Here is a 57,338-nt window from a genome sequence, read left to right on the forward strand (position 1 = left end):
GGGTGGGGGTGGGGTGGGGTGGGGTGGGGGGTTCGTGACGTAGCTCACCCTGGGGGTGGCCGCCTTGGTTTGGGGGGACGAAGCACGCTGACGAATTGGTTTGGGGACGAAGCGGGCGGGCTTTGGCTTGTGGTGGTTTGTCTGCCGGACGCTCACGTGGAGGATGGCTGCGGCGGGTGCTTACAGAACCCTTAACCCGGGCCTGGGACGGTATGCCGGGCAGACCGAACTCGGGGGAGCGGAAATCGTGCGGGTGCTGGTGGCGGACGACGAGCGGTTGTTGGCGGACACCGTGGCCGAAGGGCTGCGCCGCCTGTCGATGGCCGTTGACGTCTGCTACGACGGCGTCGGTGCGCTGGAGCGGGTCGGGGTGAACCGGTACGACGTCGTGGTGTTGGACCGGGACATGCCCGGGCGCACCGGCGACGAGGTGTGCCGCAGCATCGCCGAGTCGCAGGTCGGCACGCGGGTGTTGCTGCTCACCGCAGCGGCTGGCATCCGGGACCGGGTGGAGGGTCTCGGCCTCGGCGCGGACGACTACCTGACCAAGCCGTTCGCCTTCGCCGAGTTGGTGGCGCGGGTGCAGGCTCTCGGTCGACGGTCCACGCCGGCGCTGCCGCCGGTGCTCGCTCAGGATGGCCTGGTGCTGGACGTGGGCCGGCACGTGGTGACCCGGGACGGCCGCCCGCTCGCGTTGAGCCCGAAGGAGTTCGCGGTGCTGCACGTGCTGCTGCGCGCGGACGGTCAGGTGGTCAGTGCCGAGGAGCTGCTGGAGCAGGCCTGGGACGAGTTCGCCGACCCGTTCACCAACGCCGTACGGGTCACCGTGATGACCCTGCGCAAGAAGCTCGGCGATCCCGCGATCATCCACACGGTGCCGAAGGCCGGCTACCGCATCGGCGGTACGACGTGAGCTGGACGCCCCGACGTCGGGTGCTGCTGGTGGGTCTGCTGGCGCTGCTGGCCGGGCCGATGCTGCCGACGCTGGGCAGGTGGCTGGCGGGGATGGCCTGGACCTGGGGGCCGCAGTTCTGCGGTGTGAGCGTTCCCGGCATGCCGAGGCTGTGTGGCAAATACCCTCCGGGGGCATCTCTGCTGCCCCACGCGGCCGTGCTGCTCGTGGTCCTGGCCGCCCTGGTGGGGCTCTGGTTCGGCGCGGTGTGGTGCCTGCGCCCGGTGCGTGACCTGGCCGGGCCGATCGAGCACCTCGGCCCGCAGAACCTCGGTCACCGGATCCGGCCCCGGGGCCGCGACGAGTTGGCCCGGTTGTCCCGGGCGATCGACGAGATGATGGAGCGCGTCTCCGCCGGGTACGAGGGACAGCGGCGGTTCGCCGCGAACGCCTCGCACGAGCTGCGTACGCCCCTGGCCGTGCAGCGGACGCTCATCGAGGTCGGCATGGCGAGGGCGCTCAGCGGCGAGCAGTTGAAGTTGTTGACCAGCCAGTTGCTGGAGACCAACGAGCGTAACGAGCGCCTGATCGAGGGTCTGCTCGCGCTCAGCGAGAGTGACCAGGGCCTACGCTCGCGGATTCCGCAGCGGCTGGACACGATCGTCGAGGCGGTAGTCGGCGGGTACCTGGACCGGGCCCGCGAGGCTGGGGTCACCGTCGAGACCCATCTTGAGCCCCGGGTCGTCGTCGGCGAGCGGGTGCTGCTGGAGCGTCTGGTCACCAATCTGGTGGAGAACGGAATCAAGTACAACCGGCCGGGCGGATCGCTGACCGTAGTGGTCAACCAAGTGCCCGCGCTGTCCGTGGTGAACACCGGCCAGCCCGTGCCGGGCGAGGCGGTGGCCGGTCTGTTCGAGCCGTTCCGGCGGCTCGCCCGGGACCGGACCTCGCAGGGCGGAGGGGCCGGCCTGGGCCTGGCCATCGCCCGCTCGATCACGCAGGCGCACGACGGCATCATCGCGGCCCGACCCGCCGAGTACGGCGGCCTGCGGGTCGACGTCCAACTACCCCACCTGACGTAGCGCTCACACCCATTCCGAGGCCCACGTACCGCTGGGCCTCGCCTGTGGTGTGCTCAAGAAGGAGAGACGATGTCACGCACCGTTGCCCAGGTCCGGGTCGAGGTCGAGGAGGCCGCCCGGTGGCTTGCCGGCCGCGTGGTCCGCACACCCGTGCTGCGGTCCCCGGTAATCGACGAACTCGCCGGGGTGCGGGTCCTGTTCAAGGCGGAGAACCTGCAGAACGGTGGCTCGTACAAGATGCGGGGCGCGTTGCGCGCGGTTGGCCGCCTCGCTGCGGCCGGCCACACCGGGGTGATCGCGCAGAGCACCGGCAACCACGCGGTCGCGGTGGCGTTGGCGGCCCGGCAGCATGGGCTCGCGGCGACCGTGGTGCTGCCGGTCGACGCGGCACCCACGAAGGTCGACCGGGCTCGCGCGGCGGGGGCACGGGTGGTGCTCGCCGGCACCGACGTCGAGGAGCGGGTGGCGGTGGCCAACGGGCTCAGCGACGATAGCGGTCACCCCGTCATCGACGCGTACGACCATCTGGACGTGATCGCCGGTCAGGGCACCGCGAGCCTGGAGCTGATCGAGGAGGCCGAGCGCGCGGGGACGCCGTTGGACGCGCTTGTCGTACCGGTCGGTGGTGGTGGCGGGGTGGCTGGCGCGTGCCTGGCCGCCGCCGGCTCCGGCATCGAGGTGTACGGCGTGGAGCCGGTGGGTTGCGACTCGCTCGCCCGCAGCCTGGCGGCCGGTGTACGCGTGCCGGTCGCGCCTTCGCCCACCATCGCGGATGGGCTGCGGCCGTCCTGCGTGGGGGAGCTGCCGTTCGCCATCGCGCGGCACACGCTGCGCGGGGTGGTCCGGGTCGACGACGACGAGATCGGGGCGGCGTTCCGGCTGATCCTGACGGAGCTCAAGGTGCTCGCCGAGCCGTCCGGGGCGGCTGGCCTGGCCGGCGCCCTTCGGCTCCCGCCGGACGAGGGCCGGCAGCGGACGGTCGGCGTGGTGCTGACCGGCGGAAACGTGGAGGCGGCGCTGGTGGCCCGGTTGATGGCCCCGCGGTCCGTCGAGGTGGCGACCGGGGAAGGGGTGACCCGATGATCCTGCTCTCCGATCCCCGGGTGGCGGCCGTGCCCAGCGCCGACGACGGCGAGGAGTTGCTGGACCTGCGTGAGCTGCCGGAGCTGCGGCTCGACGGCCGCGCGGCGGACCCGGCTGGGGCGTACGCCCGGTTGCGGGCCGGTGTCGTGGACCGTCTGCTGGCCGCGCAGCGTGCCCTGCCCGGCGGGCTGCGCCTGCTGGTCGTCGAGGGTTACCGGCCGTACCGGGCGCAGTTGGCCATCTTCACCGGCTACCGGGACGAGTTGCGCCGACGGCACCCGGACTGGTCGCCGGAGCGGCTGCACCGGGAGACCACGAAGTTCGTCTCACCGGTCGACGTGGCCCCGCACAGCACAGGTGGCGCGGTGGACCTGACGCTGTGCACCGAAGACGGTGTGGAGTTGGATCTGGGCACGGCCATCGACGCCACCCCGGAGGACAGCGCCGACGCCTGCTTCACCGACGCGCCGACGATCGGTGCCACCGCCCGCCGGCACCGGCAGATCATGGTGGACGCGCTCGGCGGCGCGGGGATGGTGAACTACCCGACTGAGTGGTGGCACTGGTCGTACGGCGACCGTTACTGGGCGCTGATGACCGGGGCGGCGCACACCCGGTACGGGCCGGTTGACCTGGCCGCCGCGCGATCGATACCCGTGCCGGCTGAACGGTAGGGCGCTCCGACCCGTACCAGGGGGTGAAGGACACCACCGAGGACGGGAGTGACGGCGATGAGGGTGCAGCGCAGGCACGTGCTGGCGGCGAGCGTGGCGGTCCTCGCCGCGGTGGGCGTGTCGGTGGGGACCAGCTTCGGGTTCGCCGACACGTCCCCGGCGCGGTCGTCGGTCTGCTCCGGCTCGGTCACCTTCTCGGCGGAGGGCGGGGCGCCGGCGGCGACCAGCGACCGGTTCCCGGTGGGTACGCGGTTGCGGGTGACGAACCTGGACAACAACCGGGCGGCCACGGTGACGGTGACCGGCCCGTCGGGCAGTTGTGTGCTGCTCAACGCGGCGGCCATGGAGCTGGTCCGGGAGCCGGGCAAGAACGTGATCCGCCGCAACGTGGTGGAGCGCGTCGACGGTGCGGCACCGCCGGCCGGTGCGCCGGCCCCCGGCACGGTCCGCCCCGGTGCCGCGTCGCCCGGCGCACCCGGGCCGGCGCCGCGCTCGGCGTGCTCGGGAGCGGTCACCTTCTTCGAGGAGGCGGCCGGGCCGGCGGCGACCAGCGGGCAGTTCCCGGTGGGCACCCGGCTGCGGGTGACCAACCTGGACAACAACCGGGTGACCACGGTGACGGTGACCGGCCCGTCCGGCAGTTGCGTGCTGCTCAACTCTGCCGCCATGGAGCAGATCCGCGAGCCGGGCAAGAACCTGGTGCGCCGCAACACGGTCGAGGTGCTGCGCTGACGTCGGGGTAGGGGCCCGCGCCGGGCCCCTACCCGGTTGTGCCGAAGGCGGCGTCGAGCAGGTCCGCGCCTCGGCTGAGCTGCGCGTCGGAGATCACCAGCGGAGGCAGGAAGCGCAGCACGTTGCCGTACGTGCCGCAGGTCAGGGTGAGCAGACCAGCGGCGTGACAGGCCGCCGAGACCGCCGCCGTGGCGACCGGGTCGGGGGTGAGCGTGCCCGGCCGCACCAGCTCCACGGCGAGCATCGCGCCTCGGCCGCGTACCTCGGCGACTCGGGGATCCCGCTCGGCGATGGCCCGCAGCCGGGGGACCAGCACGGATTCGATCCGTCGGGCCGCGGCGGCCAGGTCCAGCTCGTGCATGGTCTCGATGGTGGCCAGCGCGGCGGCGCAGGCGATCGGGTTGCCGCCGTACGTGCCGCCGAGCCCGCCCACGTGCACCGCGTCCATCAGCTCGGCCCGACCGGTCACCGCGGCCAGCGGCAGGCCGCCGGCGATGCCCTTGGCCAGGGCCACCAGGTCGGGTTCGACGCCCTCGTGCTGACAGGCGAACCAGTCACCCGTACGGCAGAAGCCGGTCTGGATCTCGTCGGCGACGAAGACCACCCCGGCCGCCGTCGCCCAGGCCCGCAGCGCGGGCAGGAAACCCGGCGCGGGTACGACGAAGCCGCCCTCACCCTGGATCGGCTCGATGAGCAGCGCGGCGACGTTCTCCGCGCCGACCTGCTTCTCGATCAGCTCGACGGCCCGCGCCGCCGCCTCCGTGCCGGAGAGCCCGCCGTCGCGCAGCGGGTACGACATCGGCACCCGGTAGATCTCCCCGGCGAATGGCCCGAACCGGTGCTTGTACGGCATGTTCTTCGCGGTCAGCGCCATGGTCAGGTTGGTCCGGCCGTGGTACGCGTGGTCGAACACCACGACCGCCGGCCGCCCGGTGGCGTGGCGGGCGACCTTCACGGCGTTCTCCACCGCCTCCGCGCCGGAGTTGAACAGCGCCGAGCGTTTCTCGAACCCGCCGGGCGTCAGCGCGTTGAGCTGCTCACACACCGCCACATACGACTCGTAGGGGGCGACCATGAAGCAGGTGTGGGTGAACCGCTCCACCTGCGCTCGGACCGCCTCCACCACCCTGGGGGCCGAGTTGCCCACGCTTGTCACGGCGATGCCAGCGGCGAAGTCGATCCACTCCCGGCCGTCGACGTCGGTGATCGTCCCGCCGGACGCATGGTCCACGTAGGACGCAATGACGCTGCCGACGCCCCGAGCGACGGCACCGCCGCGTCGCTTGTGCAGCTCGTCGGATGTGGTCATGGGGCTGTGCCTCCTTTCGTTCGCGACTGCGGGGCTCGCAAACCCGGCTCACTCCTCGCGCTTCACTAGCCCTCGATGTTGTGCATGACGTGCTTGATCCGGGTGTAGTCCTCCAGGCTGTAGACCGAGAGGTCCTTGCCGTGCCCGGAGTGCTTGAAGCCGCCGTGCGGCATCTCGGAGACGAACGGGATGTGCGTGTTGACCCAGACGCAGCCGAAGTCCAGTCGACGGGTCATCCGCATGGCCCGGCCGTGGTCCCTCGTCCAGACCGACGCGGACAGGCCGTAGTCGACGCCGTTTGCCCAGCGCACCGCCTCGTCCTCGGCGGAGAAACGTTGCACGGTGATGACCGGCCCGAACACCTCGTCCTGGATGATCTCGTCGGCCTGGCGCAGCCCGGAGACCACGGTCGGCGCGTAGAAGTAGCCGCGCTCGCCCTGCCGGGAGCCGCCGGTCTGGATCGCCGCGTGATCCGGCAGGCGGTCGACGAATCCGCTGACGCGGGCGAGCTGGTTGGCGTTGTTCAGCGGGCCGTAGAGCACGTCCGCGTCGTCCGGGGCGCCGGTCTTCGTGTTGCGGGCCTGCTCGGCGAGCGCCGCCACGAAGTCGTCGTGGATGCCGGGGCCAGCCAACACCCGGGTGGCAGCCGTGCAGTCCTGCCCGGCGTTGAAGTAGCCACCCAGCGCGATGGCCTCGGCCGCCGCCGACACGTCCGCGTCGTCGAAGATCACCACCGGGGCCTTGCCGCCCAACTCCAGGTGGGTTCGCTTCAGGTCGGGGGCCGCCGCCGCGGCGACCTCCATGCCCGCGCGGGTCGAGCCGGTGATCGACACCAGCTGCGGGGTCGGGTGCGACACGAGGGTACGACCGGTGTCCCGGTCGCCGCAGACCACGTTGAACACCCCCGGAGGGAAGAACTCGGCGGCGATCTCGGCGAGCAACAGCGTCGACACCGGCGTGGTGTCCGACGGCTTGAGCACCACCGTGTTGCCTGCGGCGAGCGCGGGAGCGATCTTCCAGACCGCCATCATCAGCGGGTAGTTCCAGGGGGTGACCTGCGCGCAGACGCCGATCGGCTCACGCCGCACGTAGGAGGTGTGCCCGGCCAGGTACTCCCCGGCGGACCGCCCCTCCAACATCCGGGCGGCACCGGCGAAGAACCGGAACTGGTCCACTGCCGGGGGAAGCTCCTCCTCGGCGGTGAGCTGGCGCGGCTTGCCGGTGTTGCGCACCTCGGCGTCGACCAGCTCGGCGGCGCGCGACTCCACGGCGTCGGCGAGCTTGAGCAGCGCTCGCTGCCGTTCGGCCGGGGTGACCTCCCGCCAGCTCTCGAACGCGGTGGCGGCGGCACTCATCGCCGCGTCCACGTCGGCGGGGCCGGAGACCGGGGCCTGGGCGAACACCTCGCCTGTGCAGGGGTCGACCAGGTCGGCGTAGCCGCCATCGGCCGGGTCGACGTAGGAGCCGTTGACGAAGTTGCGCAGCTGCTGCTGATCACTCATGACGGGATCACTCCGAGGGGGCGCGATTCTGCGGCGGTTATCGCAATCTTCCTGCCATCTTCGCTACCGAATTCGCGGCAGACAAGAGTTATCGCGACTGTTTCCGTCGGCTGCCCCCTCGGTCGGCCTCGCGCTCTAGTCGGCTTGCCAGGTGCCGTCGTCGCGGACCCGGGCCGGGGCTCGGCCGAGCAGCAGAGTGGTCAGCGCGGCATCGATGGTGTCGCCGAGGAACCACTCGCCGGCCTGATCGAGCGCGAAGACCCGACCGCGCTCGTCCACCGCCAGGATGCTGTCCTGCTGCTCGGTGCCGATCGGAAAGAGGCGTACGCCGAGCACCGCGCCGAAGTCCGCGAGTGTGTCGGCGGTGTGCGCGATGGCGTGCGGGCGAATGTCGAAACGGGAGATCCACACCTGCTCGCCCCGGCCGCGCCGAGCCCCCACCAGGCTGGGGAACGCGGTCAGCGCCTCCACGGCGGCGGGAAAGACCTCGTGCTGATGGGTCAGCCCCGACACCGACGTGACGTCCCGTACGGCCGCCGCAGCCATGATCTGATCCCCGATGTGTGGTTGCCACCCGGCCGCGACCAGCGCGTTGGCGACCTCCGCGGGGAAACGCCCAGGGTCGGGGTCGGGCACCTCCGGCGCGCGCCAGGTCTCGATGTAGGCGCGAGCAGACTCCGGCAGGACGTTGGCCCGGATCAGGAAGCTGATGCACGAGTCGCAGGGCCGCTCGGCGGGGCCACCGGCGGGATCACCCGGCTCCCGGATCCGGAAGATCTCGAAGCGGGCGTCCTCCAGCAGTGCCGCTGCCTCGGCCCGCCCCATCGGCGCGATGCCCTCGGCGGCGCGGCGGTGATCGTACTCATGCAGGACGTCGGAGACCACGATCAGCTCGGCGTGCGCCTCCCCGCCACGGACCAGTTCACCGGGAGGCAGTTGGTCAAGATAGCCGCGAACGAGCGGGTGATGGTGCAGCGGCACGTCGGCCCTGGTGCCCTGGGCCGTCCAGATCCGCCCGTCGATGGTCAGGTGCGCCTCGGTGTTCGGGGTGGCTCCCCGATGGATCTCCCGGACCAGCAGGCTTGCCGGATCAACAGTGCGGGGAGCAATCGGCCCGGCGGGTTGGCTGCGCCGGTATAGCTCCGCCACCACCGTGCTCGGCACCCGTGGCCAGGTGGTGACCTTGCCGGTCTGCTTGTCGATGACGCTCGTCGGCAGGTCACCCGGCACCGTGCGGACCTCGGTGGGAACGACGGAGGTGATGACGTAACCGAGGTCGAACTCGTCGACCATCGCTGTGCACTCGTGGCCGAGTCGCTGTGAGTCGCGGCGGGCCCAGGTGGCCGCGATCTGCTCGGCCTGTTGACGGTCGATCACGCATTGAAACTACCGGACGACGCGGATCGATGGCGGCCGGTATTGTTTCGCTCTACCGACGGTGACGGGAGGGGCGGCGGTGGACGAACAGGCGGACCGGGGCGTCAATCGCGAGCTACACGCCCGATTCGACGACGTGTATGGGCAATATCAGCAGCTCAGGTCCGGTTTGGACACCCTTCAGACGCGACTCGCCACGCTCCGGGTGACCCGCCGGTCGGCCGATGGGCAGGTCACGGCGACAGTGGGCGCGCAGGGCCAGTTGATCGAGGTTGAGCTGACGTCGGCCGTCTACCGGGACCGCGACGCCGGAGCACTCAGCCGAAAAATCACCGAAACGATCCGGGTCGCCGCGACCGCCGCCGCCGACGCCACCCGCGACCTCGTCGCCGAGAGCATGCCGGCCGGCTCCGGGGCGATGGATTTCCTCCGTACCGGCGACTACTCCGCGCTGCTCGGCCGGGCCGACGCCGCGCTCGGCAAGGGTGAGGGGAAGGCATGACCGACGGGCAGCTCTGGCTCGATCCGTCCCGGGCCCACCGGGGTGGTGCCGACCTGGCACTCGCCGGTGAGGCGATGACGGCCCATCGGGCCGCCGAGGGAGGCGCGATCGAGGCCGCCAGCGGCGCCAGGCCGTGGGGTCGCGACGACATCGGCGCCGCGTTCGAGCGCAACTACCGCGGGTTCGAGCAGACCGTGCTGCGGGCCTGGGCGGGCGTCGGGCACCGTCTCACCGAGCTGGGCGGCGACGTGATCCGGTCGGTCGACGCGAGCGTGCAGACCGACGGGGCCAACGCCACCCGGCTCGGTCGGGCCGCCGACCAGCGCTGACGGCCGGCGATCTGAGATGAGCGTGCTGCCGAGCCCCATCCCCCACCCACTGGACCACGCACCGTGGGACGTGCCCGGCTGGATTTACGAGGCCCTCGACTGGGTGGTCGGCGTGCAGTGGCCGGAGGGCAACGAGCGGGCCGTCTGGGACGTCGCCGACCAGTGGTACGCGGTCGCCTCCGTGCTCGCCGGGCCGCGCAGCGACGCCGCCGCGGCCGCCGCCGAGGTGCACAGCGGGTACGGCGGTGTCGGGGCGGTCGACGCGGCCTTCGAGGCGGCCTGGCGGCGGCTCGCCGAGGACGCCGACGCCCCGCTGCCCGTGCTGCTCGCGGTCACAGCCGACCTGGGCCGACTGGTCGAGGAGTGCGGCTGCGACATCGAGGGCGCCAAGCTGGAAGTCTGGATCGAGCTGGGCATCCTGGTCGTCGAGCTGCTCTCGGTAGCGGTGGCGGCGGTGTTGACCGCCGGTGCCGCAACCCCGGCCGCCGGAGTGGCGATCACCGCGACGCGGCTGCTGGTCCAACAGATCTTCAAGCGGCTGATGGGCCAACTGGCCAGCAAATCCCTCAAACACGGGCTCAAGGAGGCCGGCGAGCGGGCCGCCAAGGAGGCAGCGCGAGGTGGTGTGCGCGGGCTCGCGAAGCGGGCCACCCGGGAAGGACTGGAGGAGGCCACCGAGGAGGCCGGGATCACCCTGGCCACCCAGGCGTACCAGAACTCCACCGGGCGGGCGCACGGCCTGGACCTGACCGATCTCGGTGCCTCGGCGGTCGGCGGGCTCGCCGGCGGGGCGGTGGCTCCGCTGGCCGGTCTGGGTCGGCACGCGACCGGGCGAGCGGCGAAAGTCGGGGAGCACCTGGGTCGGGAGATGACCGGCGAGGTGCTCGCCGAGAGCGCCGCCAGCCTGGCCACCGGTCAGGGCCTGACCTCAATGGAGGACGTGGCCCGTGCCGCCGCGTCCGGAGCCACCGGTTCGGCGACCGGCCAAACCGACCACGCGCTACGCGCCCGGCTCGACGCGCAGGCCAATGCCCTCGCCGGAGCATCGTTCGCGGGCCCGTCCCTTCCGTCCATGCTGCCTGACGCAGCCCCCTCGTCGGCGGTTTCGCCTGTGGTGGCCGCTCATGGCACGGCTTCGGCTGGCCTCGTTACGCCTCCGGTCATTCCCGCGCAGGCGACGGAGGCCGTCACCACGTCGTCGCCGAGCCAGTTGGCGCCGGCTGTCGAGCGGTCGCAGGCGTTCTCCATCGCCTCCGAGGTGAACGGGATGGCACCGGTGCCGGTCGGTGCGTCCGAAATGGACTCTGCGGTACGCCCGTCCGAGGCGATGCCGCCGACCTCCGGGCCGCTCGGGGAGAGGGCGGACGTACCGCTCCCGGTCACTGCCGACCCCACGCTCTCGGCGGTTGGTGTCGGTCCGGCCTCGGCGGTGGTAGGTGTCGGTCCGGCCTCGCCGGTGATGGGTGTCGATCCGGCCTCGGCGGTGGTAGGTGCTGCTCCGGCCTCGCCGGTGGTGGGTGCTGATCCGGCCTCGCCGGTGGTGGGTGCTGATCCGGGTCGATCAGCGGTGGGGGCTGATCCGAGTCTCTCGTCGGTGGTCGCGCCCGTGGTCGGCGGCCTCGAATCGAGCAACGCGCCGGCTGCCACTGGTGTCCCGCCGGGCCAGCCCGGCAACTCGCCGCACGCCAGCACCTCCGCGCCGACCGCCTGGTCTCCGGCGACTGGCCCATCCGCACCGACGTTCGCCCCCGGCCCGTCAGCGCCGGTCACCTTCGGCACCACCACTTACGGTCCGCAGCCGGTCGTACCCACCCCACCGGTGGTGGGTCGGTTCGCCGTGCCGTCGCGGGATGCGGTCGCACCGGTGCGCGTACCGGTCCATCCGGCTCGGGGCAGGGCGTCGATCCCCGTCGACGTGGCCGCGTTCGGTGCCCCGTCGGTGCGCGAGACCGACACCGACGACTGGTACGCGGCGCAGTGGGCCGCCGCCGCGGAAGCCGCCGAGCGGCGGCGCTACCAGGACCACTACGAATCGCAGCGGATCGGGTTCGAGGCCAACCGCCGGCAGAACGAGGCCGCCCGACTGCGCACCCGTGCCGCCGAGCACGATCGTCGAGCCGTCGAGTACGCCACCTACGCCCGACAGTTGCACCAAGCCGGCAACCGGCAATGGGCTGACGGCTGGCAGCGCGCCGCGAACGAAGAGTCTCGCGCGTACTCCGAATGGCGTGACCTGGCAGACGCGGTGCTGGCCGGCACGACCGCGCCTTCCGTCGTGGACCTCAGCCCTGCCACCTTCGAGCACACCAACCGGGACGTGGGCGCGCTCGCGCTCGGCGCGGTGGAGACCGCCGGCCCGTCCAGGCTCACCAGCGACGACGTTCCCCCGCCGATCGACGACTCCCGGCCGTACGGGCAGCCCGGAGGGTTGCGTCCACCCCTCGCCCTGCACCAGGTCGACGTCGAACGCCAGATGCCCCGCGATCCGGACGGCACCGTCACCCGCACCGCCGACCCCCGACAGGGCGGCTGGTTCCGACTCCTGAACGACGGAGGTCCCGCGGCCGACGCCACCCGGGGCATCAACTGCCTGGACTGCACACTGTCGCTGTTCGAGACGTGGGTGCACGGGCGACCCCGAGTGTCTGCCCCGCGCACCTTCGACGGCTACCTCGACGGTGACATCCGGCGCCCCATCCGTGGCGAGGCAGGCGGCCCGGGTCGGGTGGAGGACGTGACCGGCGGACGCTTCCAGCAACTCCTCGCCCCGACGCCCGGCCAACGCCCGAACCCCGAGCAGGCGCGGCAGGCCGCCGACCGGGGCTACCGCAATCTGCACGACCAACTGCTGCTGGGTGGCCACGGCAGCTACGCGTTCCTGGTCACCGAGTGGTCGCACGGTGGTTCACACGCCTGGGTGGCGCTCAACCAAAACGGCACGGTGCTCTACGTCGACCCGCAGAACGGCGTGGTCCGGGACCGGCCGCTATACCCCGACGCGGTCGGCATCGACGCGCTGGTGTTGAGCGGGGACGGCCGACCGATGCCGCTCGGCGGACTACCCCGGGGCCGGTTCAGCGAGCGGCCCGACTTGCCGGATCACCCGCCGACGTACGACAACGGCGGGCACGGCGACCCGTACATCAACCGGATGTACCTACTCCTCGACGGCCCAGGCTCGGCCCCGTGGTCGCCCGACGCTGAGGACGCCGACATTCCAGCAAGAGCTGGTCTGGAACGGCCCACACCGGGTGGCGGTCCTGCCCGCGCCGTTTCGCTGGCCAACAGTGTGGACGAGGTCTTCGCGGCTGGGGTGAGTCCCGTTGAATTCGCGACGGCGGTCGACCCGCCGACCCTTCGCCGGCTGATACCAGATCTGGACGAAGCATCGGCAAGGGACCTTGTGCGACTGTTTGCCGACGGCCGGGTCCGGGACATGCTGGACAGCGCCCGGCGAGAGCCGCCCCCGAACGAGCCGGCCCTGGCCGAGCGCCTCGTTCGACAGCTGGTGCAGCATCCGGACCTGGCGCGCATGGTCCTGTCCACACCTGAACTCGCCAAGTCGCTGACTGCCCGCCCGCTGACCCTTTATCACCTGGCCAGTCATCAACAAGCCATCGACGTCCTCGCCGAGGTGCTCGACGACGTCGCCCATCAGGAGGCAGCGGGGCAAGAAGGGCCCCCTCAGTACGTGCCCAAACCAGAACCGACCCCTCTCACCGCCGAGCAGTTGAGGATCAGCGCCAGCATTCAGGTGCGTCGAGGGCCGGTGGTACAGGCGGGGTTCGATGATGACCGCCGGGCCGACGCTGCCTACCGGAGGCGCTACCTTGACGATCTCTATGCGGCGGCGATAGAGGCGCAGGCAGATTTAAATCAACTGGCAGTGTCGCTAGCCCATATCGATGGGCTTCGCGTCGGAGAGCCCGGCTGGCGTCCTCAACCGAAGGACCGGCGGCGAGCCGAGGACAAGGTGGCCAAACACCAGGGTGATGCGTCCAAGCTGCTCGATCTGGCCGCCGCAAAGGTTGAGTTCCGCAATCTCGACGACCTCTACGCTGCACTTGGACGGGTCAAGGAGCACCCTGGAATCGTCGTTGTGAACTATGAAGACCGATTCGTCTCACCGATGAGTAGCGGCTACCGAGACGTGCAATTCGCACTTCGGATGCGGAACGGTCACCTGGCTGAATTCCGCTTACACTTGGCCGCGCTTGACGCCGTCGCAGTTTGGGAGCATGTGCTTTATGAAGTCCGACGTGACGTTGAGGCCCTTGCCGAGGCAGAGGGCCGCGCCTTGACGCCTCGAGAGCGAGCGATCACGGACGGCATTCGCCTTCGCGAGCAACAACTGTTCTGGGCGGCGTTGCAGTCCACCTTCGAGGAGAAATCTGGATGACCAAGATGCCGGGCCTGGTGCTGCCTTCCTACTACCTCTACTACCAATCGCCGGTGAAGATCGTCGAAACCGCCGACGGCGGTGCCAGGGTCTGGCGGCTGTCCATCGACTCTGGGGGTTGGCACGAAAAGAACGACATATTCGTTGAGATAACGCTAGGCGTCGGAGGTGACATATTTAGTCGTACCGCAGAAGACTTCGTTCAGGAGGTGGAGGCGTTCCGCGCTCATCACCTCAAGGGTGACGGGCCGATCTTCGCGCTTTACGAGACAGTGCGTTCGATTGAGCTTCTCGCCGACGCCGAGGCGCGCTACGAGACGCCACGAGAGCAGGCGATCATTCGCGGGATTCGGCAGCGGACGTTCGTCATGTTCGAGGAGCAGCTCCGCGCGGCCGGTGATCCTGGCGCGGACCCCGATATAGCGAGGTCGGCGTAGCCATGCTTCGCAGATGGACAGACGCAAGGGATGGCCGGTGACGGCCGAAGGGTTGGACGCTCGGTTGGTGCGGGCGCAGGTGCGGTACGAGCAGGCGGTCTTCGGTGGTGACGCGAAGTCGTTGGACGAGGCGGAGCGGGCTCTCACCGCACTGGACGCGGATGTGGCGCTGGCCCGAGGGCGGCTCCTGCACGCCCGCTTCCTCGACACCGGGTTGGAGGATGCTGCGGAGTTGCCGCTCTTCGAGCGGGCGGCCGGGCTTTATCGGGAGTTGGGCGATGCTCGTGGTGAGGGCGAGTCGCTGTTCTGGGTAGGCACGGTCTACCAGGTGATTCGGCAGGATCAGGCGACCGCTGATCCGGCCTTTGCCCGGGCGCGCGAGTTGGCTACCGCAGCGGGGGATGAGCTGACTTTGTCGTACGTGCTGCGGCACCTCTGTTTCGGCGAGCAGGCCGCCGGTCGTGTTGATAGGGCGCGGGAGTTGCTGACGGAGTCGACCCGGTTGCGCCGGAAGTTGTCCTTCACGGCGGGAGTCGCCGCGAATCTGATCGGTCTGGCGGATCTGGCCGCGAGCGACGGTGATCGGGAAGCCGCCCGTGAGTTGCTCGATGAGGCGGCCGGGCTCGCTGCCGACAGCGGCGCGCACGGGTTGGCCGGTGGGTCGAGGAGGCTCGCGACGAGTTGGGGCTTGCCTGAGCGTGGAGGGTGATCGGCGGGAGGTGGGGCACTGGCGACGCCGAATAAGATCGACACATGACGAGATCCGGTACGCAGAGCGCCAGGTCCACTCTCTGGGCCTGGCCGGTGGGCATCCTGATCGGTTTGGCGATCGGCATTCCCGTGTTCGGGGCGAAGGGTGGCGTCGCCTTCGGTGTCGCTTTCAGCATTGCCTTCGCTCTCGGCCTGGGTTTCATCAGGAGCCGGGCCGAAGGAGATCCTGCCCCCGGTGACCCGGACGGCAGGGCCGCCGGGGACGGCGCCGAGGCCTCAGGTCGAGGGTGATCGACTCGGGTTCCTTGAAGTCGGGGTGTCCGGGCGAGGGGGATAGGCCGACTTTCATGAAGCCGAGTGGATCACGGCGAGCCGCAGCCGCAGCCGCAGCCGCGGGCGTGGGCGTGGCGGCGGGGCCGGGCAGTGTTGCCGAGGCGGTGGCCGTACAGGAGAAGTTGCGGCCGCTGGTGGACCTGGTCGGGCCGGGGCCGAGCGCGCCCGCGACGGTGGCCGGCCTGGATGTCGCGTACGCCGAGGGTGGTGGTCTTCTGGCGGCGGCCGTGACGGTCCTGGATGCCCGAACGTTGGCCGTGGTGGACTCCGCGGTCGGTGTGGGGCGGCCGGCGTTCGGCTATGTGCCGGGGTTGTTCGCCTTCCGTGAGTTGCCCGCGTTGCTCGATGCGCTCGACCGCCTGAACACCATCCCGGACCTGCTGGTCTGCGACGGGCACGGGCTGGCCCATCCGCGCCGGTTCGGGCTCGCGTGTCACCTCGGGGTGCTCACCGGGTTGCCCGCGATCGGAGTGGGGAAGACGCCACTGATCGGGACGTGGGATCCGCCGTCCGCCGAGCGGGGTGCCTGGTCGTCGTTGCGCGACGGCGGTGACGTCGTCGGTCGGGTCCTGCGGACCCAGGGTGGGGTGAAGCCGGTCTTCGTGAGCGTCGGCCATCGGATGAGCCTGGAGAACGCGACCGCGCAGGTGCTCGCGTTGACTCCGCGCTACCGCCTGCCGGAGACCACCCGCACCGCCGACCGGCTCTGCCGCGACGCCCTCGCCGACGCGGAACAGGCCGGCTGGCCGGCGGAACAGGCCCGCTGATCGGCTGGTCAGTTCGACCGACCGCAGGTCGGCGGGGTGGGCCCTAAACCGTAACGCCGCACACATGCGGGCCGCTCTATGACAGGTGGGGTAGGTGGGCCGGTAGTAGCCTGACCCGCGGACCCCACCCGGGGAGAACGGCGAGGTGATCATGACAGCGCGTCGACGCGTGGCACGGCTCGTGGCGGTCTGCGGTCTGGCGGGCGGTCTGGTGATGCTCGGTGCGTCGCCGGCGCTGGCCGACGATGACTCGGTCCGGGTGGGTGCGGCCAGCAGCTTCGCCGCCGGCGGCTCCGCCCAGGGGGTCAACGTCGCGGTGCGTAAGCGCTCCGACGGGTGTGTCCTGCTGCGGACCGTGCTGGGCTTCCGCCTGGAGGGTCTCGAACCGGACCAGGTGAAGGTCGAGGTCAACGCTGGCGGGCGCTGGGTCCCGGTCGCCGTCAGTGGTGGTGCCGGCAACGTGGCGACCGCGCAGACGTCGCCCTCGAAGCCGACCCTGTGCAAGGGCAAGGGCATCACGGTGCGCTACCGGGTGGCGTTCGCTGCCGGTGCTCCGGGCGGCCGACTCGCTGTCACGGGCGCGGGTATCAGCGCCGATGGTCAGGTGCTGGGCCAGGCATCCGACGCGGCCCGGGTGACCGGAGGGCGGGTGACTCCATCGCCGACTCCGTCGCGGTCGACGACGCCCACCCCGACCCCGACCCCGACCGAGGTCGCGACCGTCGACGAGGCCGTGAACCCGGCGGCCCCGGGCGGTGTGTCCGGTGCGCCGGCTACCACGGCGGCCGCTGCCGAATCGTCCGGAGGAGGATCGCCGATCATGTTCTTCGGCATTGTGCTGGTGGCGGTCGGACTGCTGCTCATCGTGCTGCTGTTCCGTCGCTCGCGGCAGGACCGGAAGCCGTCCGACGACGAGCCCGGCACCCTGCCGGGCAACCCCGGTGGCACCACCTACCGCGCCGGGGGTGGGTTGCCGGCGGAGCCAGGTCGCCCCGGTCAGGTGTACGGCCAGCAGCCGCCGGCCCCCGCGTGGGGTGCGGTGCCGTCGCCGCGTCCCGCCACTGGCGGGGTCTACGGCGCCCGGCCGGACAACCCCGGTTCGGTGCCGGAGGCGACACAGCCGATGCCGGGTCGGCCGCTGCCCGGTGACCCGCCCGCCGACGGTGGCGGCCACACCGTCTTCATACCCCGGCTCCCTGGCTGAGCGGAGCGCGACCGGGCCCCTCCGTTAGGCTCAGGATCGGTGTCTAACCTGCGGCCAAGGAGTGGAACACGTGTCTGATCTGTCCCAGATTGTGAAGGCGTACGACGTCCGAGGGACGGTGCCGGACCAGTGGGACGAGCGGGCCGCCGAGGCGCTGGGAGCCGCTTTCACCCAGTTGCTGAACTCCACCGACGAGCCAGGCGACGCGGTCGTCGTCGGGTACGACATGCGGGCCACCTCGCCCGGCCTGGCCGCCGCGTTCGCCGCCGGCGTGCGTGCCGAGGGGCGTTCGGTGATCGAGATCGGGCTCGCCTCCACCGACCTGCTCTACTACGCGTCCGGTTCGCTCGACCTGCCCGGCGCGATGTTCACCGCCAGCCACAACCCCGCGCAGTACAACGGCATCAAGATGTGCCGCTCCGGCGCCCGTCCGATCGGGCAGGAGAGCGGTCTGGTCGAGATCCGGGAGCGGGCCCAGGCCCTGCTGGACGCGGGGGAGGCCCGTCCCGCCGGTGCGTCGACCCGGCCGGCCGAGCGGCGCGACCTGCTCCCCGACTACGCCGGCTACCTGCGCAAGCTGGTCGACCTCTCGGGCATCCGGCCGTTGAAGGTGGTCGTCGACGCCGGTAACGGCATGGGTGGCTTCACCGTCCCGACCGTGCTGGGCGATGCGGCCCTGTCGCCGCTGCCGCTGGAGATCGTGCCGCTCTACTTCGAGCTGGACGGCAGCTTCCCCAACCACGAGGCCAACCCATTGGACCCGGCGAACCTGGTCGACCTCCAGCGTGCGGTGGTCGAGCACGGCGCCGACATCGGGTTGGCCTTCGACGGTGACGCCGACCGGTGCTTCGTGGTGGACGAGCGCGGGGAGCCGGTCTCGCCATCGGCGATCACGGCTCTCGTCGCCGCCCGTGAGCTGGCCAAGCACCCGGGCTCGACAGTGATCCACGGCGTGATCACCTCCAGCGCGGTCGCGGAGATCATCCGCGAGCACGGCGGGCAGCCGGTCGTCGCCCGGGTCGGGCACTCCTTCATCAAGGCCGAGATGGCCCGCACCAACGCGGTCTTCGGCGGCGAGCACTCCGCGCACTACTACTTCCGGGACTTCTGGTTCGCCGACACCGGGATGCTCGCGGCGATGCACACCTTGGCCGCGCTGGGCGAGCAGTCGCTGCCGCTGTCCGTGTTGGCCGGTGAGTACGAGCGCTACGTCGCCTCCGGCGAGATCAACTCGACGGTGACCGACCAGGCGGCGGCGGTGGCCGACGTGCGAGCCGCGTACCCCGACGCGGTGGCCGACGAGATGGACGGGCTCACTCTGCGTTTCCCCGATGGCGCCTGGTTCAACCTGCGCGCCTCCAACACGGAGCCGCTGCTGCGGCTCAACGTCGAGGCGCCTACCCGGGATCGGATGGTCTCGCTCCGGGACGACGTGCTCGACCGCGTTCGCCGATAAGATCGCCAGCGCCGGTCGGCACCGCCGTCGGTCAAGCCGCACACGTGGAAGGAGCCATGCCATGGCCCTGGATCCGCAGTTGCTCGAGATCCTCGCCTGTCCGGACACGCACCACGCCCCGCTCACCTACGACGCCGAGGCGCAGACGTTGACCTGCACGGAGTGCGGCCGGATCTTCGAGGTCCGCGACGATGTGCCGGTGCTGCTGCTCGACGAGGCGCGTGGCGGCCCCGGGCAGCCCTCATGATCGACGGTACGGCCGGGGTCAGCGGACGTCGTGACGCCGACGAGGCCCTGCTCGACAACCCGCAGGCGTTGGCCGAGGCCGACCCAGGCGGCATGCTCCGGCACACGGCGTCGGCCGGTGCGCAGGTCCGCGAGAGCGCCGCACTGGCAGCCGAGGCGAATCTGGCGGTGCTCGCCGACGACGGGCGGCCCCGCGCCGTGGTGATCGCCGGCATCGGCACCGCGGGGCGTACCGGGGACGTGCTGGCCACGGTCGCCGGGCCGCGCTGCCCGGTCCCGATCATCGGGCACCGCTCGGCTGGCGTACCCGGTTGGGTTGGCGCGGCCGACGTGGTGATCGCGGTGAGCGCGTCCGGACGTAGCCCGGAGGCGCTCGGTGCCGCCGAGGCGGCGCACCGGCGTGGTGCCCGACTCGTCGCCGTGGGCGCTCCGGACTCGCAGTTGCAGTCGATCGCCGAGCAGGCTCGGGCGCCGTTCATTCCGGTGCCCCGGCGTGCCCCGGCCCGGGCCAGCCTCTGGGCGCTCACCGTGCCGGTCCTGCTCGCCGCCCGTTCCCTCGGGCTGGTGAAGGTCAACGAGGCGGACCTGGCCGAGACCGCGGCCCGGCTCGACGCGGACGCGGACCGCTGCCGGTCCGCCGCCGAGTCCTTCGTCAACCCGGCGAAGTCACTGGCCCTGGGCCTGGCCGGCTCGATCCCGATCGTCTGGGGCTCGTCCCCGCTGGCCACCGTGGCCGCCCGCCGGTTCGGCGACACGCTGTCGGCCAACGCCCGCTACCCGGTGGTCACCGGGGCGCTCGGTGAGGCCGGGCGGGGTCGCGTCGGGCTGCTCGACGGCGTCTTCGGCGGCCTGGCCGAGGGGGAGCGGGACATCTTCGCCGACCCGGCCGAGGACGACGGCGAGGGCACCCGGCTGCGGCTGGTGCTGCTGCGCGACGGCGGGCTCAACGCCGAGGACGACACCGACGAGCCCTTCGCCGTCGAGGAGCGCCGCGCGGACGCGGTGCAGACCCTCGCCGAGCGCAGGGGCGTGCGGTGCGACGTGGTGACCGCCGAGGGCGGCTCTGCCCTGGAGCGGCTGGCCTCGCTGATCGCCGTCCCGGATTTCGCCTCGATCTACCTTGCTCTGGCCCACGGGCTCGACCCGATGGCCGTTCCGGCCATCACCGAGATGAAGGAGCTGTCGAACCAGTGAACGAACGTAGGGGGCGGCGCGCCATGCGTGGACCGGTCGGCTTCGTGCGGCGAAGCGGAGCGGTGGCATGAGTGCCAACGGTGGGACGAAGGCGATTGTCGCCGCCCTGCTGGCCAACATGGGCATCGCCGTCACCAAGTTCATTGCGTTCCTGCTCTCCGGCTCGTCGTCGATGTTGGCCGAGGCGGTCCACTCGGTCGCCGACTCCGGCAACCAGGGCCTCCTGCTGCTCGGCGGCAAGCGGGCGAAGCGCGCGGCCACCCCGGAACACCCGTTCGGGTACGGCCGGGAGCGCTACATCTACGCGTTCATCGTGTCCATCGTGCTGTTCAGCATCGGTGGCCTGTTCGCGCTCTACGAGGCGTACCACAAGTGGGACCACGCGGAGGGCATCAAGTCCTGGCACTGGCTGCCGGTGGTCGTGCTGGTAGCGGCGATCGTCATGGAGTCGTTCTCCTTCCGGACGGCCATCAAGGAGTCCAACCAGATCCGGGGCAACCAGTCCTGGGTGCGCTTCATCCGCCGGGCCAAGGCGCCGGAGCTTCCGGTGGTGCTCCTGGAGGACTTCGGCGCGCTTGTCGGTCTGGTGTTCGCGCTGTTCGGTGTCGGGATGACGCTGATCACCGGCAATGGTCGGTGGGACGCCGCGGGCACCGCGATGATCGGCATCCTGCTGGTCGTCATCGCCGTGGTGCTGGCCATCGAGACGAAGAGCCTGCTGCTCGGTGAGGGCGCTGAGGCGTCCGACCTGGCCGCCATCGAGCGGGCCGTCACCGACGGCCCCGAGGTGGAGCGGATCATCCACATGAAGACGCTCTACCTGGGCCCGGAAGAGCTGATGGTGGCCGCGAAGATCGCCGTTCCGGAGTGGGAGAGCGCCCATGACCTGGCGCGCGGCATCAACGCCGTGGAGGCGCGGATCCGCGCTGCGGTGCCGACCGCCCGGGTGATCTACCTGGAGCCGGACGTCTACAGCGCTGCTGCCGCCGAGGCCGGCACCGGTGCCGCAGCCGACACCGCTGTGCCGCAGCCGCAGGGCGAGGCGGCCGGGCGGTCTGGGAGCTGACGGGTGGAGCCACTGTACGGGCCGATCCGGGACTACGCCTGGGGTTCCCGCTCAGCCATCGCCCTCCTTCAGGGGCGGCCGGTGCCCAGCGCCGGCCCGGAGGCGGAGCTGTGGTTGGGTGCTCACCCGGGTGCCCCGGCCCAGGTGGACCGCGCCGGTCTGCGGGTGAGCCTCTGTGATCTGGTGCGGGACGAGCCAGGGCAGTGGCTCGGCCAGCGGGTGTCCGAGCGGTTCGGCGCTCGGCTGCCGTTCCTGCTCAAGGTGCTTGCGGCCGACGCTCCGCTGAGCCTGCAGGCCCACCCGGACGCCGAGCAGGCGCGGGCCGGCTACGCGGCAGAGGCGGGGCGTCCCGAGGGCCGGCGCAACTACTCCGACCCGTACCACAAGCCGGAGTTGTTGGTCGCGCTCACCCCGTTCGAGGCGCTCTGCGGTTTCCGGGATCCGGCGGAGTCGGCCGAGGCGCTCGCCGCGTTCGGCGTACCGGCGTTGACGCCGGTGGTGGCCGCGTTGCGGGCCGGTCCGGCGGGACTGCGGACGGCGGTTCGGACGCTGCTCGGCTGGCCGGTCGCCGAACGTCACGAGTTGCTGGCGTCCGTGCTGGCGGCGTCGGCCGACAGCCCGGACGCGGAGCTGGCCCGCCGGCTGGCCAAGGCGTACCCGGGGGATCCGGGAGTGTTGGTCGCGCTGCTGTTGCACCACGTGCGGCTGGTGCCGGGGGAGGGGATCTGGATGCCCGCCGGCAACCTGCACGCCTACCTCAGCGGCTGCGGGGTGGAGATCATGGCGGCCAGCGACAACGTGTTGCGCGGCGGCCTGACCCCGAAGCGGGTGGACGTCGACGAGTTGTTGCGGGTGCTGCGCTTCGAGGTGCTCGACGATCCGGTCCGGGCCGCGCAGCCGGTGGGCCCTGGTGTCGACTGGTGGCCCGTGCCGGTGGACGATTTCGCGCTGCACCGGGTGCGGGTCGACGCGGTGGTGCCCTCGGTGACGCTGTCGCTGCCTGGCCCCCGGGTGGTCCTCTGCGCTGGCGGTTCGATCACCGTGGATGACGGTGCCGGCGCGATGACGCTGGTGTCCGGCGAGGCGGCGATCGGTACCGCGGCCGGTGAGCCGTTGCGGATCGAGGGCAGCGGTGTGGCGTACGTGGCGACGTCCGGGCTGCGCTGACCCGCGCACCGGATACCGGCACAAGTCCGACTTTCCCGGAATGGCTTGACGTCGCCTTGCCTAAGTGTGACTCTATGAGTACGCAGCGTTATCGCGACGACGGTCCGAGAACGTGCGGGGGAAACCAAACCGGGGGGATGCACGGGGCGGGCGGGACGTGGGCGGGAAAGTCCGCTCATCACCGACCGCCCCGTGCGCTGTCCGTGGACCGTCGCCGATGCCGCTCGTTGGCGCGCGTAAGGTGGAGAGTCGGCGCAGACATCGTTCGACAGGAGCTTTTATGACCAGCACCCTCCCGGCGTCCGCCAGCGGTACGCCGTCCGAGGCCCGGCCGAGCACGCTTGCCGACGGCGACTTCAAGGTGGCGGATCTGTCGCTCGCCGAGTTCGGGCGTAAAGAGATTCAGCTCGCCGAGCACGAGATGCCCGGCCTGATGGCGATCCGCCGGGAGTTCGCCGAGGCGCAGCCGCTCGCCGGCGCGCGGATCACCGGTTCGCTGCACATGACCATCCAGACCGCCGTCCTGGTCGAGACGCTTGTCGCGCTCGGCGCGCAGGTGCGCTGGGCGTCGTGCAACATCTTCTCCACCCAGGACCACGCCGCCGCGGCGACCGTCGTCGGCCCGAACGGCACCCCCGAAGCCCCCGCCGGTGTCCCGGTGTACGCCTGGAAGGGCGAGAGCCTGCAGGAGTACTGGTGGTGCACCGAGCAGGTGCTGCTGTGGCCGGACGGCCAGGGCCCGAACATGATCCTCGACGACGGCGGTGACGCCACCCTGCTGGTGCACAAGGGCGCCGAGTTCGAGAAGGCCGGTGTCGTCCCGCCGGTCGAGTCCGCCGACTCCGAGGAGTACGCGGTCATCCTCGAGGTGCTACACCGCTCGCTCGCCGAGGACGGCCAGCGCTGGACCGGGATCGCCGCCGGCATCAAGGGCGTGACCGAGGAGACCACCACGGGCGTGCACCGCCTCTACGAGATGCACCGCGCAGGCACCCTGCAGTTCCCGGCCATCAACGTCAACGACTCGGTGACCAAGAGCAAGTTCGACAACAAGTACGGCTGCCGCCACTCGCTCATCGACGGCATCAACCGGGCCACCGACGTGCTGATCGGCGGCAAGATGGCGGTCGTGCTCGGCTACGGCGACGTGGGCAAGGGTTGCGCCGAGTCGCTGCGTGGCCAGGGCGCCCGGGTCGTGGTGACCGAGGTGGACCCGATCTGCGCGCTGCAGGCTGCGATGGACGGCTACCAGGTCGCCACCCTGGACGACGTGGTCGAGCAGGCGGACATCTTCATCACCGCCACCGGCTGCTTCGACGTCATCACCAACGAGCACATGGCCCGGATGAAGCACCAGGCCATCGTCGGCAACATCGGCCACTTCGACAACGAGATCGACATGGCCGGCCTGGCCAAGCGCTCCGACGTCGAGCGGCTCAACATCAAGCCGCAGGTCGACCTGTGGCGCTTCGCCGACGGGCACGCCATCATCGTGCTGTCCGAGGGTCGTCTGCTGAACCTGGGCAACGCGACCGGGCACCCGAGCTTCGTGATGTCGAACTCGTTCGCGAACCAGACGATCGCCCAGATCGAGCTCTTCACCAAGACCGAGGAGTACCCGATCGGCGTCTACGTGCTGCCGAAGCACCTGGACGAGAAGGTGGCCCGGCTGCACCTGGGCGCGCTCGGCGCCAAGCTGAGCACGCTGACCAAGGAGCAGGCCGCCTACCTCGGCGTCTCCACGGAGGGTCCGTTCAAGCCGGATCACTACCGCTACTGATCGACGTCTCCTCGACCGGGTCGGCTGTTCGCAGCCGGCCCGGTTCGTCGTCCGTGCCGCCGGGTCAGCTCGATCCGGGACCGCGCCGGGTGGGTCGGAACCACGTCCAGACGCACCAGACCAGCCAGCCGACCGACACGACGGTGGCCAGCGCCCGCAGGCGTAGCGCGCTGAGCAGCAGCACCACGGCCAGCACCGTCAACCACGGCAGGAATCCCCTCACGGCGGGGATCCTGCCACAGCCGACACGCTGTAGACCGACTGCCGATGGTCGATGGTCCTCGTCACTGACTGAGTGAGCTTGTCGCGAAGGACTTGACGAGGCCCCTGACCAGGTAGGAAGGTGTGCCTGCCCTAAGTTAGCTAAGGCGTGCCTAACCACTCGGAGCCCGGATGTTCGCCACCTACCTGATCGGCCTGCGGGAAGGGCTGGAAGCCACGCTGGTGGTCAGCATCCTGGTCGCCTTCCTGGTGAAGTCCCAGCGTCGGGACCGATTGCCGCAGGTCTGGGCGGGCGTCGGCCTGGCCGTGGCGCTCTCGGTGCTCTTCGGCTGGCTCATCGAGTACACGACGACCTCGCTGCTGTCCCGATCCGAGGACCGGGAGCTGTTCGAGGCGATCACCTCCGTCGCCGCCGTCGTCTTCGTCACCTGGATGATCTTCTGGATGCGCCGGGCCGCCCGGACCATCGCCGGCGAGCTGCGGGGCAAGCTCACCGAGGCGCTGGCCGTCGGGTCCCTCGCGGTCGCCGGAATGGCCTTCCTCGCGGTCATCCGCGAGGGCTTGGAGACCGCGCTGATCTTCTACTCGGCCGCCCAGGGCGCGGCCGGCGACAGTGGGCCGCTGCTCGCGTTGATCGGCGGCATCGTCACCGCCGTGGTCCTCGGCGTGCTGCTCTACGCCAGCGCCCTGCGGATCAACCTCAGCAAGTTCTTCACCTGGACCGGCGCGCTGCTCATCCTGGTGGCCGCCGGCATCCTGAAGTACGGCGTGCACGACTTCCAGGAGGCCGGCGTCCTGCCCGGCCTGAACGACCTGGCCTTCGACATCACCGGCACGCTCGACCCGAGCACCTGGTACGCGGCCCTGCTCGCCGGCATGTTCAACGTGACTCCCGCGCCCACCGTGCTGGAGACGATCGCCTGGGTCGCGTACGCCGTACCGGTTCTCCTGCTCTTCCTGCGACCGGCTCGGCGTAAGCCGGCACCCACCGCGACCACCACCACCGTCACCGAGCGCGGGGCCGACACCGGCACCGAGGCCGAGGCGGCGTCCACGCCGCAGTCCGCCTGACCCACGAGGAGAGACAGCTCAGATGCGTACCCCCCAGTTCTTCGCGCTGGCCGCCGCTGGCGTGCTGGCGACGGCCGGTCTGGCCGCCTGCTCCGAGGCTGACAAGGGTGACTCGGCCGCGGCTGGTGGCCCGATCGTGGTCAAGGCCAGCGACACCGCGTGTGAGGTCGGCTCGACCGACCTGGGTGCTGGCACCGCCACCTTCAAGATCACCAACTCGGGTGCCAAGGTGACCGAGTTCTACGTGTATGCCGATGGCGACCGCGTGATGGGCGAGGTGGAGAACATCGCCCCCGGGCTGAGTCGCGAGTTGCACGTGGAGTTGCCGGCCGGTACGTACCAGACGGCCTGCAAGCCGGGGATGAGTGGCAAGGGCATCCGGGGTGCGCTCAAGGTCAGCGGGTCGGCGCAGCCGCTGACCGCCGACGCCGCGTTGGGTGACGCCACCGACAACTACCAGCGCTACGTCAAGAGCCAGACCGCCGCGCTGTTGGACAAGACCGAGGAGTTCGTCGGCGCGGTCAAGGCCGGCGATGTCGCGAAGTCCAAGGCGCTCTTCCCGGTGGCTCGCACCTACTGGGAGCGGATCGAGCCGGTGGCCGAGATCTTCGGCGACCTCGACCCCAAGATCGACGGCCGCGAGGAGGTCATCGAGGAGGGGATGGAGTTCACCGGCTTCCACCGGCTCGAGAAGGACCTGTGGCAGTCCGGTGACATCAGCAAGGACGGCCCGATCGCCGATCGTCTGCTTGTCGACGTCAAGGAGATCGTGGCCAAGGCCAACGCCGAGAAGCTCTCCCCGCTGCAGCTCGCCAACGGTGCCAAGGAACTGCTCGACGAGGTGGCCAGCGGCAAGATCACCGGCGAGGAGGACCGCTACTCGCACACCGACCTGTGGGACTTCGCCGCCAACCTCGAAGGTTCCAAGGCTGCCGTGTCCGCGCTGCGCCCCGCGCTGCAACAGCGCTCCCCGGAGCTGGTCACGCAGTTGGACACCGAGTTCGCCAACGTCGAGACGCTGCTCGGCAAGCACCGCGACGGCGACGGGTGGAAGCTGCACACCGCGCTGAGCAAGGCCGAGCTCAAGGAGCTCTCCGACGGGATCAACGCGCTCGCCGAGCCGATCAGCAAGGTCGCGGCGGCCGTCGCGAAGTGACCGGATGGCAGAAGGAGTCGAGTCGATGAGCGGGAGCAGGTTCACCAGGCGCCGGGCGATCACCCTCGCCGGCGCCGGGGTGGCCGGGGTCGCCGGAGTGGCGGTCGGCGCGGGGGCACTGGTGAACGGCTCCCGTGGCCCGGCCGCGGCGAGCGACCACCCGGCCGAGGCGGTGCCGTTCCACGGTGAGCACCAGGCCGGCATCGTCACCCCGGCACAGGACCGGCTGCACTTCGTCGCCTTCGACGTGATCACCAAGGACCGGGCCCGGCTGGTCGAGTTGCTTGAGGAGTGGACGGCCGCCGCCGCCCGGATGACCGCGGGACGCGACGCCGGGGTCCTCGGCGCGGTCGGCGGAATGCCGGAGGCTCCACCGGACGACACCGGCGAGGCGCTCGGCCTGCCCCCCTCGCAGCTCACCCTCACGATCGGGTTCGGGCCGACGCTGTTCCGTGACGCCGACGGCCGGGACCGCTTCGGCCTCGCCGACCGGCGGCCCGCCGCCCTCGCCGAGCTGCCGAAGTTCCCCGGCGACGCGTTGCAGCCGCAGCTCTCCGGCGGCGACCTCTGCGTGCAGGCGTGCGCAAACGATCCGCAGGTGGCGGTGCATGCGATCCGCAACCTGGCCCGGCTCGGCATGGGCGTGGTGAGCGTCCGCTGGTCGCAGCTCGGCTTCGGCCGTACCTCGTCGACCTCGCGGGACCAGGCCACCGCGCGCAACCTGTTCGGTTTCAAGGACGGTACGGCCAACCTCAAGGCCGAGGACACCGAGCTGCTGCGCGACCAACTGTGGGTGCAGCCGGGCGACGGACCGGAGTGGATGACCGGAGGCTCGTACCTGGTCACCCGCAAGATCCGGATGCTCGTGGAGACCTGGGACCGGACCTCCCTCGCTGAGCAGGAGGAGATCGTCGGCCGGGCCAAGGGCAGCGGAGCGCCACTCGGCCGGACCGAGGAGTTCGACGAGCTGGACTTCGCCGCGCGTGGCGCGGACGGCAAGCCACTGATCGCCGAGCACGCCCACGTCGCGCTGGCCCACCCGAGCCGGAACAGCGGCGCCCAACTGCTGCGCCGGGGCTACAACTTCGTCGACGGCTCCGACGGCCTCGGCCGGCTCGACGCCGGCCTCTTCTTCATCGCCTACCAGCGTGATCCCCGCCGCCAGTTCGTGCCGATCCAGACCCAGTTGGCGCGACACGACGTGATGAACGAGTACCTGCGGCACGTCTCCAGCGCTGTGTTCGCCTGTCCTCCCGGGGTACGCGACGCAGCGGAGAACTGGGGGCGTGGGCTGTTCGGCTGACCGTCGTCCGGATAGTGACAGCGGGATCGGCCCGGCCTGCGGTGGCGCCCGGCGGCGTCGAAGGGGGATCATGGAGACAGCCCGGTCCCACCGAACTGAATGAGGATGCAATATTAATCCCATGAGAGCCCGCGTACTGGTGGTCGACGATGACCCCGCGCTCGCCGAGATGCTCGGCATCGTGCTGCGCAGTGAGGGTTTCCTGCCCTCGTTTGTGGCCGACGGCGAGCGGGCGTTGGCCGCTTTTCGCGACAGCCGTCCCGATATCGTGCTGCTTGACCTGATGCTGCCCGGCATGAGCGGTATCGACGTCGCCCGGTCTATTCGGGCGGAGTCCGGCGTGCCCATCGTCATGCTGACCGCCAAGAGCGACACCGTGGACGTCGTCCTGGGCCTGGAGTCCGGGGCCGACGACTACGTGGTCAAGCCGTTCAAGCCCAAGGAGCTGGTCGCCCGGATGCGGGCCCGACTGCGCCGAGGCGAGGACGTGGCCCCCGAGATGCTGACCATCGGGCCGCCGGACAACCAGATCACCATCGACGTGCCCGCGCACACCGTGAGCCGCAACGATGAGGAGGTGAAGCTGACTCCGCTGGAGTTCGACCTGCTGGTCGCGCTCGCCCGCAAGCCGCGTCAGGTCTTCACCCGCGAGGTGTTGCTGGAGCAGGTCTGGGGCTATCGGCACGCGGCCGACACCCGGCTGGTCAACGTGCACGTCCAGCGGTTGCGGGCCAAGATCGAGCCGGACCCGGAGCGACCGGAAATCATCCTCACCGTGCGGGGCGTGGGCTACAAGGCGGGGACCGGATAGCCTGGTCGCACTGTGTCGACCTCACCGCCCCCACCCTCCCCCAGCACGGCTGCCCGCCGGCCCAGCGCCGGCGGGGAGTTCTGGCGTGCGGTGAGCGGTCAGGTCACCCGGGTGGTGGGCCGGGTGCACCAGACCTGGCGCCGCTCGCTCCAGGTCCGCGTGGTGACCATCACGCTTGTCGCGTCCAGCCTGCTGGTCGGCGGGTTCGCGTTCCTGATCGCCGACAAGATCACGACCATCCTGCTCGACAACGCTCGCAGCGACGTCCGGCAGCGGGTGACAAGCGGTGCCAGTTACACGGCCAAGCAGGTCTCGTTCTACGGGCAGGCGCAGGAGGCGCAGCTCCAGGAGACCATCGACGGCACGGTCAACTACCTGGCCGGCGGCGACCCCCAGCAGACCAGCGGGGTGGTGGTGGCGATCACCGCCGACGGTTATCCCAACGACATCCAGACGCGCACCGCCCCCTCGGCGAACGTCCAGTCGCTGATCAGCCCAGAGCTGCGGGCCGCGATCGCCGACGGCAAGGTGGCCAGCCAGATCCGCACCGGGCGGCTCACCGGTGAGCCCACCAAATATCTCGTGTACGGCTCGCCGGTACCCACCCGCTTCGGCCAGATCGAGCTCTACTACCTGGTGCCGCTGACCCGGCAGGACGTCACCGCCGCCGATGCCCGTGCCACAGTGGTGGCCACCGGGGTCGCCCTGGTGATCCTGCTCGGGTTGCTCGCGGCGCTTGTCACCCGGCTGGTGGTCAACCCGGTGCGGGTCGCCGCACGGACCGCCCAGCGGCTCTCCGCCGGCCTGCTCGACCAGCGGATGGTGGTCAACGGCGAGGACGACCTCGCGCTGCTCGCCGCGTCGTTCAACCAGATGGCCACCAACCTGCAACGGCAGATCCTGCGCCTGGAGGAGATGTCCCGGTTGCAGCGCCGCTTCACCTCCGACGTCTCGCACGAGCTGCGTACGCCGCTGACCACGGTCCGGATGGCCGCTGACCTGATCTTCGCCGAGCGCGACGAGTTCGACCCGGCGGTCGCCCGCAGCGCCGAACTGCTCCAGGCCGAGCTGGATCGATTCGAGGAGTTGCTCACCGACCTGCTGGAGATCAGTCGGTTCGACGCCGGTTTCGCCATGCTGGATTCCGAGCCGACCGACCTGGTGCCGGTGGTGCACCGGGTGGTCGACCGGCTGGCCGGCCTGGCCGAGCGGGTGGGCGTACCGATCGAGCTTGATCTGCCGGGCACGCCGGTGATCGCCGAGGTCGACCCGCGCCGGGTCGAGCGGGTGCTGCGCAATCTGGTCGGCAACGCCGTCGAGCACGGCGAGGCCCGCCCGGTGCTGATCACCCTCGGCATTGACGAGACCGCCGTGGCGATCACCGTTCGTGACCGCGGTGTGGGGCTCAAGGTGGGTGAGGAAAAGTTGGTGTTCAATCGGTTCTGGCGGGCGGACCCGTCCCGGGCTCGGCAGACCGGGGGCACCGGGCTGGGCCTGTCGATCAGCCTGGAAGATGCCCGGCTGCACGGCGGCTGGCTGGAGGCGTGGGGGGCTCCCGGGCAGGGCGCGCAGTTCCGGCTCACCCTGCCGGCCCGTGCGGGCGACCGGCTGACCACCTCGCCCCTGCGGTTGGTGCCGGCCGACGCCGCGTTGCCGTTCGGCGGCCCCCGCGACGGTGGCCCCCTGGCCATCGGCCCCGGCACCAGCGGGGCGTTGGCGATCGGCCCGACCCCGGCCGGGGACGGGCAGCGGGCGGAGGTGCGCTCGTGAGACGACCTACTCTGCTCGGCGCGCTCGGCGTGATGGTGCTGCTGGGTGCCGGTTGCGGCATCCCGGCGGCGTCCGACGTGCGGGTGGACGGCAAGGGCGGTGCCGCCACCGAGGCCGGTGTGATCAGCCGCGGCAGTGAGCCACCGACGCGGACGGCCAGCGGCAGCGTCAACGAGGCGTTCGTGCGTAACTTCCTGTCCGCCGCCGCCGGCGAGCCGGATCGGGCGTACGAGCGGGTCAAGGGGTTCATCGCCCCGGAGGACAAGATCCGCTTGCAGGACAAGAAGGGTAGCGAGGTCGCGCTGAACGTGGTCCGGCTGCGCGAGGCGATCTACACCCTCAACAGCGACTCGACCACCACCGTGAAGATCACCGTGCAGCAGATCGGTGTGCTGCGGGCCAACGGCACCCTCGCTCCACCGGTGGCGACCGAGACGGAGTACGAGTTCGGTCTGCGTAGCGCGTCGTTCAACGGCGGCCTCAACGATGAGCGGGCCGGCCTGTACGTCATCAACCCGCCGAACGTGCTGCTGCTCAGCGAAATCGCCCTTCGACAGTATTACCAGGACGAGACGATCTACTTCTGGAGTTCCGACCGCACCCGCCTGGTGCCCGACCAGCGCTACCGACCACAGGCGGTGCCAGACGAGCGCCGGGTCAACGAGGTGGTGAAATGGCTGGTCGGCGGCCCGTCCGACTGGCTGCGCCCGGGAGTCGTCGGGCTGCCCGACCGCACCGAGATGATCAACAACGCCACCGGCGGGAACGGTCGGTGGGAGGTCAACCTGGACATGTCCGATGACGACCAGAACGGCATCGACCAGTTGATCACGCAGATCGCCTGGTCGTTGGGCGACCTGCCGGGCCAGCTGGAGTTGAAGATCCGCAACAACCCGCAACCCGTCGTGGACCTGAGCGAGCGCCGAAACTCGCGAGAGCTCTACCCGAACACCGCCAGCCCCCAGCGGTTCGGCGTGTACGACGGCGTGATCCACCCGCTCGACTTCGACGGTGAGCCCAGCGGCACGGTGCCATTGACGTCCGAGGCCAACCGCAACGTCGTCTCCGCCAGCCTCGGGCTGGCCAAGGACCGGCGCATCCTCGCCGCGATGGTGGTGACCGGCACCGGCAAGAACCGGTACCGACTCGCGGTGGGCACGGGCGCCGACCCGATCTCCGTGCTCAGCCGCAGCGGCACCGAGTACTCCGCGATCAGCCGCCCGGTCTGGCTGCGTACCGTCGACTCCCGCCCCGGTCGCGGCCTGGTGGTGGCCGACGGGCAGCTCTACCGGTTCGACGAGATGGCCCGGATGTATCCGGTGCCGCTCAACCTGCCCTCCGCCGACGTCACGGCGGTCGCCGCCGGGTTGGACGGCCAGCGGGTCGCGCTGGTCGTGGGCGGGCGCCTCTACGTCGCGGCGGTCAACCTGGACGGCGGCGGGGTCTCCATCGGCCCGCCCCGACAGTTGGTCACCTCGCTGACCGGCCTCACGGCGGTCGACTGGGGCAGAGAGGATCAGCTCGTGGTGGCGGGGTCCGCCGGTCAGCCGGCGATCTACGAGATCAGTGTCGACGGTGCCCTGGAGACGCCGTTGAGGACCGACCTCGGTGCCAAGGTCAGTCACCTCACCGCGTACCCGACCAACCGCAGTGTGCGGGTGCCCAGCGGGGCCTACATGTACGAGGCGAACGGGGTGGCCTACCGCAGCAGCCCGTTCGAACGCATCGAGCCCGCCCGGGTACGCGACATCGCCCCGGTGCCGGCCGGTATCCGGCCGAGCAACCCGTCGGCACCGTTCTTCCTCTACTGACACGGTGAGCGGGCTCTGGGCGGACCTCGCCGACCTGGTGCTGCCCGCCGACTGCGCCGGTTGTCGGGAACGGCGTCCCGGCCTGCGGCACGGCGTCTGCCCGGTCTGTGTCGCGGCGCTTGACGCACTGCGCCCACGGTCGGTCCGTCCCACCCCCGCCCCGCCGGGCCTGCCGTCCTGCGTCGCGCTCGGCCCGTACGCCGGCCCGCTGCGGGAGGCTCTGCTGGCGTACAAGGAACACGGCCGGCACGGCCTGGCTCGCCCGCTCGGCGCCCTGCTCGCCGAGGTCGTCGCGGCGGCCGTCGGCGGGGCTCGTCCGCTGGCGTTGGTCCCGGTCCCGGACACCGCGGCGGCGGCCCGGTCCCGCTACGGGGACCACCTCGACCGGCTGGCCCGGCACTGCGCGGCCCGGCTCAACCGGGGCGGCTGGGCGGTGCGGGTGCACCGTCCGCTGCGAGCGCTGCCCCGGCCCGACTCGGTCACCCTGGACAGCGCCGGGCGGGCGGCGGCGGCCGAGGCGGCCTTCCAACCTCGCTCGACGGGGCCGTCCCGGGGTCGTGCCGTCGGCGCGGCGCCGGCCGTGGTGCTGCTCGACGACATCGTCACCACCGGCGTCACCCTGGCCGCCGCAGCCAGGGTGCTGACCGCGACGGGATGGGCACCGAGTGTCGCCGTGGTGCTCGCGGCGACCGAGAAAAGACTCCAGTCGTAACCGATCGTGTTTCCGTTTCACCCGTTGGTGTATGAGGTGCGAAAAATCCTGGGCCGTCTCGGCAACATGGGGTGACTGCCGGGCAAACAGGAGTTAGCGTTTCGCTGTCGGGGGTAGGAGGTCGTTCCAACCGCCCCCGGCGGTGAGAGGAGGCGTAGCCGTACCAACCGGTCGACGCCAGCGGGTCTCCCCACGGCGCGCGGCCGGGCAAACCGGATCGAAGACCGTCCGAACAAGGGAGGTCACGTGGACATCGTGGTCAAGGGCCGAAACGTCGAAGTGCCGGACCATTACCGGGTGCACGTAGCCGAGAAACTCGCAAAGATCGAACGCTACGACCACAAACTTATTCGTGTCGATGTCGAGCTGTTTCACGAGCGCAATCCGCGCCAAGCCGACCACTGCCAGCGGGTGGAGATCACCTGCATTTCCCGGGGCCCGGTCATGCGGGCCGAGGCCTGCACGAACGACTTCTACAGCGCGCTCGACGCGGCCATCGCGAAGCTCGACACCCGGCTGCGCCGCGCTGCCGACCGCCGCCGCGTACACCGGGGTCGGCACGCGCCGATCTCCGTCGCCGAGGCCACCGCGGGCCTACCGGTCGCGGACCTGGTCTCCCCCGCGCTGAGCGCGCCGGGTGACGGCGCCCGCGCCGGCACCGCGGTCGCGGAGCGGGTCGAGGAGGAGTACGACGACCAGCCGTGGCACATCGCCCGCGAGAAGGTGCACCCGGCAGATCCGATGACCATCGACGACGCGCTGTTCGAGATGGAACTGGTCGGCCACGACTTCTACCTTTTCCAGGACAAGGAGTCCGGCCGTCCCAGCGTCGTCTACCGGCGCCACGCGTACGACTACGGCATCATCTCCCTCGCCACTGACCGGTAGCAGACCGCGTCGATCATGGAGTTGTGGTGGGTCTGTCCCCACCACAACTCCATGATCTGTCAGCGCAGGTCGGGCGGTAGCAGCGCGAAGGTCAGGTCGTCCAGGCGGGCCCCGGCCAGCCCGGGCAGCCGGCCCCGCGCCACGGCCTCACGCTGGAACCCGACCCGCTCCAGCACGCGGTGCGACGCGGTGTTGTCCGGCACCGTGCCGGCGGTCAGCCGGGCCATACCGACCGGGCCGAACGCCCAGCCCGCGAGCAGGCGGACCGCCCGCGTCGCGTACCCCCGGCCGCGCCACTCGGGCAGCAGCGCGTAGCCGACCGATCCCTCGGCGCTGCTCACCTCCGTGTACGACAACCCGCAACTGCCCGCCGGCGCACCAGTGGCCACGTCCGTGACCAGCAGCCGGGCGATCTCCCCGGTCAGCCAACCGCTCTCAGCGAGGCGGCAGCGCCGCTCGATCGCCTCCCGCGTCGGCGGCACGGGCGGAGCCTGGTTCGCCACCACGTCGGGTCGGCTGTGCAGCCGGTACATCAGCTCCGCGTCGCCGGGCGCGAGCGGACGCAGCGCCACCACCTGATCGGTGAGCACCCCGTCGGGCAGGTCGGGTAGCAGTCGGGGGGCCGGAGCGGGCGGGTCGCCGGCGAGGCGTACCCAGGCCAGCAGGTCGTGCCGTCCCGCGTCCCGGGCGCTACCGGCGGACCGGCGCGAACCCTCGTAGCGGAAACCGGCAGCCACCGCGACCCGCTGGCTCGGGCCGTTCTCCGCGTGGGTGAGCAGCTCCAGTCGAGCTGTCCCGTTGGCGAACGCGTGCTCACTCAGCGCGCGGGTCGCCGCCCTGGCCACGCCCCGTCCGCGCGCAGCCGGCCGCACCCAGTAGCCGATCTCTGCCTGCCCCCGTGCGGGCACCGGGTTGGACAGCCCCACCGTGCCGAGCAGCCGGTCCGTCGCGGGGTCCGCGATGGCGTACGCCGCGCCGCCGTCGGTCCAGGCCGCCGGGGCGCCCGCATCGATCCACCAGCGGGCGTCGACCTCGGTGTACGGCGAAGGCAGGCCGGTCATGAACCGCTGGCTCACCGGGTCGGCCAAGCCGTCGACCACATCGGGGATGTCCTCGGCGCGGAACGGCCGCAGCCGTACGCCGTGCGCCTCGATGACCTGCGACGGGCTCATCCGAGATCCTTGGCGAGGAGCGCGGCCACCCACACGTCGACCCGCTCGCCCCGGTGCTGCACTCCGCCCCGGGCGGTCCCCTCGAACGTGAAGCCCGCCTTCTCCGCTACCCGGCGGGAGGCGGTGTTGCCCACGTTCGCCTTCCACTCGATGCGGGCCAGGCCCAGCGTGGCGCAGCCCCAGGTGCTGAGCGCGACAAGCGCGGCCGGCATGTACCCCCGGCCACGAGCCGCTGGGGCGGTCATGAAGCCGACGTCGGCGCGCAGGGCGTCGGTGGGGGAGAGCCGCAGGTCGAGCGTGCCTGCGTACCGGTCATCGGGGTCGGCGATCACGAAGCAGGCGGCGTCCCCCCGAGCCCAGGCGTCCCGGCCGTGGGCCTGGTACCACTGCGCATCGGCGTGCTCGTACGGGTCCGGCACGGTCGTCCAGCGGATGGACTCCGGGTCCCGACAGGTCTGCACCACGGCGTCCAGGTCCTGCTCCTCCATGGGCCGTAGCCGCAGCTCGCCGGCCAGGGTCGTGGCGAATAGGACGGGCTGCGGGCGGCCGAAGACGGCGGCCCGCCGGGCGGCGAGGGTGCCCGGCCCGGCCGGCCCGGTCGCCCCGGGCTCGGGGACCTCGCCGGGCAGCAGCGAGCCGATCCAGCCGTCCGCGCCGCCGTGCGGCGGCGGATCGGCCCGCCGCACCCGGCCGTCGATCCGGAAACCGGCCCGAAGTGCCACCAACCGGGAGGCGTGGTTGCCCACCTCGGCCTGCCAGATGAGCCGGCGAAGCCCGAGGGTGCCGAAGGACCAGCGGGCCAGCGCCCGGGTGGCCCGGACCATCACTCCCCGACCACGCGCCCAAGGCGCCGTCCAGTACCCGATCTCACCGGTGCCGTCCTTGTCGATCGAGATCAGTGCGACCGAACCGAGCAGCTCGCCGGTTACCGGGTCGCAGACCGCGAACGGCGCTCCGGTGCCCTCCGCCCAGGCCCTGCGGCTGATCTCGGTGACGAAACCCTGGGCGTGCTCCGGTAGGTACGGGCGTGGCACGCGCGTCCAGCGCTGAATGTCCGGGTCCTGGCATGCCTTGTGTACGGCGTCGGCGTCGGCGTCCCGCCAGGGCCGTAGCAGCACCCCGTCCTCGGTGATCTCCGCTGGCTCCACCCGTGCATCGTGCCGCAACGTTCGCCGACGGCGTAACTGGATAACGTCCTCGGCGTACCTGGTACGTGAGTTATGTCGGGTTCGGTGCCATGGACCGCCGCTACCAGTGACCATGACGCCGGTGGAGCGCCTACGATGGTTCGAGACCGTCTAGGGGAGCGTTGATCCGTGTCGATTCTGGAAAAGGTCCTTCGCGCAGGCGAGGGCCGCATGGTGCGCCGGCTGAAGGCCATCGCCGCCGCCGTCAACTCGATCGAGGACGACTACGTCAACCTCAGCGACGAGGAACTGGCCGGCATGACCGAACAGTTCCGGGAACGGCTCGCTGATGGGGAGACCCTCGACGACCTGCTGCCGGAGGCTTTCGCGGTGGCCCGCGAGGCGTCCGCCCGGGTGCTGGGCCAGCGTCCGTACGACGTCCAGGTGATGGGCGGCGCGGCGCTGCACTTCGGCAACATCGCCGAGATGAAGACCGGTGAGGGTAAGACGCTGACCTCGGTCATGGCCGTCTACCTCAACGCGCTGTCCGGCAAGGGCGTGCACGTGATCACGGTCAACGACTACCTCGCCCAGCGCGACGCCGCCTGGATGGGCCGCGTGCACGAGTTCCTCGGGCTGACCGTCGGCGTGGTGCTGCCCAACCGGCCAGCCACCGAGCACCGTGCCGCGTACGAGTGCGACATCACCTACGGCACCAACAACGAGTTCGGCTTCGACTACCTGCGCGACAACATGGCCTGGTCGAAGGACGAGCTGGTGCAGCGCGGGCACAACTTCGCGGTGGTCGACGAGGTCGACTCCATCCTGATCGACGAGGCCCGCACCCCGCTGATCATCTCCGGCCCGGCCGAGCACTCCGCCCGCTGGTACGGCGAGTTCGCCGGCGTGGTCGGCCGGCTCCAGCCCGGCACCGACGGCGAGGGCGACTACGAGGTCGACCACTCCAAGCGCACCATCGCGGTGACCGAGCGCGGTGTCGCCAAGGTCGAGGACCGGCTCGGCATCGACAACCTGTACGAGTCGGTGAACACCCCGCTGGTCGGCTACCTCAACAACGCGATCAAGGCCAAGGAGCTCTACAAGCGCGACAAGGACTACATCGTCAGCGACGGTGAGGTCCTGATCGTCGACGAGTTCACCGGTCGCATCCTGCACGGCCGTCGCTACAACGAGGGCATGCACCAGGCGATCGAGGCCAAGGAGGGGGTGGAGATCAAGCAGGAGAACCAGACCCTGGCCACCATCACCCTCCAGAACTACTTCCGCCTCTACGAGAAGCTGTCCGGGATGACCGGTACGGCGCAGACCGAGGCCGGCGAGTTCAACAAGGTCTACAAGGTCGGCGTCGTGACGATCCCGACCCACCGCCCGATGGTTCGCGAAGACCGGCCCGACGTCATCTACAAGACCGAGAAGGCCAAGTTCAACGCCGTCATCGAGGACATCGCCGAGCGGCACCAGATGGGCCAGCCGGTGCTGGTGGGCACCGTCTCGGTGGAAAACTCCGAGATCCTCTCCCAGCTGCTGCGCCGACGTGGCATCCCGCACAACGTGCTGAACGCCAAGTTCCACGCGCGGGAGGCCGAGATCGTCGCCCAGGCCGGGCGTAAGGGCGCGGTCACCGTGGCGACCAACATGGCTGGCCGCGGCACCGACATCCTGCTCGGCGGCAACGCCGAGTTCCTCGCCGCGAACGAGCTGCGTCAGCGCGGCCTCGACCCGCTGGAAAACGAGGAAGAGTACGCCAAGGCGATGGAGGAGGTCCTTCCCAAGTGGAAGCAGGCCTGCGACGCCGAGGCGGACGAGGTCTCCGCGGCCGGTGGCCTCTATGTTCTGGGCACCGAGCGGCACGAGTCCCGGCGCATCGACAACCAGCTGCGCGGTCGCGCCGGCCGGCAGGGCGACCCGGGCGAGTCCCGTTTCTACCTGTCCCTGCAGGACGAGCTGATGCGGCGCTTCCGGGCCGGCGCGGTCGAGGCGGTGATGGAGCGCTTCAACATCCCGGAGGACGTGCCCATCGAGTCGAAGATGGTCACCCGCCAGATCAAGAGCGCCCAGGCCCAGATCGAGGGCCAGAACGCCGAGATCCGCAAGAACGTCCTCAAGTACGACGAGGTGCTCAACAAGCAGCGCCAGGTCGTCTACGCCGAGCGGCTCCGGGTGCTCAACGGTGAGGACCTGTCCGACCAGGTCCGCAACATGATCGACGACACCGTCGAGGCGTACGTGCGGGGTGCCACCTCCGAGGGTTACGGCGAGGACTGGGACCTTGAGCAGCTCTGGTCCAGCCTCAAGCAGCTCTACCCGGTCGGCGTGACGATCGAGGAGCTGGAGGAGGAGGCCGGCGGCTCCCGCGCCGGCATGGACGCCGACTTCCTGGTGGCCCGGCTCAAGGAAGACGCCAACGCCGCGTACGACCGGCGTGAGGAGCAGCTCGGCACCGAGGGGGTGCGCCAGCTCGAGCGGATGGTGCTGCTCCAGGTCATCGACCGCAAGTGGCGCGAGCACCTCTACGAGATGGACTACCTCCAGGAGGGCATCAACCTCCGCGCGTACGCCCAGCGCGACCCGGTGGTGGAATACCAGCGCGAGGGCTTCGACATGTTCGCCACCATGATGGACGGCATCAAGGAGGAGACTGTCGGTTTCCTCTACAACGTCGACGTCCAGGTGACCGAACCGGAGCCGGAGGAGGGCGCCGACGAGGTCACGCTGCTCGACAAGCCGGTCGAGATCCGGGCCAAGGGCCTCAACCAGGCGCCGCAGCGGCAGGGCCTGCAATACTCCGCGCCCACCATCGACGGTGAGGCCAGCCCAGGCGCGGTCGCCGTGGAGCAGGCCGAGCAGCAGGCTCCGGCGCTCGGTGTGGGCCGACCGGCTCCGGGTGCTCCGGCTGCGCCGGGGCAGAACGCACCATCCGCTCCGCAGCGGCCAGCCTCCGGGCTGCGCGGCCCGGTCGTTCCGTCGGCCGCCCGCCGGCCGGCACCGAACCAGGCGGAGGCGAACGGCCCGTCCCGCAACGCGCCGTGCCCGTGTGGCTCGGGCCGCAAGTACAAGCGCTGCCACGGTGCCCCCAACGGCGGCAACTGACCGACAGCATCTGCACCGACAGGGTTCGGTAATCGACGGGTCTCGGCCGATCAGGCCGGGGCCCGTCGGCGTAGGTGCGGTCAGAGGACGTGCAGAGCGGTGCAGAGCCAGCGGCCCCGGAGATGCTCCAGGCGCAGCGCCATCGCCCAACTCCGGCCGCCCGCGCCGGTGAGGACGGCCGCTGCCTCCACTGCGGCCTCCCGCGGCTCGCAGACTCGCAGGCGGAGCAGCCGGACCAGTGGCCGGCCGGCGCGGCGGCGGGATGCCCCAGCACGGCCGGATGCGCGGGCCAGCTCGGCCAGCAAATCGCCCGCTCGGGCGGGGTCGAGCAGCGCTCGCACCTGGGCTGGTGAACGGTAGCCGTTGACCACCTCCAGGCAGCTGCCGACAAAGCGATGTGCGGCTCGGGTGGACTCCGGAGCGGTCGCCGGCGGTAACGACGTGACCGGGTGGGTGGTGGTGGACCGGCTGGGCACCGGACGTAGGGCGGCTCGCCGATCCGGCGGCCGGACCGGGTTGGGCCGGGTGGAGGCGAACAGGTCGAGGGCGAGCTGACCGTCGGTCGGTGCCGGCCAGTACGGCCCGTCGGTCTCATCAACGTATGGCGGGTCGAACGGCGGGACGGGGCGCAGCCGCACGGGCGGTCGGGAAGGACCAGGTCGCGCTCCGCTCATCGTCGGCCCCTTTGATCTTGCGTTTGCCTACGTTTGCCTTTGACAAGCTCGATTCTGAGTGACGAAGCGGCCTCGGTCAATGGCTCCATGGGGATCCCCGGCGGCTTAGTGCATGATCCACTCGGATTCCTTGATACTGCGGCATCCGAATGCCCTCGACGCCCCGACTTCCGTAAAGCCGAGTCGATCACGCCCCGGGTGGCGACGGGAGGTTCTGAACTACTCCGGGTCGCGGTCGACGAGCGGATTGCTCTGCACCCAGTCGGCCGTCTCGTCGTACTTGCGCGCGATGTACTCCTCCAGGCGTGCGCGCTCCACGCGCCACTGGCCGCGCCCACCGATCTTGATCGCCGGCAGTTCGCCGCTGCGCACCATGTGGTAGACCTGCGAGTCCGACACGTTGAGCTCGGCGGCTACGTCGGAGAGCAGCAGGAACCTCGGCTCCACAGGAAACTCCCCGGGGTTGGTGTCGTTTGGCTTAGTTTGCCATCGACAGCCCGGACAACCCAGCACTGGGCCGGGTCAGTGGCGGACCGGCCGGGCGGGACACACCGGGCTGGCAACTTCCTCCGGCCGGAGCCGGGGTGTATGACGGTCACGGCGTGCGGCATGATCTGCGCCCGTGCCGGCGGCCGCCGGTGGAGGACGACGCGGGGGAGAAGACCGGTGACCGACGAGATTGTCCGGGTGTACGTGCCGGCGACCGTACCGATGCTGGCCCGCCTGCGGGAGGAGGGGCTGGCCGCCGACGAGGCGCACGCCGTGACCCCGGCGCTGCGCGAGTGGTACGCCGAGGGCGACGAGGAGGAGTTGGAGTACGTCGCGTTCACCCGGGCCGCCCAGGACGCGCTGCACCTGCTCCGGGCCGACCCGACCGCTCCCCGCCGTCGCGTCGTCGTCTCGGTCGACCTGCCCTCGGGAGCGCTCGGGCGCGGCGATGGCGAGCTGGGTTCCAGCACGGTGACGTTGGCCGAGGTGGTGCCGGTGGGTGCCGTTGCGGCCATTCACGTGGACAGCGAAGACGCGGCCGAAGAGGTCGGCGCGGCGGCCGACGTGGTGGCCGAGGCGGCCGCCGGTGACCCCGACGCCCAGTTCACCGTCGACGGCGCCGAGGACCACGAGCTGGAGTGGTACGACGTGTCAGAGCTGGACCTGCTGCTGCGCGCCACCAGCTGACCACGCCGCAGACGCCACACGCGCCGGAAGCGGACCGTCAGCCGTCAGCGGGTCGGGTCCGCGTCGAATGCCTCGGCCGGGCTCGGCTCGTCGTCCTCCGGGTCGACCCGGTCCGCGACGGTGGTCGAGCCGTCGGCCGGCTCGTCGTCGTCGCTGGGTGCCGGGCTGAGCGTTCGGCCGAACGCGATGAGCGCGGTCAGCGCCCCCACGAAGAGCACCCAGATGCCGTTGTCCACCCGCGAGGTGCCCAGCGAGGTCTGCGCCACCGCGTCCGCCTCACTGAGCGCGCTGGCGAGGTCGAGCAGGGACCGGCCGCCGACCCGGATGATCACCTCGGCGAGCAGCAGGAGTAGCCCTGGCCCGGCGCCGGCGAGCAGGTACGCCGGCCAGCGCAGCGCCGGGGCCTCGGGGTCGCGGCGGACGGCTCGACGCCGTGCCCAGGTCAGGTAGCCGAAGGCGAGCAGCCCAGCCAGCAGCCCGGCGACGAGCGATTCGGTCCGGGACACCCACTTGGCCGCGTCGATCAACGACTGTTGGCTGTCGCCGGACCCGAAGAGGTCGAAGAGCGGGTCCCGGGCACGGCTGAACGCGACCACAAAGATCAGCGTGCCCAGCGCGGCGGTGACCACCGCACCGATCGCCGGAGCGGTCCGCGCGCCGGCCAGGGCCCCACCGATGATCGCCGCGGCTGCCGTGGTGCCGGCGATCACGTTCGTGGTGGACGTGTCGAAGTAGGTGAGGTTGATGGCCAGCGCGGCAGCGAGCCCGACCAGCATTCCGCCGCCGATCGCCCCGGCGAAGCGCAGGGTGGCCCAGTCGCCGTACCGGCGGGCCAGCAGGTTGCCGCCGGCCAGCGCGACGCCCGCCCCGGCCACCAGCGCGGCCGAGATCACACCGGGCAGGGCGAACGCGGAGAGACTGATCGCGGTGACCCCGGCCGCCGCCGAGGTGATGGCCTCCCTGGTGGACCAGAGCATGGCGGCCAGCCACCCGAGCGCCAGCAGCGCGAGCACTGCCGCGCCGGGCGCGGGCAGCGGCCGACTGTCGGCGCTGGCCGCGTCGACCGTCGGCTCGTCCGACTCAGCGGCCGGGACGCGGCCGGGCTGCTTGGTCATCGTCTCCCCTTCGAGGCGGCAGGTCACCGACCATTCAGGGTACGCGGGCCTGCTGGGCCGCCCGCCGCCCCGGGACTGCGGGCCGGATCGAGACCGGTCGGTAAGGGGAGGAGGGGTGGGTCGGTCCTTGGCTCAAGGCGGTGGCGGAGGCGGGGCGTGAGGCCCTCCATGGGAGAATCACGGGAGGTCCCGCCGCTGCTCGGCCTCCCGTGCGGCGTCCGGTGTCCGGCCGCCCGGTCGGTGCCCGCGGGTCCGGTTTCGCCACTGCTGTCGAGATCGCCAGGAGCCTTGATGGATGCCGTGTTCTCCGTTCCCGAGCCGCGCAACGAGCCGGTTCGCAACTACGAGCCGGGCAACCCCGACCGGGACCGGCTCCAGCGGCGGCTGACCGAGCTCGCCGCCGAGCGCATCGACCTTCCGATGACCATCGGCGGTCAGCAGCGGATGGCCGGCGGTGACCCGATCAACGTGGTGCAGCCGCACAAGCACGCGCACGTGCTGGGTGTGACGGCGCACGCCACCCACGACGACGCCCGCGCGGCGGTCCAGGCGGCCAAGGACGCCGCGCCGATGTGGCGGGCGCTGCCCTTCGAGGAGCGCGCCGCGATCTTCCTGCGCGCCGCCGAGCTGCTCGCCGGTCCCTGGCGCGACACCCTCAACGCCGCCACCATGCTCGGCCAGTCGAAGACCGCGATCCAGGCGGAGATCGACGCGGCGTGCGAGTTCATCGACTTCCTCCGGTTCAACGTGCACTTCGCGCGCCGCCTGCTCGAGGAGCAGCCGGCGTCCTCGCCCGGGGTCTGGAACCGCTTCGACCACCGCCCGCTGGAGGGCTTCGTCTACGCGGTCACCCCGTTCAACTTCACCGCCATCGCCGGCAACCTGCCGTCGGCGCCGGCCCTGCTGGGCAACACGGTGGTCTGGAAGCCGGGCCCGACCCAGCAGTTCGCCGCGCACTTCACCATGCGGCTCTTCGAGGCCGCCGGCCTGCCGCCCGGCGTGATCAACATGGTCACCGGCCGGGGCGAGGAGGTCTCCGACGTCGTGCTCGCCGACCCGGATCTGGCCGGCATCCACTTCACCGGTTCGACGAAGGTCTTCCAGCAGTTGTGGCGGACCGTGGGTGACAACATCGCCCGCTACCGGGGTTACCCGCGCCTGGTCGGCGAGACCGGCGGCAAGGACTTCGTCGTGGCGCACACCAGCGCCGACGTGGACGCCCTGCACACCGCGCTGATCCGCGGCGCGTACGAGTACCAGGGTCAGAAGTGCTCGGCGGCCTCGCGGGCGTACGTGCCGCGCTCGATCTGGGAGGGTGGGCTGCGCGACCGGCTGGCCGCCACCGTCGAATCGCTGACCTACGGTGACGTGGCCGACTTCAGCAACTTCGGCGGCGCCGTGATCGACGACAAGGCGTTCGGCCGGCACACCGCCGCGCTGGAGCTGATCGCCGGCGACGACAGTTGCCGGGTGCTGGCCGGTGGCACCGCCGACGACTCGGTCGGCTACTTCGTCCGGCCGACCCTCTTCGAGTGCGGTGATGCCGCCCACGAGACCTTCACCACCGAGTACTTCGGGCCGATCCTGGGCGTGCACGTCTTCGACGACGCCCGCTTCGACGAGGTGGTCGCGCAGGCCGAGTCGATCGCCCCGTACGCGCTGACCGGCTCGGTCTTCGCCACCGACCGCCGGGTGGTCGACGCGGTCGGCGAGCGCATGCGGTACGCGGCCGGCAACTTCTACATCAACGACAAGCCGACCGGCGCGGTGGTCGGGCAGCAGCCCTTCGGCGGTGCCCGGGCCAGCGGCACCAACGACAAGGCCGGCTCCTGGCTCAACCTGGTCCGCTGGGTCTCCCCGCGCACGATCAAGGAGACCTTCGTGGCGCCGACCGACCACACGTACCCCCACATGGGCTGACCGGCGACGACCCGCCGGCGGCGCGCGTGGCGCCGCCGGCGGACGCCCGGAATGCCGCAATCCATCGATAGTCCTCAACGGACAGTCTGCCGCCGACAGTGCACTTAGGAAGTCCTGTTGGGTGGCAAACCGGCAAATCCTGGACGCCGGGTGCGCAAAGTGGCAGCGTAGTGGGCATGGCGGATTCCGGAGTCAACCCTACGGCGGCGGCCTTGCTCGGCCTCCTCCACGAGGGCCCGATGACAGGCGGTCAGTTGATGGCCGCCGCTGAGCGCCGTCTGGCGCCGTATTGGTCGATGACCCGCAGTCAGGTGTACCGCGAGTTGCCGGTGCTGGCTGAGCGGGGTTTTGTGCGGCTCGGCAAGCCGGGCCCGCGGATGAGCCAGCCGTACGCGCTCACCGCCAGCGGAAAACGGACGTTTTCCCGCTGGCTGGCGGAGAACCCGGGGCGGGACACCATCCGCAACCCGATAGCGCTCCGGATGGCCTTCGGCAACCTGCACTCCGCCAGCCAACTGAAGGGCCTGTACGCCTCGGCCAACGAATACCACACCGAGGCCCTCGCCCAGGTCCGGGAGCAGGTGAAGAACGCCAAACGGGACGGCGAGACGTACGACGCCAGCGCGTTGGAGTTCGCCGTCGCCTACCACAAGGCGGCCCTGTCGTGGCTGAAGTCCGCCCCCGTCGGGTGACCTTCGGCGGATTCGCCGACAGCAAACGCGCTGCTCCGACAGCGGCACAGTATTCTTGTCTGTCGTGACCGCTGCCGATTACGCCGAACAGCTCAAGGAACTCGACGCGACCCTGCGAAACATCGAGGCCGTCCTCAACATCGACCGGCTCCACGAGGACAAGGCCCGCCTTGAGCAGGAGGCGTCCGCCCCCGACCTGTGGGACGACCAGGCCAAGGCCCAGCAGGTGACCTCGCAGCTGTCGTACGTCAACGGCGAGATCAGCAAGCTGGGCAGCCTGCGCTCGGGCCTCGACGACGCCCTGGTGCTGCTGGAGCTGGCCGAGGCCGAGGCCGACCCGGGCGTGCTGACCGAGGTCGAGTCGGAGATCACCGGGCTGACCAAGGCCATCCAGGAGATGGAGGTCCGCACCCTGCTCTCCGGCGAGTACGACTCGCGGGAGGCGCTGGTCGCCATCCGGGCCGGCGCGGGTGGCGTGGACGCGGCGGACTTCGCCGAGATGCTGCTGCGGATGTACCTGCGCTGGGCGGAGCGGCACGGCTACCCGACCGAGGTCTACGAGACCTCGTACGCCGAGGAGGCGGGCCTGAAGTCGGCCACCTTCGCGGTGAAGGTGCCGTACGCGTACGGCACGCTCAGCGTCGAGTCGGGCACCCACCGGCTGGTCCGGATCAGCCCGTTCGACAACCAGGGCCGTCGGCAGACCAGCTTCGCGGGCGTCGAGGTCCTGCCGGTCACCGAGCAGACCGACCACATCGACATCCCGGAGAACGAGGTACGGGTCGACGTCTACCGCTCCTCCGGCCCGGGTGGGCAGAGCGTCAACACCACCGACTCGGCGGTCCGGCTGACCCACATTCCGACCGGCATCGTGGTGACCTGCCAGAACGAGAAGTCCCAACTGCAGAACAAGGCCTCCGCGCTGCGGGTGCTCCAGGCCCGACTGCTGGAGCGTAAGCGCCAGGAGGAGCAGGCCAAGCTCGAAGGGCTCAAGGAGAACGCGGCCGGCTCGTGGGGCGACCAGATGCGCTCCTACGTCCTGCACCCGTATCAGATGGTGAAGGATCTCCGAACTGAGCAGGAGACCGGCAATCCGAGCGCGGTCTTCGATGGCGAGTTGGACGGTTTCATCGAGGCGGGCATCCGCTGGCGCAAGCAGCGGCAGATCGCCGGCGACCGTGCGTGACGGCACGTGGGCGGAGCGCGTCATCGATCTCCAGGTAGAAGCCTGATTCGACGACTCGCGCCGGTTCGGCGGGGCGTGGGGCTTGGCTCAGTTGTTACACCGCGTAGACTCACCACCCGTGATTCAGCTTGAGCAAGTGACGAAGACGTACCCGAAGGCGTCCCGGCCTTCGCTCGACAACGTGTCCGTCTCGATCGAGAAGGGCGAGTTCGTCTTCTTCATCGGTCCATCCGGCTCCGGCAAGTCCACGATCATCAAGATGCTGCTGCACGAGGTGGCCCCCAACAAGGGTCGCGTCGTCGTCAACGGCAAGGACGTCACGTCGATGCGCTCCTGGAAGCGACCCCACTTCCGGCGCTCGATCGGCTGTGTCTTCCAGGACTTCCGGCTGCTGCCGAACCGCACCGCGTACGAGAACGTGGCGTTCGCCCTCGAGGTGATCGGCAAGACAAAGGCGGTTGCCCGCCGAGTCGTGCCGGAGGTGCTGGAGCTGGTCGGGCTCGGTGGCAAGGAGCACCGCTACCCGCACGAGCTCTCCGGTGGTGAGCAGCAGCGGGTCGCCGTCGCCCGGGCGTTCGTGAACCGTCCGCTGATCCTGTTGGCGGACGAGCCGACCGGAAACCTGGACCCGGACACCTCGATCGAGATCATGCGTCTGCTGGACCGGATCAACCGCACCGGCACGACCGTCGTGATGGTCACCCACGACTCCAACATCGTGAACCAGATGCGCCGCCGCGTCGTTGAGATTGAGAGCGGTCGCATCGTGCGTGACCAGGCCCGCGGCGTCTACGGGTGAGCCGGCGCTTCACCCCTGCGCAGCCTGACGACGAACACCTCATGCCGGAGACCCGGAGGAAATCCCGATGCGCGTGAAATACGTCCTGTCCGAGGTACTGGTCGGACTGTGGCGCAACGTGACCATGTCCATCGCGATGATCATCACGATGGCGGTCTCGCTGACCATGCTCGGCGCCAGCGGTCTCATGTACCGCCAGGTCGACGACATGAAGGACCTTTACTACAAGAACATCGAAGTCTCGATCTTCCTCAAGACGGACGTCACCGATGCGCAGCGCGAGCAGGTGCAGGGGCAGCTTGAGGCCGACCCGCTGATCAACAACGTCATCTACGTCGACAAGACCGAGGCGTACAAGCGGTTCCAGGAGATGTTCCAGGACGCGCCGGATCTGATCAGCGCCGTCAAGGAGGACAGCCTCCCGCCGTCGTTCCGGATCAAGCTGAAGAACCCGGAGCAGTACAAGAACATCTACGACCAGTACAAGAACACCGAGGGTGTCGAAGAGATCATCGATCAGAGTCGACTGCTCGACAAGATCTTCAACATCCTCACCTCGATCCAGAACATCGCGTTGGCCGCTGCCGTCGTGATGGCCATCGCCGCCCTGCTGCTGGTCGCGAACACCATTCAGGTGGCCGCGTACAGCAAGCGGCGTGAGGTGGCGGTCATGAAGCTGGTCGGCGCGTCCAACTGGTTCATCCAGGCGCCGTTCGTGCTGGAGGCCGTGGTGGCCGGCCTGATCGGCTCACTGCTGGGTCTGGTCGCCCTGGTCGCGGCGAAATACCTGCTCTTCGAACGGTCACTCAGCGCGTTGGATGGGCTGCTCTCGCCGATCACCTGGGGTGACATCCTGTTCATCTTCCCGCTGATGGCTGGCGTCGGTGGTCTGGTCAGCGCAGGCACCGCCTGGATCACCCTGCGCTTCTACCTGCGGGTCTAGGCACCGCACGGGGTCGACCCGTCGTCTCTCAAGGGCCCTCCCGCAGCCGGAAATAAACGGCGCGGGAGGGTCCTTGTCATTCGGGTAACATGATCGGTTGTCCGGCCGGGGTGAGCCCGGCCAGGGACGTTGCAGGAGAGGGGGTGGCACCGATGCCACGGGAAAAGGGGCGCAAGGTGGTCGCCTCCAACAAGAAGGCGCGCCACGACTACGCGATCCTCGACACGTACGAGGCGGGCATGGCGCTGACCGGCACCGAGGTCAAGTCGCTGCGGGCCGGGCGGGCGTCGCTTGTCGACGCGTTCGCTCAGGAGCGGGACAACGAGCTGTTCCTGCATTCCATGCACATCCCGGAGTACACCCAGGGCACCTGGACCAACCACGAGCCCCGGCGTACCCGCAAGCTGCTGCTCAACCGGGGCGAGCTCGACAAGCTTCTCGGCAAGACCCGCGAGGGCGGTCTGACCATCGTCCCGTTGCAGGTCTACTTCTCCGACGGCTGGGCCAAGGTCGAGATTGCCCTGGCCAAGGGCAAGAAGTCGTACGACAAGCGGCAGGATCTCGCCAAGCGGGACGCGGACCGGGAGATCGCCCGGGTGTCTGGTCGGCGCGGCAAGGGCATGGACGACTAGTTCATCCTTTTTGTCCGGGTCGGCATGCCGGCCCGGGGCTCGGGATGAAAGCGGTTGCGGCAGGCGTTAGTCTTGTCAGTGCCACCACATCGGTGGCCTGTCGAGGGGGTGACTGGTTTCGACTTCGTACGCAGCGACAGGGGAAGCGAGCCGAGGAAGCCGACGTCGTCTCGAGAATCGGTCGTCGGAAACTTATAAGCGCCAAGAACAATCGCGCTGACTTCGCTCTCGCCGCCTGAGGCGAGTAGCTAAGTCTGTCGGCCTGGGAACGCCTTCGTCCCAGTAGCCGGCATCAGCTAGAAGGCTGGCCAATCGGACCCGGTCGCGGGGTCCGTGCGGCGAGATTAATCAGCGACTGGGCCCGTCACACCAACTTGCTCGCGTGAGCGGTGGGGCCGAGTAGAGGCACAGCGAGCTGCGCTCGGAGAAGCCCTGACAAACCGGCGAAGGACCCGGGTTCGATTCCCGGCACCTCCACCACCTCGAACGAAGCGCCCCGGCCCACCAGCCGGGGCGCTTTGTTGTCCGCCGAGGATGGCCGGCGGCCCGACTCGCCTACGCTGCCCCCTGTGACAAACGAGGAGCTGCGCCTGTCGGTCGGCGCGTCGCCCGGCCAGCGCATCGTGGCGGTGGTGGCCGGCGTCTTCATCGCGGCCGTCGGCGCGGCGTTCGTGGCGTTGCCGCTCGTCGCCGACGGGTTGCTGCGCCGGCTGACCGGCCCGGGTGACGCCCTCGCCTCCTATGAGGAGGCCCGCGACCTGCCACCGGGAATGCTGCCGCCCGCGCTTCAGAATTCCGGTGCCGACTCGAACCAGGCCGGGCTCAGCCCGTTCGTCGGCCTGTGTGGTCTGCCCTTCGTCCTGCTCGGCGTCTTCCTCGTGCTGCGGGTGCTGCGCACGGCAGCATGGCTGGACGGCAGCCGGGCCCGGGTACGCGGCGCGGTGCGGAGCCGCACCGTCGACCTCGCCACCGCCCAGATCGAGTCCGGCGCGGTGTCGTATCGCGAGCCGGACGACGACGGTCCGGCCGGCGGCCCGCAGGTGCGCGCCATTCTCGCCACCGACCGGGGGAGTGCGCGGGGGGTCACCATCCCACTGCGCGGCATGGGGCTGCCCAGCCTGCCGCCGTCCGAGCTGCGGGCGCTGGCCGACGCGATCACGACGGGCCGACCGGGCGACGGGCCCGACGGTGACGCGCAGGCCGTGGCCGACCAACTGCGTCGCCTGGCCGAGCGCCCGCCGACCGGCTGAGCGGGGCCGCACGGGCTCTGCGGGTCGGGAACCGGCCGGTCTACCGACGCGTCGAACCGGACATGCGTCGACCGGCCCTGCTGCTCGTACTTCCGTTGTTGCTCACCGCTGCCTGTGCGGCGACCGACGCCGGCACGGCCGACGGCCCACGCGGCCCGACGCGCGGCGCGGAGGCGTTCGAACAGCGGGCCGCTCAGGTCGCTGAGGCGTGGCGGCCCGGCCCCGACTGGCGCACGGGGTACGTGCCGCTGGAGGGGCCGACCCTGCTCACCGGTGACCCGGGCTTCACCCCCGACACCGAGGCGGCCTTCCGGGCCGGCTGGTACCGGGCGGCGGTCCCGATACCGCCCACCCGGGTCGGCGGCGAGATCCGCTTTCCGGACGGACGGCTGACGCTGCCGTTGGTCAGCGCCGCCGAGGCGTACCGGCAGCTCGACCAGGGTGACCCGTTGCCCTGCCCCGGGCGGCCGAAGCGGCCCGGCCGACCGACACCCGGGGGCCCCACCGTCGAGCCGGGGCCGGACGGGTGGGACACCAGCAGCACGCAGACCGCCTGCCTTGCGCTCACCGTCACCGCTGTGACGTTCGGTGCCGTGCCGGTCCGCACGAGCCGGGGTGCGGCGCAGGTCCCGGCCTGGCTGTTCACCATCAAGGAGTTGGCCGTCCCGGTGGCCCGGCTCGCCGTCGCGCCGACGGCGGTCACACCCGTCCCCGAGGCCACCGCACCGGCCCGGCCGCTGCCGGACGGGTTGGTGGCCGCCCAGGACCTGGCCGCCGTCGACGACGCCCGGTTGACCGTGCGGCTCGGCGTCGGCGCGTGCGACACCGGGATCACCCCGTTGGTGTGGGAACGGCCGGACGTCGTGGTGGTCGGTGGCCGAGTCACCCGGGCCACCGGCGAATGCATCGCCCTGCTGAAGCTGGAGCCGGTCACCGTCACCCTCGCGGCGCCGCTGGGCACCCGGCCGGTGCTGGACGTCTCCACCGGTGCCCCGCTGTCGATCGCACCGCGCTGACGAGCCGCCTCAGAGGAGCCGGGGCACGTCGGTGCTGATCGGCACCGGCAACACCGTGGGCCGGTCGGCGCGCAGCCCGGTGGCGAGCGCCGCGCCGAGCTGATCGGGGGTCTCCACCACCTGCGTGGCGCAGCCGTAGCCGGCCGCGATCGCGATGATGTCCAGCCCCGGCAGGTCCAGGCCGGGCACCCCGGGAGTCTCCTTCAGCTCGGCGAACGCCTTGAGGATCGCGTACTGCTGGTTGACCGGGACGACGACCACCACCGGCAGTGCCAGGCGCGCGGCCGTCCAGAGCGCCTGCACCGAGTAGTGGAATGAGCCGTCGCCGATCACCGCCACCACCGGGCGAGCGCGTCCGGCGTCCCGCTCGGCCAGGGCCACGCCGATCGCCGCCGGCAGGCCGTAGCCGAGACCACCGCTGGCCATCGTGAAGTACGACGCCGGGCGGGTGATCCGAAGCTGACGACGCAGCGCGGACAGATTGGACGGTGACTCCTGGACCAGCACGCCGTCGGCCGGCCAGTGTGCGGCCAGCGCGGCGAACAACGCGTCGGCGCTCAGTGGGTTGGTGACCTCCGGCGGTGGCGGGGTGGCCCGTGGCGCGGGTGCCGGCCGGTCGCTCGGCGGCACCCGTTCGACAAGCGCGGTCAACGCCAGCCCGGGGTCGCTGAGCAGGCTGTCCCCGACCGGGGCTCGCGCGGCCTCGTCGGGGTCGTCCGTGACGTGCAGCAGGCGGGCGCCGTCGGGCAGGTGCCCGCCCGGCACGTACGGGTAGTAGCGGAACACCGGGGCGCCGACGACCAGCACCGTGTCGTGCCCCTGCAGCGCCTCGGCCAGCGGCCCGATCGCGTACGGCAGCACTCCACGAAAGTGCGGGTGGTCCTCGGGGAACACGGCCCGCTCAGTGGCGGGGGCCGACCAGACCGGGGCGGCCAGCCGCTCGGCCAGCGCGACGGCCGCCGGCCAACTCGCCGAGCGGTCCACCCCCGGCCCGTACACGAGCACGGGGTTGCGGCTGCCGGCCAGGACCCGGGCGAACTCGTCCAGCCGCTGGGGGTCCGGTGCGAACCGGGTGGCCACGGTACGCGGCGCGGGCGGGGGGTCGGCTGGCTGTGCCCAGTCGTCCATCGGCAGGGAGAGAAAGACCGGACCGGCTGGTGGCTGCACCGCTGTCGCGTACGCCCGCAGCACCGCCGCGGGAATGTCCTGTGCCCGGGCCGGCTCGTAGGCCCACTTCACGTAGGGCTGCGGAAGCTCGGTGGGTCGGCGGCTGGCCAGCCGGGGTTCGAGGAGCAGCATCTCCCGTGTCTGCTGCCCGGCGGTGACGATCAGCGGGGTCTTGTTGTGCCAAGCGGTGACGAGGTTGCCCATGCCGTTGCCGGTGCCCGGGGCGGTGTGCAGGTTGACGTGGGTGGGCACTCCGGCGGCCTGGGCGTAGCCGTCGGCCATCGCGACGGCCGTCGCCTCGTGCAGCGCGTGAACGTAGTGGAAGTCGGTGGGGAAGTCCTGGAGGAACGGCTCCTCGGTGGAGCCGGGGTTGCCGAAGACGGTGGTCATGCCGAGGGTGCGGAGCACGTCGTACGTCGCGTCCCGGACCGTTGCCATCGCCACCCGCCTCCATCTCGCGGGCAGCGACGACCGCAGTCGCCTTCCCGATCAGCCGAATCTATCGGGATGTGACGGACCTTTCGGGCGTTTCCCGGCCGTCGGTGGTCCGGATCCGTCGATCACCGGGGGATCTGTTCTCGGGGGCATCAGCCCTTCGTCTTAACTGTCTGATCACCCGCCGGTCAGACCTTAGCCAGCGCCCAGGACGCAGGCTATGGTGCCAGGCATGGCGTTGACAGCACGGCTGAACCCGATGCACCGGGCGGATCTGGTCGATGACCGGTCCTCGGCGCGGGCTCACGGTTGACGGGTGTGTGGCATGCAGGGAGAGGGCCAGGCGATCGGCGGACGAGCGATGGAGTCGATGACCGGGCGGCTGCTGGTCGCGACTCCGGCGCTCAAGGACCCGAACTTCGACCGTACGGTGGTGCTGCTGGTCGCCCATGAGCCGGGCGGCGCGCTCGGCGTGGTGCTGAACCGGGCCACCGAGGTGCCGGTGGCCGAGGTGCTCGGTGACTGGAGCGACCTGGCCCGCCACCCGGCGGTGCTCTTCGAGGGCGGCCCGGTGCAGCCCGACTCGGCCATCTGCCTCGCCCGCATGCGGCACCCGATGCGCCGGTTGAAGGGCTTCCACCAGGTCTCCGGGGCGGTCGGCACCATCGACCTCTCGGTCGACCCGGAACGGCTGCGGGAGAGCATCGGCGGCATTCGCGTCTTTGCCGGCTACTCCGGCTGGGGCAGTGGCCAGTTGGAGCAGGAGATCGCCGACGGGTCCTGGTTCGTGCTGGACGGGCTGCCCGGGGATGCCTTCGTCGACCGGCCCGACGACCTGTGGCCGATGGTGCTGCGCCGGCAGGGCGGGATGATGGCCGCGGTCGCACACTTCCCGCCGGACGTGGCGCTCAACTGACCCGGATCGGCAGGGGGACCCCGCGAGATGACCATGCGGGCCGGTCTGTGTATAGTTTCCCAGTGCCCGGGCAGCCGGGACAACAGCAAGGGGCCGTGGCGCAGCTGGTAGCGCACCACACTGGCAGTGTGGGGGTCAGGGGTTCGAGTCCCCTCGGCTCCACCCTTGTGAAACGCCCTGACCGGGAAAATCCGGTCAGGGCGTTTCGCTGTTTGCGCTATCTGATCTACCTGGTGCCGCTTCGGTCAGGAGACGCTGCCGGTGACCGACGTTCCGGACTTCGCCACGCGGTACGTGATCTGTGTGCCGCTCCAGAAGTGGAACGTGAGGGTGACCGCCGAGCCGTCGTTGACCTCGGCGAAGAACTCCGGCTTCAGGATGATGGTGTTCGCCGCGTAGTCCGGTTGGAAGTTGCTCCAGAACTCCTTGTACGAGGTCCAGTTGGCCGGCCCGGCGGGGCTGCCATCGGCGTACTTGGCCTCCATGGTGGCGAGCAGGTCACCGCGGAACTGGGTGGGGATGGTGAACGAGCTGGTCGTGCCGGTGGCGGCGGCCTGCGTCGGCGGGTCGTAGGAGATGACGCTGATCGGCCACGGCACGCCCTGCGAGAAGTGCGCTTCGAGGTTGGCGTTCACGCCCGGGGTGCGGTTGCCGACCAGACGGGTCAGCGCCGCGCTGGTCAGGGTCAGCGTGTTGCCGGAGACGGTGTAGTCGGTGCCGCTGGTCAGCACGGTGCTGCCCTGCCGCAGGCTCCGGAACGACGCCCCGTTGAGGTTCAGGGTGAGGGATTTGCTGGTGATGGTGCCGGTACGGCGTACGTAGATCTGGTCCGATGACGCGGTCGCGGACCGGGTGGTCCAGCTCGCCTTCATCAGGGCGTACAGGCCGGGGTCGCGCCACTGGAGGTCGTTGCGGTTGAGGAACGAGCCGGCGTCCCAGAGCATGGTGGTGAGTTTCCGGGTCCGGGCCTGGTAGCCGACGGCCTCGAAGAACTTGAGCAGTTCGCCGCGCTCGATGATGCCGGGCCGGGTGTAGTCGTAGCTGAGCAGCGCCCACTCGCCGACGATCACCGGGATGCCCTTGGCGACGAAGGTGTTGTGCACCCGGTCGAAGCCGTCGACCATGTCCTGCTCGACGTTGGCGTCGTAGCGGGTGCCGCCGGCGATGTTGACGCTGAACGGCCACCATCCGTAGAAGTGGACGGTCGCCGCGATGTTGTTGTCGCCCAACTGGCTGATCGTGGTCGCCAACGCGTCGAGCTGGGCCTGGTTGGAGTTGGTGTTCAGGGTGGGCAGCACGAGCAGGCGGGTGGCGTTGTTCCCGCCGGACTGGCGCAGGAGTCGGACGAACGCGACGTTCAGCTCGCGCAGCACCTCGTCGCTCTGCGCATCACCGGAGGTGCCGGTGAACTGCGGTTCGTTGATGCTCTCGAAGACGAGCTTCGACGAGTGGCTGCGGAACGTGGTGGCGATCTGCGTCCAGAGCGCGGTGTAGCGGTTCATGACGTTCGTGCGGTCACCGGGGTAGCCGTTGATCCACTGCCAGGAGTCGTGATGCAGGTTGACCAGCACGTAGAGGTTCTCCGCGAGCGCCCAGTCGACCACCTGGCGTACGCGGCTCAACCAGACCGCGTCGATCGTGTATGCCGGGGCGGATCCGTGGTGGTTGCTCCAGGTCACCGGGATGCGGATGCTGTTGTAGCCCTGCGACTTGATCTGGCGTAGCAGTGCCTGGGTCACCAGGGGGTTGCCCCACGCGGTCTCGTCGGGGATGGCGTCCAGGGTGTTGCCCAGGTTCCAGCCCGGCTGCATGGCCGCCACCGTCGCCATGGCGTCGCCGCCCGTCGGCGGCGGATCGGTGGGGGTCGGGGTCGGGGTCGGGGTCTCGCCCACTCGTCCCGTGCAGGTGACCCCGTTGAGGGCGAACGAACTCGGCGCGGTGTTGCCGCCGGTCCATGACCCGTTGAAGCCGAACGAGACCGTCGCGTTCGTGGCGATGGCCGCGTTGTAGCTCATGTTCCGCGCGGTGACCTGGTCACCCGACGAGGTGACCGTCGCGTTCCACGCCTGGGTGACCCGCTGGCCGGACGGGAACGCCCAGGTCACGCTCCAGCCGTTTACCGCGTCGCCGAGGTTGGTGATCTTCACGTCGGCGGTGAAGCCGCCCTGCCACTGCGACGGCACGGTGTACGCCACCTGGCAACCGGCCGCCGCCTGAGCGTTGCCGGCGACCATCAGGCCCGCCACCAGCAGTGTGAGCACTGCGCCGACGACGAGGCTGACCCGTCGATATGTCGTTCGGAGGTACTGCGAATTCATCAGGAGAACTCCTCGCCAGAGTGGCGCGCCTGCGGTGATGGTTCGGCGGCCGGTGCGGTCGTGCCGGCTCCGGCGTGTGCGGGGCTGTGGAGGCGACGCCCGATGGCCCATCGGCGTCCGGAGAACGCTCCGGTCGGTACGTGAGCGGTCGGGGGCGGTCAGCCTTGACCCGGCGGCGAGTGCCAACCAGGACGCCCGGAGTGACCAGCCACGTTGCCCGTAGACCGCATCAGCGGCCGGCGCGGGTTGAGTGCAACGTCGAAGCGTGCCCTGCGCCTCTGCGGCCGACGGTAGCTGTTATCGCTAACACTGACAAGCCATAGATATGCTTGACTGGGCCGGCGTGCTTGCCGTACGCCTGGGGTGGCAGACGCGAAAACGCCCCGACCGGAGATGACCCGGTCGGGGCGTTGGCGACTAGATGTCTGGTATGGGCTGGGTTAGCCCTGGCGGCTCTTCCACTGCGGGTTGGCGCGGTTCACCACGACCACCCGGCCGCGACGGCGGACCACCACCGAACCCGGCTTCTGCTTCAGCGCACGCAACGAGCTACGTACCTTCATGTCTGCCTCCTCGGTGCAAGCGGTTCCGAGTATCGAAACGCCGCACCCACCCGCCGGATTCCCGCCCGGTCAGCGTCGAACCTTTGCCGCCTGCGGGCCGTACCAGTGGGCGGAGGTCATCCTCATGCCCGTACGTCGGCTCCTCGCCACGGTGCTGGTCGCTGCCGCGACCGTGCCGCTGGCAGCCACCCCCGCCGCCGCCCACGGCGCCCCGACCGACCCGATCAGTCGCGCTGCGGCCTGCGGACCCGAGGGCCGGTACGCGGCGTCCAGCGCCTGCCGGGCGGCGATCCAGGCCGGCGCGGCGGTCCGCGAATGGGACAACGTACGCGTCGCCGCGATCAACGGGCGAGACCGGGAACGGATCCCAGACGGTGAGCTGTGCAGCGGCGGGCTGTCCGCGTACCGGGGGTTGGACCTGCCCCGGACCGACTGGCCGAGCACGGAGCTGACCACCGGCGCGAAGTTCACCTTCCGGTACCGGACCACCATCGAGCACCGGGGCACCTTCCGGCTCTACGTCAGCACGCCCGACTATGACCCCCGCAAGAAGCTGACCTGGGCGGATCTGGAGTCGCGGCCGTTTCTGACCCTGAAGGACCCGCCGGTGCGGGCCGGGGCGTACCAGTTGGCGGGTCGGCTCCCGGCGGGCCGCAGCGGCCGACACCTGATCTACACGATCTGGCAGAACTCCAACACCCAGGACACCTACTACTCCTGCTCGGACGTGGTGTTCCGGGCCGGCACGGACACCGCCACCCCGTCGAAGGTCGCCGCGACGAAGAGCGCGGCGACTGCGCCGCGTACCGCCGCGAGTGCGCCGGCCACCACCGAGTCGGCGGTGGCGGCGGCGGCCGACCCAGGCGTGCCGGTGGCGGCGGTGACCGACCTCGGCGGCCGGTGGCCGGTGCTGGCCGGTGCGGCCGCCGTGCTGGTCCTGGCGTTGCTGATCGGTGCCGGACGGCGACGTCGCAGCGCCGCCGCGCCGGTGGGCCGGCAGTGCGAGGTGCGCAACCACCGGGCCGGGCGGCGTCGGATCTGGTGACCCGACCCGCCCGGGGCCCGGCGGCGTTCAGCCCAGGAGTCGCTCGATCTCGGCCAACTCGTCGGCGCTGAAGTCGAGGTTGTCCAGCGCGGCGA

The 57,338-nt window shown here is 70.6% G+C and carries 52 protein-coding genes, 1 tRNA gene and 1 other RNA gene (1 of these 54 running past the window's edge); 41 read left to right on the forward strand and 13 right to left on the reverse strand.

All coding sequences use genetic code 11. The features are described from left to right. Nucleotides 1–247 precede the first annotated feature (247 nt). The 5 genes from IF46_RS0124990 to IF46_RS0125010 all read left to right on the forward strand — a co-directional run bounded on the left by IF46_RS0124990 (nt 248) and on the right by IF46_RS0125010 (nt 4,463). A complete protein-coding gene (locus IF46_RS0124990; RefSeq protein ID WP_030490820.1) occupies nt 248–913 on the forward strand; it encodes a response regulator transcription factor in 666 nt (221 codons plus the stop codon). Continuing rightward, the gene (locus tag IF46_RS0124995; RefSeq protein WP_030490821.1) at nt 910–1,974 is read left to right on the forward strand and encodes an ATP-binding protein; all 1,065 of its coding nucleotides are present in this window, start codon (nt 910–912) and stop codon (nt 1,972–1,974) included. The genes IF46_RS0124990 and IF46_RS0124995 overlap by 4 nt, the downstream gene beginning before the upstream one ends. Nucleotides 1,975–2,043: 69 nt before the next feature. Then, a complete protein-coding gene (locus IF46_RS0125000; RefSeq protein WP_051724161.1) occupies nt 2,044–3,057 on the forward strand; it encodes a threonine ammonia-lyase in 1,014 nt (337 codons plus the stop codon). Further along, nucleotides 3,054–3,731, forward strand: a complete 678-nt coding sequence (locus IF46_RS0125005) for a M15 family metallopeptidase (protein ID WP_036393178.1) — start codon at nt 3,054–3,056, stop codon at nt 3,729–3,731. Before IF46_RS0125000 ends, IF46_RS0125005 begins: the two co-directional genes overlap by 4 nt. Before the next feature lie 57 nt (nt 3,732–3,788). Further along, nucleotides 3,789–4,463, forward strand: a complete 675-nt coding sequence (locus IF46_RS0125010) for a hypothetical protein (protein WP_030490824.1) — start codon at nt 3,789–3,791, stop codon at nt 4,461–4,463. A gap of 28 nt (nt 4,464–4,491) precedes the next feature. Here IF46_RS0125010 and gabT read toward each other — a convergent pair whose 3' ends face one another. From gabT to IF46_RS0125025, 3 genes are all read right to left on the reverse strand, one after another. Continuing rightward, complete coding sequence (gene gabT / locus IF46_RS0125015) at nt 4,492–5,772, reverse strand: 4-aminobutyrate--2-oxoglutarate transaminase (RefSeq protein WP_030490825.1); 1,281 nt, start codon at nt 5,770–5,772, stop codon at nt 4,492–4,494. A gap of 65 nt (nt 5,773–5,837) precedes the next feature. Further along, complete coding sequence (locus tag IF46_RS0125020; RefSeq protein ID WP_030490826.1) at nt 5,838–7,274, reverse strand: gamma-aminobutyraldehyde dehydrogenase; 1,437 nt, start codon at nt 7,272–7,274, stop codon at nt 5,838–5,840. 135 nt (nt 7,275–7,409) lie between these two features. Beyond that, entirely contained in the window at nt 7,410–8,651 is a 1,242-nt protein-coding gene (locus IF46_RS0125025; RefSeq protein WP_030490827.1) for an SUKH-3 domain-containing protein, read from the reverse strand. A 79-nt stretch (nt 8,652–8,730) separates the two neighbouring features. On the opposite strand from IF46_RS0125025, the gene IF46_RS0125030 reads away from it, so the two are divergent. From IF46_RS0125030 to ahcY, 14 genes are all read left to right on the forward strand, one after another. Next, nucleotides 8,731–9,153: a YbaB/EbfC family nucleoid-associated protein gene (locus IF46_RS0125030; protein ID WP_030490828.1), complete on the forward strand. Its 423-nt coding sequence runs from the start codon at nt 8,731–8,733 to the stop codon at nt 9,151–9,153. Further along, nucleotides 9,150–9,482, forward strand: a complete 333-nt coding sequence (locus tag IF46_RS0125035; protein ID WP_030490829.1) for a hypothetical protein — start codon at nt 9,150–9,152, stop codon at nt 9,480–9,482. Before IF46_RS0125030 ends, IF46_RS0125035 begins: the two co-directional genes overlap by 4 nt. Before the next feature lie 16 nt (nt 9,483–9,498). Further along, a complete protein-coding gene (locus IF46_RS0125040) occupies nt 9,499–13,881 on the forward strand; it encodes a toxin glutamine deamidase domain-containing protein (RefSeq protein ID WP_030490830.1) in 4,383 nt (1,460 codons plus the stop codon). Next, nucleotides 13,878–14,318: a hypothetical protein gene (locus tag IF46_RS0125045; RefSeq protein ID WP_030490831.1), complete on the forward strand. Its 441-nt coding sequence runs from the start codon at nt 13,878–13,880 to the stop codon at nt 14,316–14,318. Before IF46_RS0125040 ends, IF46_RS0125045 begins: the two co-directional genes overlap by 4 nt. A gap of 13 nt (nt 14,319–14,331) precedes the next feature. Further along, nucleotides 14,332–15,027, forward strand: a complete 696-nt coding sequence (locus IF46_RS32805) for a hypothetical protein (RefSeq protein WP_051724162.1) — start codon at nt 14,332–14,334, stop codon at nt 15,025–15,027. 95 nt (nt 15,028–15,122) lie between these two features. Continuing rightward, entirely contained in the window at nt 15,123–15,320 is a 198-nt protein-coding gene (locus IF46_RS0125055) for a hypothetical protein (RefSeq protein ID WP_157563451.1), read from the forward strand. Between the two features lie 56 nt (nt 15,321–15,376). Further along, complete coding sequence (locus IF46_RS0125060) at nt 15,377–16,129, forward strand: endonuclease V (RefSeq protein ID WP_232234157.1); 753 nt, start codon at nt 15,377–15,379, stop codon at nt 16,127–16,129. Nucleotides 16,130–16,280: 151 nt separating this feature from the next. Next, the gene (locus IF46_RS0125065) at nt 16,281–17,333 is read left to right on the forward strand and encodes a hypothetical protein (RefSeq protein ID WP_030490834.1); all 1,053 of its coding nucleotides are present in this window, start codon (nt 16,281–16,283) and stop codon (nt 17,331–17,333) included. A 70-nt stretch (nt 17,334–17,403) separates the two neighbouring features. After that, on the forward strand, nt 17,404–18,789 hold the full coding sequence (locus tag IF46_RS0125070; protein WP_030490835.1) for a phosphomannomutase/phosphoglucomutase: 1,386 nt from the start codon (nt 17,404–17,406) through the stop codon (nt 18,787–18,789). Between the two features lie 61 nt (nt 18,790–18,850). Continuing rightward, nucleotides 18,851–19,036 (forward strand): Trm112 family protein, encoded by a 186-nt coding sequence (locus IF46_RS0125075; RefSeq protein ID WP_030490836.1) that lies wholly within the window; start codon nt 18,851–18,853, stop codon nt 19,034–19,036. Further along, a complete protein-coding gene (locus tag IF46_RS0125080; RefSeq protein WP_030490837.1) occupies nt 19,033–20,229 on the forward strand; it encodes an SIS domain-containing protein in 1,197 nt (398 codons plus the stop codon). Before IF46_RS0125075 ends, IF46_RS0125080 begins: the two co-directional genes overlap by 4 nt. Before the next feature lie 67 nt (nt 20,230–20,296). Beyond that, entirely contained in the window at nt 20,297–21,295 is a 999-nt protein-coding gene (locus IF46_RS0125085) for a cation diffusion facilitator family transporter (protein ID WP_030490838.1), read from the forward strand. Between the two features lie 3 nt (nt 21,296–21,298). Then, nucleotides 21,299–22,462 (forward strand): mannose-6-phosphate isomerase, class I, encoded by a 1,164-nt coding sequence (gene manA / locus IF46_RS0125090; protein ID WP_030490839.1) that lies wholly within the window; start codon nt 21,299–21,301, stop codon nt 22,460–22,462. Nucleotides 22,463–22,742: 280 nt separating this feature from the next. Further along, nucleotides 22,743–24,242 carry an adenosylhomocysteinase gene (gene ahcY, locus IF46_RS0125095; RefSeq protein WP_030490840.1) on the forward strand — a complete coding sequence of 500 codons (1,500 nt, stop codon included), beginning with the start codon at nt 22,743–22,745 and terminating at the stop codon, nt 24,240–24,242. Between the two features lie 64 nt (nt 24,243–24,306). Here the strand turns inward: ahcY and IF46_RS34900 are convergent, their stop codons facing one another. After that, on the reverse strand, nt 24,307–24,465 hold the full coding sequence (locus IF46_RS34900) for a hypothetical protein (protein ID WP_198041533.1): 159 nt from the start codon (nt 24,463–24,465) through the stop codon (nt 24,307–24,309). Nucleotides 24,466–24,635: 170 nt separating this feature from the next. On the opposite strand from IF46_RS34900, the gene efeU reads away from it, so the two are divergent. From efeU to hpf, 8 genes are all read left to right on the forward strand, one after another. Further along, complete coding sequence (gene efeU / locus IF46_RS0125105) at nt 24,636–25,535, forward strand: iron uptake transporter permease EfeU (RefSeq protein WP_030490841.1); 900 nt, start codon at nt 24,636–24,638, stop codon at nt 25,533–25,535. 22 nt (nt 25,536–25,557) lie between these two features. Beyond that, nucleotides 25,558–26,691, forward strand: coding sequence for an iron uptake system protein EfeO (efeO, locus tag IF46_RS0125110; protein ID WP_030490842.1), 1,134 nt, complete (start codon nt 25,558–25,560; stop codon nt 26,689–26,691). Nucleotides 26,692–26,716: 25 nt separating this feature from the next. Further along, a complete protein-coding gene (gene efeB, locus IF46_RS0125115) occupies nt 26,717–27,994 on the forward strand; it encodes an iron uptake transporter deferrochelatase/peroxidase subunit (protein ID WP_030490843.1) in 1,278 nt (425 codons plus the stop codon). A 121-nt stretch (nt 27,995–28,115) separates the two neighbouring features. Further along, nucleotides 28,116–28,805, forward strand: coding sequence for an MtrAB system response regulator MtrA (mtrA, locus tag IF46_RS0125120; protein WP_030331519.1), 690 nt, complete (start codon nt 28,116–28,118; stop codon nt 28,803–28,805). A 12-nt stretch (nt 28,806–28,817) separates the two neighbouring features. Beyond that, the gene (gene mtrB, locus IF46_RS0125125; RefSeq protein WP_030490844.1) at nt 28,818–30,575 is read left to right on the forward strand and encodes an MtrAB system histidine kinase MtrB; all 1,758 of its coding nucleotides are present in this window, start codon (nt 28,818–28,820) and stop codon (nt 30,573–30,575) included. A 32-nt stretch (nt 30,576–30,607) separates the two neighbouring features. Further along, complete coding sequence (locus IF46_RS0125130; protein ID WP_051724163.1) at nt 30,608–32,386, forward strand: LpqB family beta-propeller domain-containing protein; 1,779 nt, start codon at nt 30,608–30,610, stop codon at nt 32,384–32,386. A 4-nt stretch (nt 32,387–32,390) separates the two neighbouring features. Further along, nucleotides 32,391–33,098: a ComF family protein gene (locus tag IF46_RS0125135; protein ID WP_030490846.1), complete on the forward strand. Its 708-nt coding sequence runs from the start codon at nt 32,391–32,393 to the stop codon at nt 33,096–33,098. A 246-nt stretch (nt 33,099–33,344) separates the two neighbouring features. Continuing rightward, nucleotides 33,345–33,986 (forward strand): ribosome hibernation-promoting factor, HPF/YfiA family, encoded by a 642-nt coding sequence (hpf, locus tag IF46_RS0125140; protein WP_030490847.1) that lies wholly within the window; start codon nt 33,345–33,347, stop codon nt 33,984–33,986. A 59-nt stretch (nt 33,987–34,045) separates the two neighbouring features. Here the strand turns inward: hpf and IF46_RS0125145 are convergent, their stop codons facing one another. Together IF46_RS0125145 and IF46_RS0125150 are read right to left on the reverse strand one after the other, a co-directional pair. Next, a complete protein-coding gene (locus IF46_RS0125145; RefSeq protein WP_030490848.1) occupies nt 34,046–35,158 on the reverse strand; it encodes a GNAT family N-acetyltransferase in 1,113 nt (370 codons plus the stop codon). After that, nucleotides 35,155–36,306 (reverse strand): GNAT family N-acetyltransferase, encoded by a 1,152-nt coding sequence (locus IF46_RS0125150; RefSeq protein ID WP_030490849.1) that lies wholly within the window; start codon nt 36,304–36,306, stop codon nt 35,155–35,157. Before IF46_RS0125150 ends, IF46_RS0125145 begins: the two co-directional genes overlap by 4 nt. Before the next feature lie 168 nt (nt 36,307–36,474). Here IF46_RS0125150 and secA point away from each other — a divergent pair, with 168 nt between their 5' ends. After that, a complete protein-coding gene (gene secA / locus IF46_RS0125155; RefSeq protein ID WP_030490850.1) occupies nt 36,475–39,396 on the forward strand; it encodes a preprotein translocase subunit SecA in 2,922 nt (973 codons plus the stop codon). Nucleotides 39,397–39,476: 80 nt separating this feature from the next. Here the strand turns inward: secA and IF46_RS0125160 are convergent, their stop codons facing one another. Together IF46_RS0125160 and IF46_RS0125165 are read right to left on the reverse strand one after the other, a co-directional pair. Next, nucleotides 39,477–40,070, reverse strand: a complete 594-nt coding sequence (locus IF46_RS0125160) for an Rv3235 family protein (protein WP_030490851.1) — start codon at nt 40,068–40,070, stop codon at nt 39,477–39,479. A 219-nt stretch (nt 40,071–40,289) separates the two neighbouring features. Next, nucleotides 40,290–40,517 (reverse strand): helix-turn-helix domain-containing protein, encoded by a 228-nt coding sequence (locus IF46_RS0125165; RefSeq protein ID WP_030490852.1) that lies wholly within the window; start codon nt 40,515–40,517, stop codon nt 40,290–40,292. A gap of 219 nt (nt 40,518–40,736) precedes the next feature. On the opposite strand from IF46_RS0125165, the gene IF46_RS0125170 reads away from it, so the two are divergent. Further along, nucleotides 40,737–41,246, forward strand: coding sequence for a DUF6912 family protein (locus IF46_RS0125170; protein ID WP_030490853.1), 510 nt, complete (start codon nt 40,737–40,739; stop codon nt 41,244–41,246). Between the two features lie 44 nt (nt 41,247–41,290). On the opposite strand, the gene IF46_RS0125175 is transcribed toward IF46_RS0125170, so the two are convergent. Continuing rightward, nucleotides 41,291–42,361, reverse strand: a complete 1,071-nt coding sequence (locus tag IF46_RS0125175; RefSeq protein WP_232234158.1) for a hypothetical protein — start codon at nt 42,359–42,361, stop codon at nt 41,291–41,293. A 291-nt stretch (nt 42,362–42,652) separates the two neighbouring features. Between IF46_RS0125175 and pruA the strand changes: the two genes are divergently transcribed. The 9 genes from pruA to IF46_RS0125215 all read left to right on the forward strand — a co-directional run bounded on the left by pruA (nt 42,653) and on the right by IF46_RS0125215 (nt 50,799). After that, the gene (gene pruA, locus IF46_RS0125180; protein ID WP_030490855.1) at nt 42,653–44,281 is read left to right on the forward strand and encodes an L-glutamate gamma-semialdehyde dehydrogenase; all 1,629 of its coding nucleotides are present in this window, start codon (nt 42,653–42,655) and stop codon (nt 44,279–44,281) included. 176 nt (nt 44,282–44,457) lie between these two features. After that, nucleotides 44,458–44,973 carry a PadR family transcriptional regulator gene (locus IF46_RS0125185; RefSeq protein ID WP_030490856.1) on the forward strand — a complete coding sequence of 172 codons (516 nt, stop codon included), beginning with the start codon at nt 44,458–44,460 and terminating at the stop codon, nt 44,971–44,973. Between the two features lie 64 nt (nt 44,974–45,037). After that, a complete protein-coding gene (gene prfB / locus IF46_RS0125190) occupies nt 45,038–46,159 on the forward strand; it encodes a peptide chain release factor 2 (RefSeq protein WP_030490857.1) in 1,122 nt (373 codons plus the stop codon). Between the two features lie 118 nt (nt 46,160–46,277). Then, a complete protein-coding gene (gene ftsE, locus IF46_RS0125195) occupies nt 46,278–46,958 on the forward strand; it encodes a cell division ATP-binding protein FtsE (protein ID WP_030331491.1) in 681 nt (226 codons plus the stop codon). A 67-nt stretch (nt 46,959–47,025) separates the two neighbouring features. Continuing rightward, nucleotides 47,026–47,901 (forward strand): permease-like cell division protein FtsX, encoded by an 876-nt coding sequence (gene ftsX, locus IF46_RS0125200; protein WP_030490858.1) that lies wholly within the window; start codon nt 47,026–47,028, stop codon nt 47,899–47,901. Nucleotides 47,902–48,053: 152 nt separating this feature from the next. Then, on the forward strand, nt 48,054–48,533 hold the full coding sequence (gene smpB / locus IF46_RS0125205) for an SsrA-binding protein SmpB (protein ID WP_007455863.1): 480 nt from the start codon (nt 48,054–48,056) through the stop codon (nt 48,531–48,533). A 104-nt stretch (nt 48,534–48,637) separates the two neighbouring features. After that, nucleotides 48,638–49,013, forward strand: a transfer-messenger RNA (tmRNA) gene (gene ssrA, locus IF46_RS33975). A gap of 89 nt (nt 49,014–49,102) precedes the next feature. Further along, a complete protein-coding gene (locus IF46_RS0125210) occupies nt 49,103–49,783 on the forward strand; it encodes a hypothetical protein (protein ID WP_030490859.1) in 681 nt (226 codons plus the stop codon). Nucleotides 49,784–49,845: 62 nt separating this feature from the next. After that, a complete protein-coding gene (locus tag IF46_RS0125215) occupies nt 49,846–50,799 on the forward strand; it encodes a hypothetical protein (RefSeq protein WP_030490860.1) in 954 nt (317 codons plus the stop codon). Nucleotides 50,800–50,808: 9 nt separating this feature from the next. Here the strand turns inward: IF46_RS0125215 and mdlC are convergent, their stop codons facing one another. After that, complete coding sequence (gene mdlC / locus IF46_RS0125220) at nt 50,809–52,404, reverse strand: benzoylformate decarboxylase (protein ID WP_030490861.1); 1,596 nt, start codon at nt 52,402–52,404, stop codon at nt 50,809–50,811. Between the two features lie 322 nt (nt 52,405–52,726). On the opposite strand from mdlC, the gene IF46_RS0125225 reads away from it, so the two are divergent. After that, nucleotides 52,727–53,317, forward strand: coding sequence for a YqgE/AlgH family protein (locus IF46_RS0125225; protein ID WP_030490862.1), 591 nt, complete (start codon nt 52,727–52,729; stop codon nt 53,315–53,317). 89 nt (nt 53,318–53,406) lie between these two features. Then, a tRNA-Ala gene (locus IF46_RS0125230) sits at nt 53,407–53,479 on the forward strand. Nucleotides 53,480–53,562: 83 nt separating this feature from the next. On the opposite strand, the gene IF46_RS0125235 is transcribed toward IF46_RS0125230, so the two are convergent. Beyond that, nucleotides 53,563–55,635, reverse strand: coding sequence for a cellulase family glycosylhydrolase (locus IF46_RS0125235; protein WP_051724164.1), 2,073 nt, complete (start codon nt 55,633–55,635; stop codon nt 53,563–53,565). A 440-nt stretch (nt 55,636–56,075) separates the two neighbouring features. Continuing rightward, nucleotides 56,076–56,198: a 50S ribosomal protein L36 gene (locus tag IF46_RS0125240; protein WP_030490864.1), complete on the reverse strand. Its 123-nt coding sequence runs from the start codon at nt 56,196–56,198 to the stop codon at nt 56,076–56,078. 124 nt (nt 56,199–56,322) lie between these two features. Between IF46_RS0125240 and IF46_RS0125245 the strand changes: the two genes are divergently transcribed. Next, nucleotides 56,323–57,243: a lytic polysaccharide monooxygenase auxiliary activity family 9 protein gene (locus tag IF46_RS0125245; protein ID WP_030490865.1), complete on the forward strand. Its 921-nt coding sequence runs from the start codon at nt 56,323–56,325 to the stop codon at nt 57,241–57,243. Nucleotides 57,244–57,270: 27 nt separating this feature from the next. On the opposite strand, the gene mgrA is transcribed toward IF46_RS0125245, so the two are convergent. Continuing rightward, nucleotides 57,271–57,338: the 3' portion of an L-glyceraldehyde 3-phosphate reductase gene (gene mgrA, locus IF46_RS0125250; protein WP_030490866.1), read on the reverse strand. It continues 928 nt past the right edge of the window; the window shows 68 of its 996 coding nt (coding positions 929–996); its start codon lies beyond the right edge, outside the window — the gene reads right to left on this strand; the stop codon is at nt 57,271–57,273.

Source organism: Micromonospora chokoriensis, from assembly GCF_000718555.1.
Classification (GTDB): domain Bacteria; phylum Actinomycetota; class Actinomycetes; order Mycobacteriales; family Micromonosporaceae; genus Micromonospora; species Micromonospora chokoriensis_B.

What these genes read in the sequence shown, in the direction of transcription:
- IF46_RS0125020 (WP_030490826.1), bottom strand. Translation starts at nt 7,274, where the DNA reads ATGAGTGATCAGCAGCAGCTGCGCAACTTCGTCAACGGCTCCTACGTC.
- gabT (WP_030490825.1), bottom strand. Translation starts at nt 5,772, where the DNA reads ATGACCACATCCGACGAGCTGCACAAGCGACGCGGCGGTGCCGTCGCT.
- IF46_RS0125060 (WP_232234157.1), top strand. Translation starts at nt 15,377, where the DNA reads ATGAAGCCGAGTGGATCACGGCGAGCCGCAGCCGCAGCCGCAGCCGCG.
- efeB (WP_030490843.1), top strand. Translation starts at nt 26,717, where the DNA reads ATGAGCGGGAGCAGGTTCACCAGGCGCCGGGCGATCACCCTCGCCGGC.
- IF46_RS0125010 (WP_030490824.1), top strand. Translation starts at nt 3,789, where the DNA reads ATGAGGGTGCAGCGCAGGCACGTGCTGGCGGCGAGCGTGGCGGTCCTC.
- IF46_RS0125075 (WP_030490836.1), top strand. Translation starts at nt 18,851, where the DNA reads ATGGCCCTGGATCCGCAGTTGCTCGAGATCCTCGCCTGTCCGGACACG.
- ftsX (WP_030490858.1), top strand. Translation starts at nt 47,026, where the DNA reads ATGCGCGTGAAATACGTCCTGTCCGAGGTACTGGTCGGACTGTGGCGC.
- mtrA (WP_030331519.1), top strand. Translation starts at nt 28,116, where the DNA reads ATGAGAGCCCGCGTACTGGTGGTCGACGATGACCCCGCGCTCGCCGAG.
- IF46_RS0125145 (WP_030490848.1), bottom strand. Translation starts at nt 35,158, where the DNA reads ATGAGCCCGTCGCAGGTCATCGAGGCGCACGGCGTACGGCTGCGGCCG.
- IF46_RS0125215 (WP_030490860.1), top strand. Translation starts at nt 49,846, where the DNA reads ATGCGTCGACCGGCCCTGCTGCTCGTACTTCCGTTGTTGCTCACCGCT.
- IF46_RS0125245 (WP_030490865.1), top strand. Translation starts at nt 56,323, where the DNA reads ATGCCCGTACGTCGGCTCCTCGCCACGGTGCTGGTCGCTGCCGCGACC.
- efeO (WP_030490842.1), top strand. Translation starts at nt 25,558, where the DNA reads ATGCGTACCCCCCAGTTCTTCGCGCTGGCCGCCGCTGGCGTGCTGGCG.
- IF46_RS0125175 (WP_232234158.1), bottom strand. Translation starts at nt 42,361, where the DNA reads ATGACCAAGCAGCCCGGCCGCGTCCCGGCCGCTGAGTCGGACGAGCCG.
- IF46_RS0125235 (WP_051724164.1), bottom strand. Translation starts at nt 55,635, where the DNA reads ATGAATTCGCAGTACCTCCGAACGACATATCGACGGGTCAGCCTCGTC.
- IF46_RS0125130 (WP_051724163.1), top strand. Translation starts at nt 30,608, where the DNA reads ATGGTGCTGCTGGGTGCCGGTTGCGGCATCCCGGCGGCGTCCGACGTG.
- IF46_RS0125045 (WP_030490831.1), top strand. Translation starts at nt 13,878, where the DNA reads ATGACCAAGATGCCGGGCCTGGTGCTGCCTTCCTACTACCTCTACTAC.
- pruA (WP_030490855.1), top strand. Translation starts at nt 42,653, where the DNA reads ATGGATGCCGTGTTCTCCGTTCCCGAGCCGCGCAACGAGCCGGTTCGC.
- IF46_RS0125005 (WP_036393178.1), top strand. Translation starts at nt 3,054, where the DNA reads ATGATCCTGCTCTCCGATCCCCGGGTGGCGGCCGTGCCCAGCGCCGAC.
- IF46_RS0125240 (WP_030490864.1), bottom strand. Translation starts at nt 56,198, where the DNA reads ATGAAGGTACGTAGCTCGTTGCGTGCGCTGAAGCAGAAGCCGGGTTCG.
- IF46_RS0125085 (WP_030490838.1), top strand. Translation starts at nt 20,297, where the DNA reads ATGAGTGCCAACGGTGGGACGAAGGCGATTGTCGCCGCCCTGCTGGCC.
- IF46_RS0125040 (WP_030490830.1), top strand. Translation starts at nt 9,499, where the DNA reads ATGAGCGTGCTGCCGAGCCCCATCCCCCACCCACTGGACCACGCACCG.
- smpB (WP_007455863.1), top strand. Translation starts at nt 48,054, where the DNA reads ATGCCACGGGAAAAGGGGCGCAAGGTGGTCGCCTCCAACAAGAAGGCG.
- efeU (WP_030490841.1), top strand. Translation starts at nt 24,636, where the DNA reads ATGTTCGCCACCTACCTGATCGGCCTGCGGGAAGGGCTGGAAGCCACG.
- IF46_RS32805 (WP_051724162.1), top strand. Translation starts at nt 14,332, where the DNA reads ATGGACAGACGCAAGGGATGGCCGGTGACGGCCGAAGGGTTGGACGCT.
- mdlC (WP_030490861.1), bottom strand. Translation starts at nt 52,404, where the DNA reads ATGGCAACGGTCCGGGACGCGACGTACGACGTGCTCCGCACCCTCGGC.
- IF46_RS0125065 (WP_030490834.1), top strand. Translation starts at nt 16,281, where the DNA reads ATGACAGCGCGTCGACGCGTGGCACGGCTCGTGGCGGTCTGCGGTCTG.
- IF46_RS0125080 (WP_030490837.1), top strand. Translation starts at nt 19,033, where the DNA reads ATGATCGACGGTACGGCCGGGGTCAGCGGACGTCGTGACGCCGACGAG.
- IF46_RS0125000 (WP_051724161.1), top strand. Translation starts at nt 2,044, where the DNA reads ATGTCACGCACCGTTGCCCAGGTCCGGGTCGAGGTCGAGGAGGCCGCC.
- IF46_RS0125225 (WP_030490862.1), top strand. Translation starts at nt 52,727, where the DNA reads ATGCAGGGAGAGGGCCAGGCGATCGGCGGACGAGCGATGGAGTCGATG.
- IF46_RS0125035 (WP_030490829.1), top strand. Translation starts at nt 9,150, where the DNA reads ATGACCGACGGGCAGCTCTGGCTCGATCCGTCCCGGGCCCACCGGGGT.
- IF46_RS0125185 (WP_030490856.1), top strand. Translation starts at nt 44,458, where the DNA reads ATGGCGGATTCCGGAGTCAACCCTACGGCGGCGGCCTTGCTCGGCCTC.
- IF46_RS0125160 (WP_030490851.1), bottom strand. Translation starts at nt 40,070, where the DNA reads ATGAGCGGAGCGCGACCTGGTCCTTCCCGACCGCCCGTGCGGCTGCGC.
- ahcY (WP_030490840.1), top strand. Translation starts at nt 22,743, where the DNA reads ATGACCAGCACCCTCCCGGCGTCCGCCAGCGGTACGCCGTCCGAGGCC.